Below are 57,671 nucleotides of genomic sequence, written 5' to 3' on the forward strand. Positions count from 1 at the left end.
GGTAAACACCACCGGTTGAGCGACACCCTTGACCACCAGGGTGGCTTCGATAGCGAACGCAAGCGCCAGTGGGTCATGACCCCGTGGCAACATCATCACTTTTACCTGCTTCAAGCGCGGCTCGTACGCTCGGATAAAGCGCTCGATCAACAGACGTGACTGACTCAGTGATTCATGCAGGCTCTGATTCATATCATTGAGGTCGGGCATACCGTAGTCCGGCAATGTCTGAACGCTGCCGGCACGGATACTGAGCATTTTCCCCAGGTGGTTCGCGACAGATGTCACGCTACTGGCGGAGGTTGCCGCCGGACGCTCGAGGCGCTCGAACAGGCTTCGATAACCGCGCACTTCTTGGTCCCTGCTCATTCTTTGTCGAGCTTGCCGACGAGGGATAGCGTGAAATCAGCGCCCATGTACTTGAAATGCGGTCGCACACTCAGGTTGACGCGGTACCAGCCGGGCTCACCCTCGACATCACTGACGACGATGCGTGCCGCCCGCAAGGGACGTCGCCCACGGACTTCAGCGCTGGGGTTTTCCTGGTCGGCGACGTACTGGCGAATCCATTTATTGAGTTCCAGCTCCAGGTCGGTGCGCTCCTTCCATGAACCCAATTGCTCACGCTGAAGGACCTTGAGGTAATGGGCCAGGCGATTGACCACCATCATGTATGGCAACTGGGTGCCCAGGCGGTAATTCAGCTCGGCTTCCTTGCCCTCGGGGCTGAGCCCGAAGTGTTTCGGCTTTTGCACCGAGCTGGCGGAAAAAAACGCCGCGTTGTCACTGCCCTTGCGCATCGTCAAGGCGATGAAGCCTTCTTGCGCCAGTTCGTATTCACGACGGTCGGACACCAGTACTTCGGTGGGGATCTTGGTTTCGATTTCCCCCATGCTCTGGAAGTGATGCAACGGCAAGTCTTCCACCGCTCCACCGCTTTGCGGGCCAATGATGTTCGGGCACCAGCGGAACCGCGCGAAACTGTCAGTCAGGCGCGTGGCGAAGGCGTAGGACGTGTTGCCCCACAGGTAGTGCTCGTGGCTGTTGACCACGTTTTCCTGGTAGGCAAAGGTCTTGACTGGACACTCAAGCGGATCATAGGGCGTGCGCAGCAGGAATCGCGGCACGGTCAAGCCGATGTAGCGCGCATCTTCGCTTTGGCGAAAGCTTTGCCACTTGGCAAATTGCGGGCCTTCGAAGTGATCCTTCAGGTCCTTGAGGTCGGGTAAACCGGTGAAACTTTCCAAGCCGAAGAACGCCGGCCCGGCGGCTGCGATAAATGGCGCATGGCCCATGCAGGCTACACTGGCGGCGTACTGCATCAGTTTTACATCAGGGGCGCTGGGGGATAGGAAGTAGTTGGCGATAATCGCGCCCACCGGCTGACCACCAAACTGCCCGTATTCCGCACTGTAGATGTGCTTGTACAAACCGGACTGGGTCACTTCCGGCGAGTCTTCAAAATCTTCCAGCAGGTCTTGCCGGGAGACGTTCAGCAGTTCGATCTTGATGTTCTCGCGAAAGTTGGTGCGATCGACCAGCAGTTGCAACCCCTTCCAGGACGCTTCCAGCGCCTGGAAGTCGGGATGGTGCAGTATCTCGTCCATCTGCAGGCTGAGCTTGGTGTCGATCTCGGCGATCATCCGGTCGACGAGGCGTTTCTTGACGGGCTCGCCACGGTTCTGGGGCTTGATCAACTCTTCGATGAACGCCGATACACCGCGCTTGGCAATGTCATAGGCGTCGTCGTCGGCGCTCAACAATGTCTGGGCAACGATGTTATCGAGGATGCTGTACTGATCAGCAAGTTGTGCCGGCAGCGAATGCGGTTGTGTCGTCATGGGGTCAGTGTCCTTTTACTGGAAAATGTCAGGCGTCGGGGCTGTCCAGCCCTAGTTCCGCCAGTACCCGTGCGCGGGACTCGTCATCGGCCAGGGCTTGCTCGATAGCCTTGCGAAAGCTCGGGGTGTTGCCCAATGGCCCCTTCAACGCCACAAGTGCCTCACGTAGGGCCATCAGCTTGTGCAACTCGGGTACCTGCTCCACCAGGTTCGCAGGGTTGAAATCCTTCATGCCGTTGATGCGTACCTGAATGGCCAACTCGTCGACGCCCGCCTCCTCCTGCAAACGGTTGGGCACGCTCAACGTCAAGCTCAATGCCTGCTTGGCCAACACGTCATCCAGGGTGTTCTTGTCGATTGCGATGGGCTTGCGATCTTCAAGCTTGCGCACATCCTCACGCTGGGTGAAATCGCCCAGTACCAACAGTTTCAATGGCAGCTCGACTTCTTCCTGCGCCCCGCCGATGGCGGGTTTGAACGTGATGTTGATACGTTCCTTGGGGGCTACCGAACCTTCTTTGGCCATGGTGTCTCTCCTTTTTCAAGTGGCTCGAAAGCCTATTCAAGTACCGCTTCCAGATCGAAGAGGCACAGCCTGCGATGGGTGTCTTCCTTGCGTTCGCGCACGGCATGGTTTTGTGGCAGCAGGTCGCAACAGCGGTGCAGGAGCTGCGTCACTTCCAGGGCCAGCTCCGGCTCCCAGCGCTCCAGGCCCATGCGTTGCAGTTCATGGTCAAGCTGTTCGAGCTGGATCTTCGCCAGCTCATGCTTGCCCGCCTGTATGCACAGACGCGCTTGGGCGAGCCGCCAATGAAAACGTGCGCGATCACTGCGCGCGGCCTGCATGCCTTGCTTGAGTTCTCGAATGGCAGACTTGAGTCCGTCCTGACGCAACCGCGGTGTCAACGCCTGCAACGCGGTCGCCCAGGGCTCGGCGTTCGTATCGATCACTGCTGCGGGTAATTCGGACCGGTGCAGGTGACGGACAACCTGCTGGGAGATCCAGTCGCGAGTGGCTGCGTCGGCAAAGGGTGCGCCGTCGTGAAAGCGAAACTCCGGCAGGTCCGGCAAGCGTTGCAGCAACAGCGCGAAGGTCACTTCCAGTTCGGTCATGGCCAGGTCGGCCTGCAGGACCTCCAGGCATTCCCAGAGCATGCGCAGACCATCGAACCAGAACATCGCCCCGGCAAGACTGGCCTCAAGCTCAAGCACCAGGTCTGCGTGATGGCCTTGTGCAAAGCGCTCCTGATAACGTTTGAGCTTGTCGGGAGCGGGCCCGCGCAACGCGGTCACCTGCTCGTTATCGGCATTCGGGTAGCTGGCAAGTGCCAGCCATGCCAGTGTCCGACTCAAACGCAACGCGCGCAGGTCGGTGGCGTTCTGGCGCAGCCACCAGGCACAGAGCGGGCGGGCCTGCTCCTGCAAGGTACGGAGCACCTTGTGGGCGTCCTTTTCGCTCTCCACCACCGCTTCGGACTTGCGCAATTGGCTGGCGGCCTGCTTGACTTGCTCGATAACTCCGCTCAATCCCGCCACCGGGGTATCGTCCTGCACTGCCCGCTCCAATCGCTGCGCCAATTGCCTGCGAACCGGCAACAGCAGCGGCGCATCATCCCCGAGGTGCTCGGCCCAAAGCTCATCCAGATGCACCAGGTGCTCCAGCAAGGCGCGGAACAAAGGCTGCTGGTTCTGGAGCGCCAGGCCCTGCGTGAACAGCGGCTCGAGGCGCAACACCAGCCATCCGAATGCGGCACCGCGGGTGCGCGGTTTTTCCGGGTAGAGCACCGACCACTGATGCTCACAGAGGTAGCGCAACAACCCGAGCCCCGCCAGCAGCCCCGGGTAGGATTCACGCTGGTGCAATGCCCAGGTCAACCACACAGCCACCCGCAGATCCTTGGACTGATGGCGCAGCAGGTTCTCGCTGGTTTCCAGCACCTTGTGCCAGTCGGGCTGGCTGCCGGCATGAATCGATTGTGCCTTGGCCAGCTCGGACTCCAGCACTTCATACTCACTCGAAAAGCGCATATCGCTGCCCGCAAAACTTGTTTGCGTACAGGGTGCTCGCGCAAGTTCAAGGTAATAATCATACCGACCATCCGAATAAGGCATTTGCCACCACAACCAACTAAACATTCAAACAACAACTAGCTACACAAGTATCGCGTGTCTACCAGCCATCTTGATTTCGCAAAAAACTTGCGACGTCTTCGAACCTTAGTCATGCCCAAAACATTCAGCAAGCGATGGAACTGCACTTAGTCCTTTTCCTACAAAGCCAGTTACCACAGGGTGCGCGCAGGATTTTGCGCACCTAACACTGCATAGCCACTCAGCTAATCGTCAAACTTCAGCATTTATCAACAGTTCAATATGAGCAACTAAATGCGCACCCATGCGCAATCGAATACGCGCAATTAAGCCCAGTAGCAGCCTATCGCGCTGGATATTCGACCTTATACAACAGCATCACCCTGATTTCATTGGCGCCTGCACTTTCAGGCACGCTTCTTGTTATAGGTATTTGCCCAGCCGAAAAAACTTATCGGCTGGAACTACCTCATCAATCAGACAAGGAACCCCGTCATGCCAACACCCGCGTATCTCTCCATTACCGGTGTAAAACAAGGTTTGATCACGGCAGGCACGTTTACCCAGGACTCGGTAGGTAACATTTACCAGGAAGGCCATGAAGACTAGATCCTGGTCCAGGCTTTTTCTCATCAGGTGATCATTCCCCGCGACCCACAGTCAGGCCAGCCAACAGGTCAGCGCGTCCATAAACCCCTGATGATCAGCAAAGTGTTCGATAAGTCCTCGCCCTTGCTCTTCAGTGCATTGACCAGCGGCGAAGAGGTCAAGTGCCGGCTGGAGTGGCTGCGCACTTCGTCGGCCGGCACCCAGGAGCATTACTTCACCATCGAACTGGAGGGGGCGACCATCGTGGATATCCAGTCACGCATGCCCAACTGCCAGGACCCCGACAACGCCCACTTCACTCACCTGGAAGATGTGTATTTCACCTATCGCAAGATCGTGTGGACCCACGAAGTGTCCGGTACTTCGGGGTCGGATGACTGGCGCAGCCCGGTTGCAGGTTAAACCGGCTTGACACAGGCACGGCGCCAGGGAAGGCGCCATGCCTGTACGGCAACTACACCATCGCCAAAGGATGCTTGCGTTTCGGCGCGCCGAATACCCGATCGATCGCGTCCAGGTCGTGCTCATCCAACACCAGCTTGGCTGCAGCTGCGTTGAGTCGCACGTGCTCGGGTGTAACGGCCTTGGGGATGGCGATCACACCGTCCTGGCGCAACACCCAGGCCAGGGAAACCTGGGCGGGTGTGACCTCGTGGCGGCGGGCGATCTGCTTGAGGGTGGGGCTGGATAACAGTTCGCCGCCCTGGGCGATCGGGCAGTACGCCATCAAGGGCAAGTGGTGCTGTTGCCACCAGGGCAGCAGGTCGAATTCGATGCCGCGTTCTTCAATGTTGTACAACACTTGATTGGTGGCGCAGGCCGGGGAGGCAAGTTCCTGCAGGTCGGCCACGTCGAAGTTGGAAACACCCCAGCGTCCGATCTTGCCCGCTTCGCGCAGGCGTTCGAAGGCTTCGACCGTTTCTTGCAGCGGGTACTGGCCGCGCCAGTGCAGCAGATACAGATCAATGTAGTCGGTGCCCAGGCGCTGGAGGCTGGCCTCACAGGCACGGGGCACGCCCTTGTGGCTGGCGTTGTGCGGGTAGACTTTGCTCACCAGGAACACCTGGTCGCGGCGGCCACGAATGGCCTCGCCGACGACCGTTTCAGCACCGCCCTCCCCGTACATTTCGGCGGTATCGATGAGGGTCATGCCCTCGTCGATGCCCAGTTGCAACGCCGCCACTTCGGCGCGGTGCTGGTCGGGATTTTCGCCCATGCGCCAGGTGCCCTGGCCGATGACAGGGACGGGAACGCCCGCCAGATCAATGGTACGCATGACAACCTCCTGATGAGTTCGCGGATCAACAGTGTGGCATTGGTCGGACAAAAGGGTTCAATCGAAGTATGGTTAGCCTCTGCCAAGTCGCCAGGAAGTCTCTGCAATGCTGTTTGTCGTCATGCTCGGGGGTAAGCACCCGCGGGCGAAAATTGAAGTTCACGATGTGGTGTTCGCCGTGGCGGACACGCTGGAAGCAGCCTACCCGCAACTGCGTGCCGACTGGTTCGGTAGCCCCAAGGGCATGCATATCGACTCGTGGATGGCGGTGGATGGCGTCGACGGCTGGAAAGTCGAACTCAGCCCCCTGGCCCCTGCCGCCGGCGCACATCACCTGTACTTCATCAACCTGGGCGGTTACGAAGCCAACAGCTTTGGCGAGGCCCACCACTACCTCCTGGTGGCCGCCCGCAATAAGCAGGAGGCCACGAACAAGGGCAAGCAACAGATGCTGCGTCACTGGTCCCAGGCCCACACCGATGGGGTACTGGACATCGACGACTGCCTGCCCATCGACCTGGTGGACGGTCGTTATATCCACCTGGTGCAGGGACCGCACCGACCGGTCATCCAGCAGAACGACTACATCGTCCTGACCTGAACCCTACCTGACAGTGCATGCGCAACTCATCGAATGGCTCCCCGTAGCGGCGCCATGGCCTGTACCTGAGCCACTCGGTTAATCGAGTGGAACTTTGCCAGGAAATAACCGCCTGAATCCGGTAGGCTCACCTTTTTTATTCAAGGAGTTACTTCCCATGGCCAAAGCCACCGCCCGTCACATCCTCGTTTCCACTGAAGACAAGTGCAACGAACTCAAGGCCCAAATCGAAGGCGGCGCCGATTTCGCAGAAGTCGCCAAAGCCAACTCCAGCTGCCCATCCAGCCGCCAAGGTGGTGACCTGGGTTCGTTCGGTCCAGGCCAGATGGTCAAGGAATTCGACACCGTCGTGTTCAGCGCCCCGGTCAACACCGTGCAAGGTCCGGTGAAGACCCAGTTCGGCTATCACCTGCTCGAAGTCACCAGCCGCCAGGACTGATCCCGTCTGTGCTGATGCAATAAACAACGGCCCGCCTTTTGGTGGGCCGTTGTGCATGTGATGACTGGCGACGCTCATGCCGTTAGCGTACAAATCCCTTTCCTTCTTCATACGGCGTTCAAGGCTGACAATGCGATTGGCTTTTTCTTACTTCTTGAGCTCGTCCCTGGCACTGCTGCTGACCAGCACTGCCGTGATCGCGGCACCTCAACCGTACCTGACGGTGTATGGCGAACCGGCCAAGTACCCCGCCGGCTTTACCCATTTCGACTACGCCAACCCTGACGCCCCCAAGGGTGGCAGCCTGCGCCGCTCGGCCATCGAGATCGGACGCTTCGACCATGTATTGCCATATATCGACAAAGGCATCGGCGTGTCCCAGGTTGACGGCTGGCTCTACGCGCCCCTGGCCCAGCGCTCCCTGGACGAGCCCTACACGGTCTACGGCCTGGTCGCCGAAAAAATGGAGCGCGCCGACGACGGCCTGTCGCTACGCTTTTTCCTCAACCCCAAGGCGCGCTTTGCCGATGGCAAGCCGATCACCGCCGAAGACGTGCGCTACAGCTTCGACCTGCTGATGACCCAGGGCAGCCTGCGCTTTCGCACCCTGTTCGCCGACGTCAAGCACGTCGAAGTCGAAGGCGAGCGCCAGGTGCGTTTCGACTTCTCCAGCAATGAAAACCGTACCCTGCCCCTGGACATCGCTACCCTGCCCGTCTTCCCCGAGCACTGGTGGAAGACCCGCGACTTTGCCAACGGCGGTGGCTATGAAGCCCCACTGGGCAGCGGTCCGTACAAAATCAGCAAGATCGATTCCGGCAGTACCATCACCTTCACCCGTGATCCGAACTGGTGGGGCAAGGACTTGCCTGTCAGCCGTGGCCTGTACAACTTCGATCACCTGAGCCTGGAGTATTTCGGCGACACCGAAGTGGCCCGCCAGGTATTGCGCGGCGGTGCCTACGATTTCAACCGTGAGTTTTCCGCCACCGGGTATTCCATCGGCTACAACGGCCCGGCCCTGGATGACGGGCGCCTGCAACGTGCGCACCTGGCCAAGGAAATGCCGCAACCGGCCCAGGGTTATGTGTTCAACGTGCAAAAACCGATATTCAAGGACCGCCGCGTGCGCCAGGCCCTGGCGATGCTGTGGGATTTTGAATGGGCCAACCGGCAGATGATGCGCAATATGTACATCCGCCAGCAGAGTTACTTCTCCAACAGCCCGCTGGCCGCCAGCCAGCCGCCAACAAAAGAAGAGCTGGCGATTCTTGAACCCTTGCGTGGCCAGGTCCCCGACGAGGTGTTCAGCCAGGTGTTCAAGGCACCGGTCACCGATGGTAGCGGCATGATCCGCGACAAACAGTTGCAAGCCCTGGGCCTGTTGGAAGCAGCAGGCTGGAAGCCAGAGGGTGACAAATTGGTAAACGCCGAAGGCGAGCCGCTGGAATTCACGTTCCTTAACACTCAGAACGGCCTCGAACGTCTGTTGTTACCGTACAAACGTAACCTCGCGCAGATCGGTATTACCCTCAATATCCGCCGTATCGACTCCTCGCAATATGTGAATCGGATCATGGCCAGGGATTACGACATGATCGTCATTGGTTTCCCCGTCACCACGTCACCGGGCATGGAGCTGTACAACTATTTCGGCTCGGCCGCCGCCTACGATCCAGGCGCCAACAACTACGCCGTACTCAAGGACCCCGCCGTCGACAGCCTGATCAAGGGCCTGGTCAAGGCCGACACCCAGGCGCAGATGCTCACCTACGCCCACGCGCTGGACCGGGTGCTGCAATGGAATTACCTGTGGATCCCCAATTACTACCCGCCCGGCACGTCCGCTGCATGGTGGAACCGTTTCGGCCGCCCGGCCATCGAGGCAAAGAACGACGAAGCCCTGGAAACCTGGTGGGAAATCAGCCCCACGCCGCTGACGAATGAGCAAATGAACGCTGAGCTGAAAAAACGCGGAGGTGCGCACTGATGTTTGCCTATATCGTGCGGCGCCTGCTGCTGATCATCCCGACGCTGGTGATCATCCTGCTGGTGAATTTCGTGATCGTGCAGGCCGCTCCCGGCGGCCCGGTGGAACAAGCCATCGCCCATCTGCAAGGGATCGGCGGCGGCGGCGTCGGCGGTTCCTCCGGTGAAGGCATCAGCAGCGGCTCCCGCGCCAGCCGTGGCCTGGACCCGAAGCTGATCGCTGACATCGAGAAACAGTATGGCTTCGACAAACCCGCGCCGGAACGCCTGTGGCTGATGCTCAAGAGCTATGCCCAGTTGGACTTCGGCAACAGTTTCTTTCGCGGCAAGACGGTGATCGAGCTGATCCTGGAAAAAATGCCCGTGACCATCTCCCTCGGCCTGTGGGCCACGTTGATCACCTACCTGGTGTCGATTCCCCTGGGGATTCGCAAGGCGGTGCGCCACGGCAGTAGCTTCGACGTGTGGAGCAGCACCGCGATTGTCGTCGGCTATGCGATGCCGGCATTCCTGTTCGCGATGTTCCTGATCGTAGTGTTTGCCGGTGGCACATCGTTGAACTGGTTCCCGGTGCGCGGTCTGGTGTCGGAAAACTTCGAAGAGCTGAGCACCGTGGGCAAGGTCGCCGATTACTTCTGGCATCTGGTATTGCCGGTCACCTCGCTGGTGATCGGCGGGTTTGCCACGCTGACCATCCTCACCAAGAACTCGTTCCTCAATGAAATCACGCGCCAGTACGTGGTGACCGCCCGCGCCAAGGGTTTGAGCGAACGACGCGTGCTCTACGGGCATGTGTTCCGCAATGCGATGTTGCTGGTGATCTCCGGAATTCCCCAGGCCTTTATTGCCGTGTTCTTTGCCGGTTCGCTGCTGATCGAGGTGATCTTCTCCCTCGACGGCCTGGGCCGCATGAGCTACGAGGCGGCTGTGTCCCGGGACTACCCTGTGGTATTCGGTTCGCTGTTCATCTTCACCTTGTTCGGCCTCTTGATAAAACTCATCGGTGACCTCTGCTACACCCTGGTGGACCCGCGTATCGACTTCGCCGCGAGGAACGCTTGATGCTTAACCTGTCTCCCGTGGCCCGTCGGCGTTTCGAGCGTTTCAAGAAAAACCGCCGCGGCTGGTGGTCGCTGTGGCTGTTTATCGGCCTGTTTATCCTGACCCTGGGCGGCGAGTTGATCGCCAATGACAAACCCTTGGTGCTGAGTTTCAAGAACGAGCTGTATTTTCCGGTGTTCAAGCGCTACACCGAGCAACAGTTCGGCGGCCAGTTGCCGTTCCAGGCTGACTATCGCAGTGACTACGTGCAAAAGCTGATCGAGCAGGACGGCGGCTGGATGCTGTTCCCGCCGATTCCGTTCAGCGACGACACGCCCAACTACGAGCTGACCCGCCCTGCCCCCAGCCCGCCTTCGACGGTGAACTGGCTGGGCACCGATGACCAGTCGCGGGATGTGCTGGCGCGGGTGATCTTTGGCGCCCGGGTCTCGATCCTGTTTGCGCTGGCGCTCACCGCGATCAGCGCAGCCATCGGCATTGCCGCCGGCGCATTGCAGGGCTATTACGGCGGTTGGGTGGACCTGATCGGCCAGCGCGTGCTGGAGGTGTGGTCCGGATTGCCGGTGCTGTACCTGCTGATCATCCTGTCGGGCTTTGTGGAGCCGAACTTCTGGTGGCTGCTGGGGATCATGGCGCTGTTTTCCTGGCTGGCCCTGGTGGATGTCGTGCGCGCCGAGTTCCTGCGCGGGCGCAACCTGGAATACGTCAAGGCCGCACGGGCGCTGGGCCTGGGCGATGGCAAAATCATCCGTCGGCATATCCTGCCCAACGCCATGACGGCGACCTTGAGTTACCTGCCGTTTATCCTGACCGGTGCGATTTCGACGCTGAGCGCGCTGGACTTCCTCGGTTTCGGCATGCCGGCAGGCAGCGCGTCCCTGGGTGAGCTGATCGCCCAGGGCAAGCAGAACCTGCAAGCGCCGTGGCTGGGCCTGACAGCGTTTTTCACTCTGGCGCTGATCCTGTCGCTGCTGGTCTTTATCGGCGAGGCATTGCGTGATGCCTTCGACCCACGCTCATGAGTGACTGCCTATGAACCTGATCGAAATCCGCGACCTCAGCGTCGCGTTCAGTGGCCAGACCGTGGTGCGCAACCTGTGCCTGGACGTACGCCCCGGCGAGTGTTTGGCACTGGTGGGCGAGTCGGGCTCGGGCAAGTCGGTGACGGCCCACTCGATCCTGCAACTGCTGCCCGAGGCCGGTACTCAAACCACCGGTTCCATCAAGTACCGTGGCCAGGAACTGGTCGGCGCTTCAGCCGCCACCTTGCAGAAGCTACGTGGCAACCGCATTGCCATGATCTTCCAGGAGCCGATGACCTCGCTCAACCCCTTGCACAGCATCGAAAAGCAGATCGGCGAAACCCTGCTGCTGCACAAGGGCCTGGGCGGCAAGGCGGCGCAGGCGCGCATCCTGGAACTGCTCGAACTGGTGGGCATCCAGAAGCCCCAGGAACGCCTCAAGGCTTATCCGCACCAGCTCTCCGGTGGTCAGCGCCAACGGGTGATGATCGCCATGGCCCTGGCCTGCGAACCGGAACTGCTGATCGCCGACGAACCCACCACGGCGCTGGACGTGACCGTGCAGCGCAAGATCCTGCTGCTGCTCAAGTCCCTGCAACAACGCTTGGGCATGTCCCTGCTGCTGATCAGCCACGACCTCAACCTGGTGCGCAGCATTGCCCAGCGCGTGTGCGTGATGCGTGCCGGCGAGATCGTCGAGCAGGCCGACTGCCAGACACTGTTCAGCGCGCCGCAGCACCCCTACAGCCGCCTGCTGCTGGATGCTGAACCGGCCGGTAATGCCCTGTGCAGTGACGAACGCGAGACGGTATTGCAGGTGGATGACCTGACCGTGCAATTCCCCCTCGGCGGTGGTTTGTTCCGGCGCAAGACTTACTTGCGGGCGGTGGATGGCATCAGCCTGAGCGTGCAGCGCGGCAAGACCCTGGGGATTGTCGGCGAGTCCGGCTCGGGCAAGTCCACCCTGGGCCAGGCGATTTTGCGGCTTCTTGATTCCACGGGCAGTATCCGCTTCCAGGGTGAAGCCCTCGACCCGCTGAACCATAAGCAGATGCGCCCATGGCGCAAGCAGATGCAGGTGGTGTTCCAGGACCCCTACGGCAGCCTCAGCCCGCGCATGACCGTGGAGCAGATCATCAGCGAAGGCCTGGAGGTTCACGCACCGTGCAGCCTGGCCGACCGCGATGCACAGGTGGTGCAGGTGCTCAAGGACGTGGGCCTCGATCCCGCCAGCCGCCATCGCTACCCCCATGAGTTCTCCGGTGGTCAGCGCCAACGCATCGCCATCGCCCGCGCCCTGGTGCTCAAGCCGGCGCTGATGTTGCTCGACGAACCGACCTCGGCCCTCGACCGCACCGTGCAGAAACAAGTGGTGGCGCTACTGCGTGAGTTGCAGGAGAAATACGGCCTGACCTACCTGTTTATCAGCCACGACCTGGCCGTGGTGCGTGCCATGGCCCATGACATGATCGTGATCAAGGATGGCAAGGTGGTGGAAGCCGGCGCGAGCCACCAGGTGTTTGATGCACCGCAGCATCCTTACACCCAAGAGCTGCTGGCGGCGGCGTGCGGGCTGTCGTCATGAGTACCAGCCTCACGGATTACCAACAGGTTCGCGGCCTGGCTATCCAGTCGCTGTTCGAGATCATCGAGCAGTCCAGCGAAGGCACGGTGATTGTCGACCGCGACGCCAATATCGTGTGGATGAACGAGCGCTACGCCAAGCGCTTTGGCCTCAAGAGCGCCGACGAGGCCATCGGCCAGCCGTGCGAGCAGGTGATCTCCAATAGCCTGCTGCGCCAGGTGGTACGCAATGACCAGCCCATATTGCTGGACATCCAGGACACGCCCAAGGGCCCGTTGGTGGTGATGCGCTTGCCGATCCACAACGACGCCGGTGCGGTGATCGGTGCGATCGGCTTTGCCTTGTTTGATGAACTGCGCAACCTGTCGCCACTGATTGAGCGCTACCTGAGCATGCAGCAAGAACTGGCGTCGACGCGCTCCTTGCTGCGCTCGCGGCAGAGCAAATACAACTTCGCGCATTTTATCGGCACCAGCGCCGCCAGCCTCGAAGTGAAACGCCGGGCGCGGCGCAGTGCCAGCGCCGAATCGCCCGTGCTGCTTCTGGGTGAAACCGGTACCGGCAAGGAGCTGCTGGCCCAGGCGATTCATGGCGCGTCCAGCCGTGCGCACAAGGCCTTTGTCAGCATCAACAGCGCGGCGATTCCCGCTGACCTGCTGGAAGCCGAGTTCTTCGGCACCGCACCGGGAGCGTTTACCGGCGCTGACCGCAAGGGCCGCCCCGGCAAGTTCCAGATCGCCCAGGGCGGCACGCTGTTCCTCGACGAAATCGGTGACATGCCCCTGCCCTTGCAAAGCAAACTGCTGCGCGTGTTGCAGGAAAAGGAATTCGAGCCGGTGGGTTCCAACGAGATGCTGCACAGCGATGTGCGGGTGATCGCCGCCACCTCCATGGACCTGGAGGCGGCGATCAAGCGCGGCGAGTTCCGCGCGGATTTGTATTACCGGCTGAATGTGCTGCCGATCCAGGTGCCGCCGTTGCGTGAGCGGCTGGAGGATATTCCGGCGTTGAGCGAGGCGATTCTGGAGGAACTGCGCAGCCAGCATGAACTGGACCGCGAGGCCCTGGCACTGCTGGCGCAGCATGCGTGGCCGGGGAACATCCGTGAGCTGCGCAACGTGCTGGAGCGGGCGGCATTGCTCAGTGATGACCTGGTGTTGAATGCCGGGGAGATTCGGGCGGCGATTGGCACCTTTACCCCCGTGGAGCGTGGCAGTGCCGTCGCTACGGTCGAGGGCGAAAGCTTCAGTGCGGCGCGGGAGCGGTTTGATCGGCAGATCATCGCGGCGGCATTGAGCGCGTGCGAGGGAAATGTGGTGGAAGCGGCCAAGCGGTTGGGGCTTGGGCGGTCGACGCTGTACAAGAAGATGGTGGCGTTGGGTATCAACTGATCTCCAAAAAGAGACACAAATTTCAATACAGAGACTAGCTAATGTGGGAGGGGGCTTGCCCCCGATTGCGGTGCTTCAGTTGCCTATCAGGCGGCTGACACACTGCCATCGGGGGCAAGCCCCCTCCCACATTTGTTTGTCACTTGTCTCAAGTTAGAGACAATATTCAGAGAAGCACACCAAATACAGAAAATTACTGTTTAATTTCAACAAGTTAAGAACATGGCACACATCTCGCTATAGCCCTTTCCTAAAGCAACACCCCACAACAATAACAATCCGATGGAGACACACCATGAGTGTGATCATTGCCCTGGCAGCCCTGGCGCTGCTGATGCTGGCGGCCTACCGTGGCTATAGCGTTATCCTGTTTGCCCCCATCGCCGCCCTCGGCGCTGTCCTGCTCACCGACCCGTCCGCCGTCGCCCCTGCCTTTACCGGCGTGTTCATGGAGAAGATGGTCGGCTTTATCAAGCTGTATTTCCCGGTGTTCCTGCTCGGTGCAGTGTTCGGCAAGCTGATCGAGCTGTCGGGCTTCTCGCGCTCGATTGTGGCGGCAGCCATTCGTTTGCTCGGCACGCGCCAGGCGATGCTGGTGATCGTGCTGGTCTGCGCCCTGCTCACCTACGGCGGCGTATCGCTGTTCGTGGTGGTGTTTGCGGTGTATCCGTTTGCAGCGGAGATGTTCCGCCAAAGCAATATTCCCAAGCGCCTGATCCCGGCCACCATCGCCCTCGGTGCGTTTTCGTTCACCATGGACGCTCTGCCCGGCACCCCGCAGATCCAGAACATCATCCCCAGCACCTTCTTCAACACCACCGCCTGGGCCGCGCCGTGGCTGGGTTTGATCGGTACGATCTTCGTGTTCTGCGCCGGCATGCTCTACCTGGCACGCCAGCGCAACAAGGCGCAGCGTGCCGGTGAAGGCTATGGCACGGAGCTGCGCAACGAGCCGGAAACCGCCGAGAACCTGACCCTGCCCAATCCCTGGATCGCGCTGTCGCCACTGATCCTGGTCGGCGTGATGAACCTGTTGTTCACCCACTGGATCCCGCAGTGGTACGGCAAGACCCACAGCCTCAGCCTGCCCGGCATGAGTGCGCCGGTGACCACCGAAATCGCCAAGCTCACCGCGATCTGGGCGGTACAGGCGGCGTTGCTGGTGGGGATCATCGTGGTGCTGGCGTTCGGCTTCTCGGCGATCAAGAGCAAGCTGGCCGAAGGCAGCAAAAGCGCGGTCAGCGGTGCGCTGCTGGCGGCGATGAACACCGCCTCTGAATATGGCTTTGGCGCGGTGATCGCGTCGCTGCCGGGCTTCCTGGTGCTGGCGGACTGGCTCAAGGGCATTCCCAACCCGCTGGTCAATGAAGCGATCACCGTGACCCTGCTGGCCGGTATCACCGGTTCCGCGTCGGGCGGCATGAGCATCGCCCTGGCGGCGATGTCCGAGAGCTTTATTTCGGCGGCCCATGCGGCCAATATTCCCCTTGAAGTGCTGCACCGCGTCGCGGCCATGGCCAGCGGCGGCATGGACACCCTGCCCCACAACGGCGCGGTGATCACGCTGCTGGCGGTCACCGGCCTGACCCACCGCGAAGCCTACAAGGACATTTTCGGCATCACGCTCATCAAGACCCTCGCGGTGTTCGTGGTGATCGGTACTTTCTACGCCACCGGCATTGTGTGAGGTTTCCATGACGACATTGAACGGCAAGACCGCCCTGGTCACCGGCTCCACCAGCGGTATCGGCCTGGGCATCGCCTTGAGCCTGGCCAAGGCCGGCGCCAACCTGATCCTCAATGGCTTCGGTGACGCCAGCGCGGTGATCGCCCAGGTGCGGGTGTTCGGCGGCAAGGTCGGCCATCATCCGGCCGACGTCAGCGACCCGGCGCAGATCGCCGACATGATCGCCTACGCCGAGCGTGAATTCGGCGGCGTCGACATCCTGATCAACAACGCCGGCATCCAGCATGTGGCGGCGGTGGAAGACTTCCCGGCCGAACGCTGGGACTCGATCATCGCGATCAACCTGTCCTCGGTGTTCCACAGCACACGTTTGAGCCTGCCGGGGATGAAGGCCAAGGGCTGGGGGCGTATTGTCAATATTGCCTCGGTGCATGGCCTGGTCGGGTCGGTGGGCAAGGCCGCGTATGTGGCGGCCAAGCATGGCGTGATCGGGTTGACCAAGGTGGTCGGCCTGGAGACCGCCACCAGCAATGTCACCTGCAACGCCATCTGCCCCGGCTGGGTGCTGACGCCGCTGGTGCAGAAGCAGATCGATGATCGCGCCGCCAGTGGTATCGACCCGCAGCAGGCGCAGCACGACCTGTTGGCGGAGAAGCAACCGTCGCTGGAGTTTGTGACACCGCCGCAACTGGGTGAACTGGTGCTGTTTTTGTGCAGCGAAGCCGGTGCCCAGGTGCGCGGTGCGGCGTGGAATATCGACGGCGGCTGGCTGGCCCAGTAACAGCGGACACTGGCGTTCAAATGTGGGAGGGGGCTTGCCCCCGATAGCGGAGGGTCAGTCACCCCATGTATCAACTGGCACTCCCTCATCGGGGGCAAGCCCCCTCCCACATTTGAACTGTATTGTGTGGAAGACCTAGATAAGAACAAGAGACCTGCTGATGCCCGACATCCTCTGGCAACCCTCCCCGGAACGCATCGCCAACACGCGCATGGACCAGTTCCGGCGCTACATCAACCAGCGCTACAGCCTGCAGCTTGGCGACTACCCGGCGCTGCACCAGTGGAGCATCGACCAGCGCGCGGATTTCTGGCGGGCGATCGTGGACTATTTCGACGTGCAATTTCGCAGCCCGCCCACCGCAGTGCTGATCGAAGACGCCGAGATGCCCAGCGCCCGTTGGTTTCCCGGTGCGACGCTGAATTTTGCCGAACACCTGCTGCGCCGACGTGACGCTCACACCGCCGTCGTGGCTGTCGCAGAAGACGGCCAACGCGAACAACTGACCTACGCCGAACTGGCCGCCCACGTCGCCGGCCTGCAACGCAGCCTGCGCGCTGCCGGCGTGACCCAGGGTGACCGCGTCGCGGCGTGTATGCCCAACACCTGGCAAACCCTGGTGGGCATGCTCGCCACCACCAGCCTGGGGGCGATCTGGTCCTGCTCGTCGCCGGACTTCGGCACCCAGGGCGTGATCGACCGTTTTGGCCAGATCGAGCCCAAGGTACTGATCACCTGCGCCGGCTACCGCTATGCCGGCAAGGATATCGACCAGACCGCCAAGCTCAATGAAATCCTCGCGCGCCTGCCGTCCCTGGAGCAGTTGATCATCGTGCCGTATGCGCGCCCCCAGGCCAGGATCGAGGACTATCAGACCCACGCCAGCGTCTGGCTGTGGCCGGACTTCTACCAACCCGGCGGCGAGCCTGACTTCGTCGCGGTGCCGTTCGACCATCCGCTGTACATCCTCTACTCCAGCGGCACCACCGGCGTGCCCAAGTGCATCATCCATGGCACCGGCGGCGTATTGCTCACCCACCTCAAGGAACACGGCCTGCATGCCGACCTGTCCCGCGAGGACTGCCTGTTCTACTACACCACCTGCGGCTGGATGATGTGGAACTGGCTGGTGTCGGTGCTGGCCATCGGCGCCACGGCGGTGCTGTATGACGGCTCACCATTTCACCCCGGCCCCGAGCGTTTGATCGACCTGATCGATGCGGAACACATCAGCGTGTTCGGCACCAGCCCCAAGTTTCTCGCCACCCTGGAAAAAGCCGGCCTGCAACCGCGCCTCAGCCATGACCTGGGCAGCCTCAAAGCGCTGATCTCGACCGGCTCGCCGCTGTCGCCGCAGAGCTATGACTACGTGTACCGCGAAATCAAGGCCGAGCTGTGCCTGTCGTCCATGTCCGGCGGCACCGATATCGTCTCCTGCTTTGTGATCGGCAACCCGGTGCTGCCGGTGCGGCGCGGTGAAATGCAGTGCAAGAGCCTGGCGATGGACATCGAAGTGTGGGACGACCAGGGCCGGCCGCTGGTCGGTGAAAAAGGCGAGCTGGTGTGCACCCGGCATTTCCCGGCCATGCCCATCGGGCTATGGAAGGATCCGGAGCGCAAGAAACTGCTCGCTTCGTATTTCAGCCAGTTTCCCGGCGTCTGGGCCCAAGGGGACTACGCCGAACAGCGCCCCAACGGCAGCCTGCTGATCCACGGGCGTTCCGACGCGGTACTTAACCCGGGCGGCGTGCGGATCGGTACCGCAGAGATCTATCGCCAGGTGGAAAAAATCCCCCAGGTGCTGGAAAGCCTGGCCATCGGCCAACGCTGGCAGGACGACGTGCGCGTGGTGCTGTTCGTGCGCCTCAATGACGGTATCGAACTGGACGAGGCCCTGGAACAGCAGATCCGCCAGGTGATCCGCACCAACACCACACCGCGCCATGTGCCGGCCAAGATCCTCGCTGTCACCGATATCCCCCGCACCATCAGCGGCAAGATCGTCGAATTGGCAGTGCGTAATGTGGTGCACGGCGAGCCGGTGAAGAACACCGACGCCCTGGCCAACCCGCAGGCGCTTGATCAGTTCCGCGATCGCCCGGAACTGGCGCAAGGATGAAAGGTTTCAGCGCTGACGCACTCATTTGAAGACAAACCCCCAATGCATGCTATTTTTCGGGGGTAGTCACTCATTGCCGTCTGACGGGATAATGGGTGTTGTCATTTTTCAAAGCGTTACGCTCAGGGCTTTTTCATGATTGGAACATCCACCGGCAGCGAAGCCGCCGCATTGATTGCGCGGCTGGACTGGGCGCAAAGCCCTCTCGGTGAGGCCGGTGATTGGCCGCAAAGCCTGCGCACGGCGGTCGATATCGTGGTGCACTCGCCGATGCCGATGCTCCTGCTGTGGGGCAACCAGCTCACGCAGCTCTACAACGACGGGTTCGCCCAACTCGCGGGCAATAAACACCCTGGGGCCATGGGCCAGCCGGCGCACCAGACCTGGCCGGAGCTGGAAGGCTTTACCGGGCCGATCTACGACGCCGTGCTCAGCGGCCAGGTGCGCACCTTCAGCGAGCAGCGCTTCGTACTGCAACGCCACAATCGCGATACTGAAATCTGGCTGGACCTCACCTACAGCCCGGTCCGCGATGAAAGCGGCAGCGTTGCCGGCATCCTGGTCACCGCCATCGAAACCAATGAACGGCGCAAGGCCCAGCACAACACCGAACAGCGCCTGCAACTGGCATTGGCGGCCACCGACGCGGTCGGCACCTGGGACTGGGATATCGGCGAAGACCGTTTTATCGCTGACACGCACTTCGCCTACCTGCATGGTGTCGATCCCGACGATGCAAGCCGTTTGCCGATCAGCGACTACCTGCAAGGCGTGCACCCGGAAGACCGTGGCATGGTGGCGCGCAGCATCAAGCACTGCATCACCTTCGGCACCGAGTACGCCGAGGAATACCGCCTGCTGCAAGCCGATGGCCAAGTGCGCTGGGTATTCGCCCGCGGGCGCTGCTACAAGGATCATCAAGGCCGCCCCGCGCGTTTCCTGGGTGCTGCGCTGGACCTGACCGAGCGCAAACACACCGAGCAGGCCTTGCGCCAAAGCCAGAGCGAGCTGCAGTTGATCATCAACGCCATGCCGGTGTTGATCGGTTATGTCGACCACGAGCAGCGGTTCCGCCTGAACAACAGCGCTTACCTGGAATGGTACGGCATGACGCCCCAGGAGCTGTACGGCAAGACCATCCGCGAAGTGCTCGGCGACGAGGTGTATGCCGGGCGTGTAGACAAGATCGAGGCCGCACTCAAGGGCAAGGCCTGCAGCTTCATGACCATCACACCACACCAGGACGGTCGACCGCGCCACGCCCTGATGAAGTACCTGCCACGCTTCAGCAATGACGGTTCGGTGAAGGGTTTCTACATCTTTGTGATCGATGAAACCGAACGCAAGCTCACCGAAGAAGCCCTGCGCCACCTCAATGAAAACCTCGAGGAACGCGTGGCCCAGCGCACCCAGGCGCTGGCCGAGGCCAACCAGCGCCTGCAAAACGAAATGTTCGAACGCGAACGCGCCGAAGATGCGCTGCGCCACGCCCAGAAGATGGAAGCGGTGGGCCAGCTCACCGGCGGTATCGCCCACGACTTCAACAATATGCTCACCGGCATCATCGGCAGCCTGGACCTGATGCAGCGCTACATCGCTGCCGGGCGCAGTGACGAGATCGGCCGTTTTACCGATGCCGCCGTATCCTCCGCCCACCGTGCGGCCGCCCTCACCCACCGCTTGCTGGCGTTCTCGCGGCGCCAGTCCCTGGACCGTCGCCCGCTGGACCCGAACCAGTTGGTGGCGTCCCTTGAAGAGTTGTTCCGCCGCACCAAGGGCGCGCACATCAGCCTCAAGGTGCAGCTCGGCCATGACATCTGGCCGGTGAACACCGACGCCAGCCAACTGGAAAACGCCCTGCTCAACCTGGTGATCAACGCCCGCGACGCGATGCCCGACGGCGGTGAACTGCTGATCGAAACCGCCAACAGTTACCTGGACGGCACCGACATCACTACCCTGGAACCGGTCAAGGCCGGCGACTACGTGATGCTTGGCGTGTGCGATAACGGCACCGGCATGGCGCCGAAGATTCTGGCCAAGGCGTTCGACCCGTTCTTCACCACCAAACCCATCGGCCAGGGCACAGGCCTGGGGCTGTCGATGATCTACGGCTTTGCCCAGCAGTCCGGCGGGCATGTGACGATCCAGAGCGCGCCGGGCCAGGGCACCTGCGTGCGCCTGTATCTGCCGCGCCTGCATGGCACCTCCCTGGAAAGCGACCTGCCTGCCAGCCTCGGTGAAGCCCCGGTAGCCCTGGCCGGTGAAGCCGTGGTCGTGGTCGAAGATGACCCGGCAGTGCGCATGCTGGTGGTCAATGTGCTCGACGAACTGGGCTATACGGCGCACCAGGCGGGCGACGCCCGGGCTGCACTGCCGCTGCTGGAGTCGGATCTGCGTGTGGATCTGCTGGTGACTGACGTCGGCCTGCCGGGCATGAATGGCCGGCAGCTTGCGGAAATCGCCCGCCAGCACCGGCCGGGGCTGAAGGTACTGTTCATGACCGGTTACGCGGAAAAAGCCGCCGAGCGCCAGGGCTTCCTCGAAGACGGCATGGACATGGTGGCCAAGCCGTTTTCCATCGACCTGCTGGCGACAAAAATCCGCAGCATGATCAACGCCGACGAATGAGTTCAGGCATAATCGCGCGCCGTCGCACACCTGGTAGAGATCAATGAAAGCCCAAGCCCGTCATATCCTGGTGAAAACCAGCGAAGAAGCCGAACAGCTCAAACAGCGCATCGCCAAGGGCGAGGCGTTTGATGTGCTGGCCAAGAAGTACTCTACTTGCCCCTCGGGCAAGCGTGGCGGCGACCTGGGCGAAGTGCGGCCCGGGCAAATGGTGGGGGCGATTGATGCGGTGATCTTCAAGAAACCGGTGAAGGTGGTTCACGGGCCGATCAAGAGCAAGTTCGGGTATCACCTGGTGCAGGTGTTTTACCGGGATTAACCGGCTCTATTTGTATCGCTCGTCGTCGACCTGGACGAGATATAAATACTGCCGGGTGACTTTCCACACAGCCTACCTTGATCGCTATACCAGGACCAGGGAGGCCGGATGTGGACACCGCCAAAATACAACAACTCAGCATTCCAAGTTTGCTCTACGCGTTACATATTCCAAATGTGGCGGACCTGCCCAGCGATCAGGCACGCCAGTTTTTTCAGCGCCTGCTCACACGTTCCCATGTTATCGCCCTGCGTGCCCACGTCTTCTTCAAAACCCTTGATTTCGGCGACGAACACGCGCTGCCTGGCCTGTGCAGATTTCCGCCTTTTCAAACCCTGATTTCCACCGCAGTGACAATTCCCATCGAGAAGTTAACGTTTTCGCTGACCCTGGAATGTCTCTACAAACTCTCAGAAGCCCTCTGGCGCGGAGAGCTTCCAGCGCTGCTCTATCCCACCGCGATTCTTGACCGCACAGCACGGCAGTGTTTCAAGGATGAATTCATCAGCGCATTAACTAACAGCGAGACTTCAAGGAATTCAGCTTACCCTCTGGACCAGGATTCCCTTGCGTTGATCGCGAATATTATCGATATCTATCAACTGCGCGCCTTTCAGAAACTGGAGCTCAATGCGCTCACACTCCATCGTCACGATCCGCTCGACATTCTGAAACGCCAACCGCGCTTATCGCACAACTTGCAGCGGGAAATCACCACGTTCATCAGCAAATCCTTCAGTGCCACGACACACTCGACTTTTTACGCTGCGATCGTCCATGGCTATGTCGATGTCCCATCCAAAGACCGTAAGCCACCTGCCACCGATCGACTGATCATCTATACAAAACCCATCGCGTCGTTGGTAGCAGACTACCTTCGCACAGGTGTCAGGCCTCATCAGCAAACGGACACCCGGTGGACCTCATTGCAGATATCGGTTTATGAGGACACGAGCATCACCAGAGAAGATCATCCCGCCCTGGTAACTGCCCAAGATTTATTGAAGCACTCGCCGATCAACCACAGTCAATTCAATCTACATCCTTTCATCTCCGTTGATATCGGCACATTGGATGACTTTCTGGATCGCCTCGACAGGCTCCCCAAGTTGTACCAGCAGGATGTCATAAACTATTGGGCGCCCGTGACCTCTGAAAAGGGGGCCAAGACGATCTGGCGCAACCATCTCAAGCACGCTATCGAAACCACAGCCCGTATCGGGCTGGCGGACAGTACCCTGACGCACGACAGCCATACGCAGATCAATCAGATACTCAGCCAATCTTCCGCTCAAGCACTGCCCCCTGCAATCAGCACCTACACCTGTGCGTTCGTAGATCTTTTCAGCGGTAAGGCATTTCCCATCAGCGGCACATTCCTGATCGAACAGCAGGCATCAGCCTCAAAGCAAAACCGCCTTGTGGCGTTCGCCCTGAACACAGGCGCGGTGGAGTACGAAAGCTGGGAAGCATTCGAGAAGCGCCTGCTTTCCCAGATGGCTGATAGCAACAGTCGACCGCTATTACTGGACCATTTGAGCAAAAAAAGCGCTCTGAACATCGTTGATTTTTGCTCAACACAACCCGCTCGACTGGGTTTGAAAAAAATGCTCACAGCAGCTTACGTCGTTGACGAACTTGTGGAGGGTTTACTCGTCCAGCAGGCGGAAAATTTCCTGCACGACTTCACCGCGATAAAAAATGATACGTTGCCTGCCGGGCTCGAAGCATTTTGCAACGCACTAAATCCATCACTGGCCCAACACTTGACCAAACAGCACGCGCGCTGGATAAACCACCGCCAGACAAGCATGCTTGAACAGTTGCCCGGCAAAACGCTTTCTGATGCGTTAGTACTGACTTCCACTGCGCGCGCGCAGGATATCTACAGCAAAGATCTGGACTCACCCATACTGGACCTCTCGGCACTCAATAAGCTTGCGTTCAATGACACTAAATGCAGAGCGCTGATGATAGGCACCTTGAACACCGACAAAGTGGGTAACACTCTCAAAGGTGTCATGAGCCATGTCGTCAGTTATTTCTCTGCCGAGACACCTGTTCCCCTCTCTCTTCGCTTTCTTGCCCTGCAACGCATCTGCGCCTACCGCGATGAACGCCAGATTTTCAGTTGGCAGCACCCCGGCAGTCTTCGGCACAACTTCTATTACTTCATGCAGCTCTATGCGAGCAACGCCCCCAGCGATCGCCTAGGCTTACGACTCGAAAGCGTGGGCCTCAGGTTACTGGGCATGAAGCAATTACCCAGCGAGGGCGTTCACCCCTACTACTCCGCACGAGAGCTGACCCTCGCACAGGACCAATCTCCCGCGCTCGTTTCCATTTTGTGCAGTGAAATCAAAGCAACACCTGACCAGATTGATCTAACGGCATTAGCGTCTTACCTCAATCTGTCGTTATTGGCGGACTACGACCCTGAGCACATGATCTCACCAGCACAGCCACGTAACTATTCGCTATATCATGAGTTGCTGCTGGATCTTCCAGGCTTGCACAGACTGGGCAAAGCCCTTGGAAAAATCATTGCACCAGGCCGCAATGACGCGCAGACATCATTTAGGGCGCTCGCCATCTCGGTTATAACCGATTATCTCTACCCACCCACCGAACAAAAGCCCGGCTACATTTGTGGTTTGAACTTGCACAGCGTCGAGCTAGGGGAGTCTCCGGTAAGCCAGGTTCGCGAGACGCTTCGAGCGCATCTCAAACAACGCCTCCCGAAAAACGTAGACCGCCAAACCCAGCGGTTCGTCTTCACAGTGCTCTGCGCTCGTTATGCACCGGAATTATTAGTGACCCAAGTGCCAGCCACCCTGCTGTACGGGCAAACCCTGGACAGTCTTCACTGGCGTCATGCGGTTGCATGCCTGGAAGCTGAACAGCCATGCTCTAGCCAAGGCCTGAGCTACGTGGAAATAGTCACCGCCTACTCGAATGCTCATTACGCGGGGTTGAGCGATGATAAGAAAACCGCTGTTGCTCTTTTAAAGCAGCTGCCCAGTCTGCACTTTGCCATGTGCCAGGGAGTCATTCCCGAAACCGAAATTGCCTGGGTCACCCATGCCGATAGCCTCAAGGCTGTCGCCTATGTCAGCGAACAAGAGGCCCTCGAGGCACAAACCTTTACTCATCTGGCGCAAGTACCACCTCAACGTAAAAGCATGGCAAGCAGCGCATTCAAAAAAGCCAATCCTGGTGTGGATACGGAACAGATCATCGCGTTCACAGAAGCCGAGCTCAAGAAGTACTTCCATGTTCACCCCTCCGTCGCGGCAGACCGGCATATTGGACGCCGAATGCGTATGACCCTTCTGGAAAAGTACATGTCCTGTGTGTCCGGTGTGGGGTTTACAGAACAAGAGATTGGGGTAAAACCCTACCCACACGGCGCTTGCGAGTTACAAGCGCGGTTTGACCAACAATTTTCCATCTACAAGGACAACTTTCTAAGCGCCATGGTTGACCGCCTGGCACTCGCGCTGCACGGCACACCGCAATTGGACCGGGAGCGGATACTTAACGCTTACAAATACATAAAGGTATCGTTTGAAAACAGTCAGGGTAACTGGGAGGAAAGCCGCTTTGGGCTCATCGCCCTTTATAAAGAGAACGAGGACATCCAGTACGCCTATGAAATATTTTGCCCTTCAGGAACTGTCCGAGCGCTACCTCTCTCTGCTAAACGCGCTACCCGCATCCACGTGACGTCTTCTCCCCCCACACAGGATGCTCTGTGGCATGAGTTGCCGTATCTGTATATCTCTCCCTTGAATGAAGGGGCTTACCTCAGAGGTGCCCCAGATCAGAAAGAAAGTACGCCGTACTTAATGGTCAGCTTCTACACCGTCCGACGGCAGACACAGGGAATGTCCAGAGCACAAAAGATCCAATACTTGTGCAAAAAAATGGTGAACGCTGTATTCGGCAACATCATGGACCTTGCCTACCCCTATTTGAAGAGTCCTACGCCGTACGAGACCCATAAAGAGCGACTGTTTGCACGCGCGCAACTCATGGCGCGCTTTGTACTGCCTGGATATGCGCTTTATCAGGACATCAAGGCCGGAAAAGTAACACTGGGTACTATCATTACCACGGCCCTTGAAATGTTCAGCCTGTTACTGCCGTTTGTCGGACTTGGCATCAAGGCCCTTAGTATTTCCACGCGCCTTGGTCGGGTCATCATTCTTTCTAAGTCAACGAATTTTTCAAAGGTAGCCTTAACAGCAGCCAAGGCGATCCAACCGTTACAAAGTTCTTTACCCAATGTACTCCTGCGGTCTCTAGGTGCGGCTAATCCCTTCGGCGCCATTGCACTGTTATTTCAATACAGTCACAAAGGCATGCTGGCCATCAAGTTTTTACTTAGATTTACACGCGCCGAAATGTCGCAGGGGCCAACACTGTTCAAAACGCTTGCACACAGGCATCTTCCAGCACTTGAGTACCGCCCCCTCTCCGCTGTACCCACTGCGCAAGGCCGCGCGCAGTTCTTCAAACCTGACACCCGCACCGGCGACAACAAACTCAATATCCAACAACAATTCAAATTACACGCTCGTGCTGTCGACGTATCAGAGATAACAGCCGTCAACTCAATGTACGTAAAAGAAGGGAAAACCTATATTTATCTTCAGGGTAACATCTTCGCTGTGAGAAAACCGCACGGCACTGACGACTATCAACTTTACAACGACACTCACATCGGCCCTCGCGTCAAGTTCGATCACACTCGAAACAGGTGGGAGATACAATGTTGAACCCTGAACATCACTGCACCCCTCCTGTCAGCGCCCTACAACCCTTGGCGCCCCTTCATACCTCAAGAGTTCCGGTGGTTAAGTTTGAGCATCATCTATCTGTTCTTGATGCGGAGGGCGCGCCGATGAGTATCTGGTACGACGTGCAGCATGGCGTCTGGATGACACACCCTGATACCATTGACGGCGAACTCCTCACCCAAGCTGTATGGCTCACCCATGAGGGTTACTGGGACCGCGGAACGTTGGAAGACTGGCAAGCCATCAGGCACAAGTTGCCCCAGCCCACTGAATTCAGAAACGTGGAGCTTCCTGGCTATCCCGTGTTGCCCACGGATACACAACCGATTCCGCGAGAAATTCATAAAATATGGATAGGTACTTTACTTCCCAGTCAGAACCTCATTGACGCGCTTACCCGTAACGCCGCGCACACAGCGGGTTATAAGGTCATCGTCCATACCGATGTGAGTGATGACTTATTGATTCCCCTTACACAGATACTGAAAAACGCCGTACCCACGTTGACGATTGCTCCGTTGAACGGCACCGTGTTTTTTGAAGATTTCAAAAAACACGCCATCTATAAGCACTACCTGAATATCTCCACAGGCACCACAACCAACTACTCGGCAGCGTCTGACATATTACGCTACCCGCTCGCCAATCATTACGGAGGCATCTACATGGACATGGATGACTGCTTCACAACGAAGATAAGCGAGCAAGTGTTCATGGCGGCGAGCAATGATGTATTACTAGGCACTTTCATCAATGCGCCCCATGCAGACTTTTATGGTTACAACTCCAGTATTTTCGCCACTCACGCCAATAACCCGGTATTGGTCAAGGTAACGGAAGAGATTCTCAGCCGGTGCGACAAGCATAAGGATTTCTTTATCAAACCCAGACCGCACTTTACTGGCAAATACGATTCAACCTACGAAGCCTTAAAAACCTACTCAGCCGAGCTTTTTCAATTGACCGGTCCGCAAGTATTCAACGATGTACTAGCACGTGAACGACCGGATTATTACGGCGTACTGGTCCAGCGCTCCCGCAGCCATGGCACCAAGATTAACCCTGGTGTAGTTGACACCGCTTACTTTCATAAATTATCCAAGGTGACGGACCATTACTTCCCCTTTTTCGAAAGAGCCCGTGTGGTAATAGGCGCAGAGCACTCCTGGATCACAACGTGAAACGAGTTCACGGGCCGATCAAGAGCAAGTTCGGGTAGCACCTGGTGCAGGTGTTTTACCGGGATTGATGGGTTGGCTGCAGACCGCTATTGGGGGCAAGCCCCCTCCCACATTTGAATAGGTTCACAAATCAAACTGTGGGAGGGGCTTGCCCCCGATCCGCCGCAGGCGGCCATTCACCCCCGGGGAATCAGCGCCCCCGGCACCTGGATAACCCGACTGGCCAACCGATGCCCAGCCAATGCAGCCTGCTCCGGCGAGCTTCCCTTGAGCCGCCCGGCCAGGTACGCCGCACTGAACGAATCCCCCGCCGCTGTCGTGTCCACCACCTTTTCCACCTTGATCGCCGGCACGCAAAAGCGCTCGCCGTTGCAGCGTATCAGGCACGCATCCGCGCCACGCTTGAGCACCACCTCTTTAATATCCGGATACGCCGTCAACACCTGCTCGCTGTCGGGATAGCCAAACAGGGCACGCTCGTCATCCTCGGTGAGCAAGGCAATATCCACTTCGGCCAGGACACGCCCATACGCAGCACGCGCCGCCTCGACACTCGTCCACAGTCGCGGCCGGTAGTTGTTGTCGAACACCACCTTGCCCCCGCGCCGACGGGTTTCGATCAGGGTTTGCAGCAAGCGTTCGCGGCCGATTTCACCCAGCACGGCCAGGGTGATACCGCTGAAATACACCACGTCATAGCCCGGCAGCGCGGCCAGGATCGGCTCGGCTGCCGGCGTGGTGAAGCAGTCGCGCACGGCGGCTTCGTTGCGCCAATACAAGAATTTGCGCTCGCCGTTGGCATCGGTCTGGATGCAGTACAAACCCGGCAGACGTCCGGGCAGGCGCTGGACCATGCCCACCCCCAACCCTTCGTCAGTCCATTGCCGGCACATGGCATCGCTGAAGCTGTCATCGCCCAGGGCAGTGACGTAGTCGACACCGCCGGTATCGCCCAACTCGCGGCGCAGGTACACCGCCGCGTTCAGGGTGTCGCCGCCGAAGCTCTGGTGCAGGCTACCGTCGGCACGGTGTTGCAGTTCGATCATGCATTCGCCGATCAGGGCGATGCGGGGTTGGGTGCTCATAGCGATTGTCTCGGGAGTGACTGATGGCCTCATCGGGGGCAAGCCCCCTCCCACATTGGAATGGGTTCACACATCAAACTGTGGGAGGGGGCTTGCCCCCGATGGGATCGACGCGGTCTAGAAGCAGGTAGGCAGAGACTCAATCACCTGCAACTGCTCATCCACCAGGCAACCGACCTGCCACTTGTCAAAGGTCAGGCACGGGTGCGAAGTGCCAAAGGAAATGATGTCACCAATACGCAGTTCAACCCCCGGCGCCACCGTCATGAACGCATGCTGGTCCATCACCGCCGTCACCTTGCACGCGCTCACATCATCGCCTTCCGCTGGCAGGATACCGGCCTTGTAACGCTTGAGCGGCACCGGCAGGCCGGCATCATAGGCCACGTCGCGCTTGCCCAGGGCGATCACCGCAAAGCCCGGCTCGGGCAACGACTGCACATGCGCCCAGACTTCCAGGGCCGGGTGCAGGCCTTCATCGAGGTCGCTGCGGCGGTCGAGCACGCAGCATTGCGCTTCTTTGTAGATGCCATGGTCATGGGCCACGTAGCTGCCGGGGCGCAGCACACTGAGGAAGCGGCCGGCGGCGTTCTGTTCTTCGAACGACTCGGCGATCAGGTCGTACCAGGCCGAGCCCGACGCGGTGATGATGGGCTTGGGCAGGTCGAAAGAGCCGTTGTTCTGCAAATCCACCGCCAGGCGCACCAGGCTCGCGGCGAAATCGCGGATACCACTGATGGCGTGCTCGCCGTGGATCACGCCCTCATAGCCTTCGATACCGGTAAGGGCCAGGGCCGGCTGGGCCTTGATCGCCTTGGCCAGTTCGCGCACTTCCTGCTCGCTGCGGCAACCGCAACGGCCGCCGACCACGCCGTACTCGATCATCACGTTCAGGCGCAGGCCACGGGCGGCGAAGAACAGCCCCAGGTCGGCGACGTTGTCCGGGTGATCGACCATGCAGTGGAAGTCGAAGTCCTTGTCGGCCAGCAGGTCAGCGATCAATGCCATGTTCGGCGCGCCCACCAGTTGGTTGGCCATCAGCACGCGGCGCACGCCACCGGCATACGCGGCGCGGGTCTGCACGGCGTTGGCCAGGGTAATGCCCCAGGCGCCTGCCTCGATCTGACGCTGGAACAGCGCCGGCATCATGCTGGTCTTGCCGTGGGGCGCGAGCTGCGCGCCGCTCTTGCTGACAAAGTCCTGCATCCAGCGGATGTTGTGTTCCAGCGCCTCGCGGTGCAGCACCAGGGCCGGCAGGCTGACGTCGCGGACCAGATGGGCACCGACGGCGGCGGCGCCTTTTTCAACGGCATTGATGGCAGACATGAAATGCTCCTATTCGTTGATGCGACGGGCCAGGTTGTTGGCACTTTCGATCAACACCCGGCGATAGTCGTTGTAATTTTTGATCGCATCGGCGCGCGGGGCGACGATGCAGAGGGTCGCAATGCTGATGCCTTGCGCGTCCCGCACCGGGGCGGCAAAGCAATGGGTAAAGGTGTCGGCCACACTGTCGAAGGAAAAGAAACCATCGAGGGTGGCCTGACGGATTTGTGCCAGGAAGGTATCCAGCGGCAAGCGCTGGCCATCCGGCAGGATAAAGTCATCGTGATCGATCAGGTCGACGATCTGCTGGTCGCTCAAGTGCCCCAGCAACAGGCGCCCGGAAGCGGTCCAGGGGATCGGCGCGTTTTCGCCGATGTCCGAAGAAATACGAAAATGCCGCTCGCCCTCGCGCATCAGCGCCACCGTGTACTTGCGCCCGTTCAGCAGGCACATCTGCGCGGTTTCGTGGGTCTGGCTGACGATCTCCTGCAAGGCGTGGTCGGCCTCGCGGGTCAGGTCGAAATGCCGCAGGTGTGCCTGGCCCAGGAAATACAGCTGGCGGCCGAGGTAGACGTGACCGTCCTTGCCCACTGTTTCCAGGATGCGTCGCTCCAGCAGTGACGCGACCAATTCGTAGACGGTGGATTTGGGGCTGCCGATGCCGCTGGCAATATCATTCGGGCGCAGGGGCTGGCCGATTTCCTTGAGAAAATCGAGGATATCGAATGCCCGGTCCAGGCCTTTGGCGCGGCGTTTGATGGTGTCTTCGGTCATGGCAGCCTTCGATTCCTGTAAAAATGCTGTGATCTGCGCAGATCCTTGTGGGAGGGGGCTTGCCCCCTCCCACATTGGATTTTCCGTGGTTTCAAGAATGGGGCATTTAGCCCTTTTTCTTGTAGGCCACGCAATCGATCTCCACCTTGCAGTCGACCATCATGTTCGCCTGCACACAGGCCCGCGCCGGGGCGTGTTCCGGGGTGAAGTATTCGCCGAAGACTTTGTTGAAACTCCAGAAGTCCCGCGGGTCCTCCAGCCATACCCCCACGCGCACCACATCTTTCAATTCGTAGCCAGCCTCTTCGAGGATCGCCACCACGTTGCGCATGGTCTGCCGGGTTTGCTCAATGATGCCGCCAGTGATGATTTCGCCATCCACCGCAGGCACCTGGCCCGAGACGTACAACCAACCGTCCGCTTCCACGGCGCGGGCGAAAGGACGGGGTTGGCCACCGCCGGCAGTACTGCCGGCACCATAACGAGTAATGCTCATAACAACAGGCTCCTGATTAAAAACGAATGTTCTTGAGAAATTCCGCCAGGCGCGGCGATTGCGGGCGCTCGAAGATGTCCTTCGAGGTGCCCTGCTCTTCAATGCGGCCCTGGTTCATAAACACGATCTTGTCCGAGACTTCATAGGCAAAGCGCATTTCGTGGGTGACCAGCAACATGGTCATGCCCTCTTCCGCCAGGCCCTTGATCACGCTGAGGACTTCGCCCACCAGCTCCGGGTCGAGGGCCGAGGTGACTTCGTCGAACAGCATCAGGCTGGGGTTCATGGCAATCGCGCGGGCAATCGCCACACGTTGTTGCTGGCCGCCCGACAACTGGCCGGGAAAGTGGTTACGACGCTCCAGAAGTCCTACACGATCCAACCATTTTTCCGCGAGCGCCACCGCCTCGTCCTTAGGCATTTTCTTAACTTTCAATAAGCCCAGGGTGACGTTTTGCAACGCCGTCAAATGCGGGAACAGGTTGAACTGCTGGAATGCCATGCCGGTCATGGCACGATGCTGGGCAATCACGCGCTCGGGGTGACGCACCCGCTTGCCGGCAACTTCGCTGTAGCCGATGGACTCGCCATCCAGGGTGATCTGCCCGCCCTGGAACTCCTCCAGCAGGTTGACGCAGCGCAACAGAGTGGTCTTGCCCGAGCCGCTGGAGCCGATCAGGGTCACCACGTTACCGCGCTGCATCGACAGGTCGACGCCCTTGAGCACTTCCACCTGGCCGTACTGCTTGCGCAGGCCGCTAATGTTCAGCAGTGGTGGGTTGGTTTGAGGTTGGTTCATGGCAAGGCCACCCGCTTTTCAATGTAGCGCCCGAATAACTCGATGGCGTAGTTGATGACAAAGAACATAAAGCCTGCGAACAGGTAAAACTCCAGGGTCATGAAGGTGCGTGCGATCACTTGCTGAGTGCTCAACAGCAACTCGGCCACGCCGATCACCGAGAGCAGGGTCGAGGCCTTGACGATTTCCGTGGAGGAGTTGACCCAGGTCGGCAGGATCTGGCGCAGCGCCTGGGGCAGCAACACATAACCCAGGGACTGATAGAACGTCAGGCCAATCGCCTTGCCCGCTTCCAGTTGCCCACGGGGAATGGCTTGCAGCGCACCGCGCACGATTTCCGAGACGTGGGAACCGCAGAACAGCGTCAACCCGACCGCACCGGCCTGGAACGCGGTGATCTGCCAACCGAGCGCCGGCAGCATGTAGAAGCACGCCAATACCAGCACAAACACCGGCGTGCCCCGGATCAGGTCGACGTACAGCCGGAACGGCGCACGCATCCAGAATTTGCCGTAGGTCAGGATCAACCCGGCGACTATGCCGATCAGGGTGCCAAAGATAATCGCCAATGCGGACACATAAACACTGGCCTGAAAACCCGCCCAGAGGGTATCCCGGGCGATCCACAACTCATGCAGCCAGCTGGGGGATTCGTACATGGAAACCTCTCTTAACGACGGATCGCCAGGCGCTGTTCCAGGTAACGGAGCAGCATGGCAATGAGGTAACAGGCGGCCACGTAGAGCGCGGTCGTGACCAGCCAGGTTTCAATAACCCGGTAGCTCTCGACGTTGATCTTGCGGGCGTAATAGGTCAGCTCCGGCACCGCGATGGCGGCGGCGAGCGAGGTGTCCTTGAACAGCGAAATGAAGTTGTTCGACAGCGCGGGCAACACATTGCGCAGCATCACCGGCACGGTGATGTAGGCACGGATACGCCACTCGCCCAGACCGATGGCCAGCCCGGCTTCACGCAAGCCCTTGGGAATATTCAGCAGCCCGGCGCGAAATACTTCGGTCAGATAAGCCCCGGCGTACAACGACAAGGTGATGATGAACGACGGGATCTTGTCCAGGCGGATGCCCAGGCTGGGCAAGGCGAAGTAGATCAGCAGGATCAGCACGAGGATCGGCGTATTGCGGATCACCGTCACATACACCGAGGCCAGCACGCGCAGTGCCTTGTGTTTCGACAGCATGGCAAATGCCATCATCAGGCCGATCACGCAGCCGATCGCGATCGACAGCAGCGCCAGCTCGAGGCCCAGGCCGAGCCCCGCCAGCAAGCTGGGGAAGTCGCGCCACACGGCGGCAAAGTTCAACTGATAGTTCATGGTCAGCAGTACCTGATTGGGGCGCCGTCAGCGACGCCCCAGGTTTTCGATTTACTTGAACTCAACCGGGAAGCCGATCGCAGGTTCCGGCAGATCCACGCCGAACCATTGCTTGAACGAGGCCTTGTAGGTGGGGAACTCCACGCCGGTCATGGCTTCATGCAGCGCGGTGTTGACGAAATTCAGCCAGTCCTGATCGCCACGCTTGACGGCGCACGCATAGGTTTGCGGGCTCCAGGCGTAGGCCGGGCTGCGGTAACGACCTGGGTTTTGCACCATCAGGTACTTGACCGAGGACTGGTCGGTGGCCGCGGCATCGGCGCGACCGGAGTTCACCGCCTGGTACATCAGGTCGACGCTGTCGTACTGGTCGACCTTGGCTTTGGGCAGGGCCTGGTGCACCAGCTCTTCGGCATACACGTTTTGCAGCACGGCCACGGTGACGCTGTCGCCGGCGGCCTGCAGGTCTTCGATCTCTTTGTACTTGCTGTTGTTGGGCAGCAGCAGGCCCACGCCTTCGCGGTAGTACGGCAGGGTGAAGGCCACCTGCTGGGCGCGGCTGGCGGTGACGGTGATGAACTGGCAACTCATGTCGACCTTGTCGGTCAGCAGGTTGGGAATCCGCGCATCAGAGGATTGCACCACGAACTCGACCTTGCTCGGGTCATTGAACAAGCCCTTGGCCACGATGCGGCCGATGTCGATATCAAAGCCCTGCAACTTGCCATCCGCTCCCTGGAAGTGCCACGGCGCATTGGTACTGCCTGTACCCACGATCAGATGCCCACGTTTGAGCACATCATCGAGCTTGCTGTCCGCCGCTTGCGCTTGGCTTGCGAGGGAGGCCGATGCGGCGAAGAGAAAAACACACGCTTTGAATACGGAAGGTCGGTGATGCATGACAAGCACTCCAGGAGTTGTGTATTCCGCTATACCGGAACTTAGTATGTAACAACGGAATAGACAGCAGAAAGTGTGCCACACGCGCTAACAGAAAAACACGGCATGAATAAATCTGTTTTAGATCAGATAGATAAATGAAGATCCGTAACCAGGCGTTAAGCCAGCACTTGAAATCTCTTTGCTACCCAAGGCCCCACACGGCGGTGACACGCCACACTTGCGTGCGCTACAGCAGTATTACCACGCACCGTTGCGGTGCGGCTGTCGCGTGGAAAAATCCCCGCGCTGGGCTAGCCTTGGCACATTCATTCCGACAAGGACTCCACCCCGATGACCTTCCGCCTCACCCTGGTTTTGCTGTCCTTTCTGGTGGCCGGCAGCGCTTCGGCCAGCAACGACCGACGCGAATGCAAGGCCGAACTGCGCAAGCTCAACGAAGCCCTGAGCACCAATTACACAAGCCAGAACCACCACGGCTACCGTCAGGCGAAGGCCTCAAGGGACAATCTGGAATACAAGAAATGCGCAAGCCAGGCGCGCAAAGCCCGCGAACGCTTGGAGCGTGACCGGGACCTGTGAAGGTTGACAGTAGACGACTGACGCCCCCCCGGCTTAGCGTGAGCCAGGCCTGGAGGGAAATATCGATGAGCTATGTGAATGCCGTGATTGCAGACAAAGCTGCGTTTGAGCGCGAACTGAACACCCCACAACCCGTATTTGTGGTTTTCATGTCACATGAATGCACGGCTTGCACTGATGCGATGCCGCGTTTCATGCGCATCAGCGAGCACTACAAGGAGCAGGTCAAAATCTTGATTCTTGATTGTATGGACACGCCTCCACACCCAAGGGTCGACCGTATCCCGATGCTGTTGATCTACCGCAATCAGGTACTGCTCGAAGCCCTTCCCGGCCTTGGCGAGCAAGCGCTGCGAAGCGCCTTCGAGCAATACAGCCAACTACCCGCCGTTACGCCTGGTGCATAGGCACCAGGCAAACCTGCGTCACCCGCCGCTCTTCCACCGCCGCCACCGTCATGCGCCAGCCCTCATGTTCCAGGCTATCGCCCACCACTGGCAGGCGGTCGAGCAGGCTCATGACCAGACCGGCCAGGGTCTGGTAGTCCTCGGTCGCCGTCGCCTTGAAACCGGTACGCTGGCGGACCAGGTTGAGGTTCAAGGCACCATTGGCGCGAAAGCCATCGCCTTCCTCGACGATATCCGGCCCCTCGATTTCACTGGCATCCGGCAACTCACCGGCAATGGACTCGAGAATGTCGGTCATGCTCAACACGCCCATAAAGTCACCGAATTCGTTGATGACGAACGCAATGTGCGTGGATTCCTGGCGCATCTGCTCCAGCGCATCGAGGACCGAAAAGCTGTCGAGCAAGTTGATCGCCCGACGCGCCAGGTGCTCCAGGTTCGGCTCGTTGCCGGCCAGGTACTCCTTGAGCAACTCCTTCTTGTGCACGAAGCCCAGCGGCTCATCGACGGCGCCATTGCGGATCAACGGCAGTCGCGAATAGGACGAGTGCATCAGTTTCAGGCGGATACTGTCGGGGTCGTCCGCCAGATCAATGCAGTCGACCTTGGCTCTCGGCGTCATCAGCGTGCGGATCGGTCGCTCGGCCAGTTGCAGCACGCCGCTGATCATCACGCGCTCACGTCGATCAAACAGCGGGCCCTGGGTGGCATCCGGCTCGCCGAGCAGGTCGGCCACCTCTTCACCCACCTCTTCCACCGCCAGGCTGCGACCGCCGAGCAGGCGCATCACCGCATGGGCGGTACGCTCGCGCACCGGCAACACGCCTTGCGCCGACTTCTTGCGGCGTGAACGGGCGATCTGGTTGAACACTTCGATCAGGATCGAGAAGCCGATGGCGGCGTACAGGTAACCCTTGGGAATATGGAACCCCAGGCCTTCGGCGGTCAGGGCGAAACCGATCATCATCAGGAAGCCCAGGCACAGCATGATCACCGTCGGGTGCGCGTTGACGAAGCGTGTCAGCGGCTTGCTCGCCACGATCATCAGGCCGATGGACACGATCACCGCGATCATCATCACCGCCAGTTCGTCCACCATGCCCACGGCGGTAATCACCGCATCCAGGGAGAACACCGCGTCGAGCACCACGATCTGTGCCACGATCGGCCAGAACATCGCGTAGGCCACATTGCCTGTGCGCTGGGCCACATGCCCCTCGAGGCGTTCATGCAATTCCATGGTGGCCTTGAACAGCAGGAACACACCACCAAACAGCATGATCAGGTCGCGGCCGGAGAAGCTCTTGTCGAACACCTCGAACAACGGCTGGGTGAGGGTTACCAACCAGGAAATACTCGCCAACAGGCCCAGGCGCATCAGCAACGCCAGGGACAGGCCGATCAAGCGCGCACGGTCACGCTGCTCCGGCGGCAGCTTGTCCGCCAGGATCGCGATAAACACCAGGTTGTCGATGCCCAGTACCAGTTCCAGCACAATCAAGGTCAACAGGCCGAGCCAGGCCGTTGGATCCGCTAACCATTCCATTTATTGAGTCTCTTCAGTCATCGATTTTCAGAATGCCGGGCACGGCAGAGTGCGGTCAGTGGACCGGTAAAAGGTTAGCAGTCGGAATACGGGGTGCTTCAGCGGGAACAACGACAGAGGATGTCTTGGGGAAAGACGACTGGGAGGCTCCGAGAGGGTGTTCATGCAAATCCTGCAATGACAAAAGGACTTGAATCGTACAGTCGAAAGGGAAAATCCCCACAACCCAAAACTATTACAAGATCTGTAAAACCTTCGAAACCAGCACGATCATTTGATCATTAAATGAAATTATTATCAGCATAAATACCTACTGATCGTTGGTACAAAGCCCTAAAAACCAATAAATCAGCCTATTTCTGCGTTTTATACGAAAGCATTTGACTGATCAGATTTTCATTTGATAAACATATGATCAGCACAAGGCAATGAATGAACGACTGACTACAACAATAAATGGGGTGCTCATCATGAAACTTGCTACGACCTTCGCCGCCGCTGCGGCCCTCTCCCTCCTCGCCAGCAGCATCGCCCTGGCCGCCGACGGCAAGACCTACAAGGTCGGCGCCGCGGTCTACGGCCTCAAGGGCCAATTCATGCAGAACTGGGTACGCGAACTCAAGGAGCACCCCGCCGTGAAAGACGGCACCGTGCAATTGACCGTATTCGACGGCAACTACGACGCGCTGACTCAGAACAACCAGATCGAAAACATGGTGACCCAGCACTACGACGCCATCCTCTTCGTGCCCATCGACACCAAGGCTGGCGTCGGCACCGTGAAGCAGGCCATGAGTAACGACGTGGTGGTCATCGCCTCCAATACGAAAGTTGCCGATGCCGCCGTCCCCTACGTGGGTAACGACGATGTAGAGGGCGGCCGCCTGCAGGCCCAGGCCATGGTCGACAAACTCAACGGCAAGGGCAATGTAGTGATCATCCAGGGCCCCATTGGCCAGTCGGCACAGATCGACCGGGAAAAAGGCGAGCTGGAAGTGCTGGGCAAGCACCCGGACATCAAGATCATCGAGAAAAAAACCGCCAACTGGGACCGCGCCCAGGCCATGGCGCTGACGGAGGACTGGCTGAACGCCCACCCCAAAGGCATCAACGGCGTCATCGCGCAGAACGACGACATGGCCCTCGGCGCGGTACAGGCCCTGAAATCCCACGGCCTGACGTCCAAAGATGTACCGGTTACCTCCATCGACGGCATGCCGGATGCCATCCAGGCCGCGAAAAAAGACGAAGTCACCACCTTCCTGCAGGATGCCCAGGCCCAGTCCCAGGGTGCGCTGGACGTGGCCCTGCGCGCCCTGGCCGGCAGCGACTACAAGCCCCGCTCGGTGATCTGGGAACGCTATGCCAAGGATGTGCAATGGGCTGACGGCACCGCGAAGAACTACATCCTGCCCTGGGTGCCAGTAACCAACGCCAACGCCGATGCGCTGTACAAGCAAGTCAGCGGCGCCAAGTAAGCCGTAGCCGGTTGATCGCTTCCCGCATGGGAGCGATCCGTTCATCTTTGTTGTGAGGCCTGCCATGTCCACCGCCACCGAACGCCCGCAAGAACACCTGCACCCCGTCATCCCGAAAACCATGCAGGCCGTGGTCTGCCATGGCCCGGAAGACTACCGGCTGGAAACCGTCGACGTGCCCACCCCCGGCCCCGAGGAAATCCTCACCAAGGTCGAGTTGTGCGGGATCTGCATGGGCGACATCAAGACCTATCGCGGCGCGCCGTCGTTCTGGGGCGACGCCGAGCAACCACGCTATGTGAAACCGCCGATGATCCCCGGCCATGAATTCGTGTGCCGCGTGGTCGCCCTGGGCCCCGGCGCGGACAAGCGCGGCGTGAAGATCGGCGACCGGGTCATTTCCGAGCAGATCGTGCCGTGCTGGGGCTGCCGCTTCTGCAACCACGGCCAGTACTGGATGTGCCAGAAACACGACCTGTATGGCTTCCAGAACAACGTGCAGGGCGCCATGGCCCAGTACATGATCTTCACCAAGGAAGGCATCATCCATAAGGTCCCGGACTCCATCGCCCCGGATGAAGCGATCCTGATCGAACCCCTGGCCTGCTCACTGCACGCTGCCGAGCGCGCCAATGTGGATTTCGACGATGTCGTGGTGGTCGCCGGCGCCGGCACCCTGGGCCTGGGCATCATTGGTGCGGTGCGCATGCGCAATCCGAAGAAACTCATCGTGCTGGACATGAAACCGGAACGCGCCGCCCTCGCCCTGCGCATGGGCGCCGACGAAGTGTGGAACCCGGCCGAAGTCGATGTACTGGCGAAGATCCGCGACATCACCGATGGCTACGGCTGCGACATCTACATCGAAGCCACCGGTCATCACAAGGCCGTGAACCAGGGCCTGGCGATGCTGCGCAAGCTGGGGCGGTTCGTCGAGTTCAGCGTGTTCAATGACGAGGCTACGGTGGATTGGTCGATCATCGGCGACCGCAAGGAACTGGATGTGCTCGGCTCGCACCTGGGGCCTTACATGTACCCGCGCGCCATCGACTTTATCGGCAACCGCAAGATCGACATGCGCGACGTGGTCACCCACAAGTTCGCCCTGGCGGACTTCAAGGAAGCGTTCGCAGTGATGGAGCGCGGCGACAAGTCCCTCAAGGTAGTGCTTGAGCCTTGACCAACTGTATGTACCGCACCACTGCCGGCGCTTTCTCGAAGCGCCGGTGGATCAACGACAACCAGGACGCCGCCTCGCTGCCCTGAATCGGGCGATACACCACTCCCGGCAAGCTCACATGCCCCACCACCGACGCCGGCACCACCGCCACGCCCTGCCCCAATGACACCAGCGCGACGACCGCCACCAACCCACCCGGCTGCGGCCCCAGGCGCGGCGCAAAACCACCTTGGGCCGCGACGTGCAGCGTGCCGCTGATCTGCTCCGGCAGGATGAAGGTCTCGTTTTGCAGATGCTCGCAGTAGATGACTTTCAAACCCAACAGCCATGAGTCCTGCGGCAACGCCAGCACAAAACCTTCACTGTCCAGGCGCACTGCTTCCACACCGTCCGGCAAGGTCATCGGCGAACGGACATAGCCGATATCGCAGCGCCCGTCCGCAACGGCACCCGGCAGTATGGCCATGGCACATTCACGCACGTTCACGCTGACATCGGGAAACGCCTGGCAGAACCCCTGCATCTGCCGCTGCAACACGCCGGAATACACGGCGGAAGCCACGTAGCCCAACTCCAGATGGCCGATCTCGCCACGCCCGGCACGCTGGGCATTGCGCTGGGCAAACTCGAACTGACGCACCGTCGCCTCCGCTTCGATCAGCAGCGCGGCACCGGCCTCGGTCAGGCTGACTTCCCGCTGCTGACGAACAAACAGACGTGTGCCCAGGCTGGTTTCCATGTCCTGGATCTGCCGACTCAAGGTCGGGGGTGCGATCCCCAGCTGCTCGGCGGCGCGGGTGAAATTGCGCTGACGGGCAACGGCCAGGAAATAGCGAAAATGACGGATGTCCATCTCTGGATTAGCTCAAAGGTAATGAAACGAGTCGGCCTGGCTAATAAAGCCACTGGGCAGCGCGGATATGCTGAGACAAACCACAACACTAGAGAGCCCTTGCGATGGTCGTCAACCGTACCCCCCCTCTTGCCTTTGAGGTAATTCAATCATGAGCCGGGTCAGCCCACGCCTGACCTTGCTGACTGCGTCCGGCGTCTGCTCGCTGATCGTGCTCGACACCAATATCGTCGCCGTGACCCTGCCGAGTATCGCCCGCGACCTGGGGCGAACTTCGCCGATATCGAATGGGTGGTCAGCGCCTACATGCTGGCGTTCGCCGCGCTATTGCTTCCGGCCGGGAGCATTGCCGACCGGTTCGGGCGCAAGAAAACCCTGGTCTGGGGCCTGAGTATTTTCATCCTGGCGTCATTGGGTTGCGGGGCAGCACCCACCGCGCTGCTCCTCGATAGCGCCCGCGCGGTCAAAGGCGTGGGCGCGGCGCTGTTGCTCACATCCGCCCTCGCCTCCATCGGCCATACCTTCCACGACGAGGTGCAGCGCGCCAAGGCCTGGGCCTTCTGGGGCGCGTGCATGGGCGTGGCGATGACTGCCGCACCGACCTTGGGCGGCCTGATCACCCAGTACCTGGGCTGGCGCTGGATCTTCTACCTCAACTTGCCGGTGGGGCTGATGCTGATGAGTCTGGTCCTGCGCGCCATCCCGGAATCCCGCGACACCCAATCCGCGCGGCTCGATCCGTGGGGCAGCCTGGCGTTCAGCGCCAGCCTGCTGTGCCTGATCTGGGGGCTGATCGAAGCCAACCGCATCGGTTGGGACAACCCGTTGACCTACACCCGCCTGATCGGTGGCGCAGTCTTGCTGGGCGTGTTTGTACTCGTCGAACGGGTGCAGCGGCGGCCCATGGTCGACCTGCAACTGTTCCGCCACCCACGCTTTATCGGTGCGCTGTTGGGGATGTTCGCCTATGCCGGTTGTGCCCAGGTGATGATGACGCTGCTACCGTTCTACCTGCAGAACGGCCTGGGATTTTCCGCGATCGCCTCGGGCCTGGGCATGCTGCCGTTTGCGCTGACCATGCTGATCTGTCCGCGCATCGGCGCACGCCTGGCCGCACGCTTTGCCCCGGCGACGATGATGGCCGCCGGGTTGACCCTGGTGGGCAGCGGCAACCTCTTGAGTGCCTGGGCAGTGAACATCGGCGGCTACCTGCCCTTCGCCCTGGCGATTGCCATTACGGGCGCCGGTGCCGGCTTGCTCAATGGCGATACGCAAAAAAACATCATGGCCTGCGTACCACGGGACCGCGCGGGAATGGCGTCGGGCATGAGCACGACCATGCGCTTCAGCGCGATCATGTTGGCGATTGGGGTGTATGGGGCGTTGTTGAGCGGTCATAGCGAACAGCTGTTGAGTGCAAGCATTGGCGCGCAATGGCAGGCACAGGTAAACGCGATTGCGTCACGCGTGGTGGCCGGGGATATGCCGGCGGCGATGGGCTTGTTGCCGGAATCGGCACGGGCGGTGGTACAGCCGCTGGCACGGCAGGCCTTTGTGGGTGGCTTCAGCGGGGTGTTGTGGGTGGCGGGGTTGTTGGGGTTGCTCGGAGCGTTGGTGGTGGGGATGTTGATGAGCAAACCAATCCCAGCGGTGCAACAGGCTTCAATAAAACCTGCGCACCGCTGATCAGCCTTACCAGAACCGCTGCTGGGTCAACCGGTTCCACCAGGTCAACAGGACCCGGTCCACCGAACCGCTGGCCGCCAGGCCCACACGCTCCTGCAGGCTCTTGCGCTCGGCATAGTGCAGGTGGAACACCTCGGCGCTCTTGGCCTTGGTGGCCAGGTATTCGTCACTGGTTTGCAGTTCATCGACCAGTTGCTTGTCGAGGGCTGCAACACCCAGCCACACTTCTCCGGTGGCGACTTCATCGATTGCCAACTGCGGGCGATAACGCGACACGAAGTTCTTGAACAACTGGTGAGTGATGTCCAGGTCTTCCTGGAACTTCTCGCGGCCCTTCTCGGTGTTTTCGCCAAACACGGTGAGCGTGCGCTTGTACTCGCCGGCGGTGAGTACTTCGAAGTCGATGTCGTGCTTCTTCAGCAGGCGGTTGACGTTCGGCAACTGCGCCACCACGCCAATGGAGCCGAGGATGGCGAACGGCGCGCTGATGATCTTCTCGCCGATGCACGCCATCATGTAGCCGCCGCTGGCCGCGACCTTGTCGATGCACACGGTCAACGGCACGCCCGCCTGGCGGATACGCGCCAGTTGCGACGAGGCCAGGCCGTAGCTGTGGACCATGCCGCCGCCGCTTTCCAGGCGCAGCACCACTTCGTCTTTCGGGGTGGCCAGGCTCAACAAGGCGGTGATTTCGTGGCGCAGGCTTTCGGTGGCCGAGGCCTTGATGTCACCGTCGAAGTCCAGCACGAACACCCGTGGCTTGGCCTCGGCCTTCTGCTTGCCCTTCTTCTTTTCGGCCTTGCCTTCGGACTTGCGCAAGGCCTTGAGCTGGTCCTTGTCGAGCAGGCTCGACTCCAGGCGCTCACGCAGGCCTTTATAGAAATCATTGAGCTTGCTGACCTGCAACTGGCCGGCGGATTTGCGGCGCCCTTTACTGCGCAGCGCCGCGAAGCTGATCAATACCACCAGAATAGCGACCACCAGGGTGACGGTCTTCGCCAGAAAGCTCGCATATTCGGCCAAAAAATCCATGTTGCTCCTTACAAGTGCAGTGCGCCGGGCGCGGATTGCCCCAGCATACCGGCGGCACCGCGTTCGGGCCAGTGATCAAACCGCCAGCAACTACAGGCTCCAACGAGCTTTTAAAACAAGCGTATGTTTTTTCATTGACAGCTCGCAGGCATCCTCATAACCTCGCCAGACTTTCAACGTACCGGGAAAACGGACGTGGGCAGCATCTATCTGATTCGACATGGCCAGGCCTCCTTCGGTGCAGACGACTATGACGTCCTGTCGCCCGTCGGCGTGGAGCAGGCGCAAGTGCTCGGTCGCCACCTGGCGGACATGGGCCTGGTGTTCGACCGCTGCGTGGCCGGCGACCTGCGCCGCCAGCAGCACACCGCCAGCGCCGCCTTCGATCAGTACCACGCCCTCGGTCTGCCGGTGCCGGCGCTGGAAGTCGACAGCGCGTTCAACGAATTCGATGCCGACGCAATCATCCGCGCCCTGCTTCCCGACCTGCTCACCACCGAACCCGAAGCCCTGGAGATCCTGCGCAATGCCGCGCAGAACCGCAGCGAATTCCAGCGCATCTTCGCGCTGATCATCGAGCGCTGGCTGGCCGGCACTTATGATCCACCGGGACTGGAAAGCTGGCTGGGCTTCGTGGAACGCGTGCAAGGTGGCCTGCAACGCATCCTTGAGGCGGCGGACAACACGCAGAAGATCGCGGTGTTCACCTCCGGCGGCACCATCACCGCCCTGCTCCACCTGATCACCCGAATGCCTGCCGCGCAAGCCTTCGAACTGAACTGGCAAATTGTTAACACCTCGCTCAACCAGCTGAAATTCCGCGGTCGCGAGGTGGCACTGGCTTCCTTCAACAGCCATACCCACTTGCAACTGTTGAAGGCGCCGCAGCTCATCACGTTCCGATGAACTGCGGCCAACCGTGACCCCAAGGTCACTGGACTCTACCCTAAAGGATCGAAACCATGACTGACGTAGCCAAAGCTGTAGAAGCAATGAAAGCCAAATTCAACCCAGCCGCCGCTGACGGCCTGGACCTGGTGTTCGGTTTCCGCATCGACGACACCCAGAACTTCTCGCTGGTCGTGAAAAACAACACCTGTGAATTGCTGGAAGGTGAAAACCCGGACGCCCAGGTCACCCTGGTGATGGACGCAGAAACCATGAAAGGCATCGTCAGCGGCGAGACCGACGGCATGCAGGCCTTCATGGGCGGCAAGCTGCGCACCGAAGGCGACATGATGCTGGCCATGAAGCTGAGCGAGCTGTTCCCTTCCTGATTCACGGGCAACCCTGAATCCCGATCCCGCCTTTACAGGCGGGATTTTTATTTGGGTTGCAGCAACAACGCCACCAACGCACTCCACCCGGTTTGATGCGAAGCCCCCAGCCCACGCCCGGTTTCGCCATGAAAGTACTCATGGAACAGCACCAGATCGCGACTTGCCGGATCCGCCTCCAACGGCGCATATCCCACCATCGACGGCCGGGAGCCGTTTTCATCCCTCAGGAACAACCGCGTCAGCCGCTGGCTCAGACTGTCGGCCACGTCCTCCAGGGACGCCAGATAACCGCTGCCCGCCGGGTACTCCACCGAGAAGTTGTCCGCGTAATAACGGTGAAATTCGCGCAGCGACTCAATCAGCATGTAGTTCACCGGCATCCATAACGGCCCGCGCCAGTTTGAATTGCCACCGTACAGCCGCGAGTCGGATTCACCCGGCTGGTAGCTCGCACTGAGGGTGTTGCCATTCATCTTCAACGCCAGCGGTTGCTCGGCGAACGCCTTGGACAAGGAGCGCACGCCGAACGTCGACAAGAACTCCTGTTCATCGAGCATGCGCCGCAGCAGGTCTTTGGTCCGCTCGCCGCGCAGCAGCGCCAGCAACAGGCGATTACCCTGCCCCGGTTCGTTCCAGCGTGAAACCAGCCTGGCCAGGTCCGGCCGATGTTTCATGAACCCCAGCAGCCGCTCGCGCAACCCCTCCAGGCCTTCATGTTCACGCTGCTCCAGCACCAGTACGGCAAACAGCGGCATCAGGCCAACCATCGAACGCAGGCGCACCGGTTCGTTCTGGCCATCGGGGCGGTGCAGCACGTCGTAGAAGAACAGGTCCTGCTCATCCCACAGGCCTTCGGCGCTGTCGTCGACACGGTTGATGGCGCCGGCGATATACAGGAAGTGCTCGAAAAATTTCACCGCGATGTCAACGTATACCGCATTGCGCTTGGCCAGCTCCAGGCCGATGCGCATCAGGTCCAGTGCATAGGCCGCGACCCACGCCGTACCGTCGGCCTGATCCAGTTGATACCCCGGCGGCAGTGCGGCGGAGCGGTCGAACAAGGCGATATTGTCCAGCCCCAGGAAACCGCCCTGGAACAGGTTGCGGCCTTCGGCGTCCTTGCGGTTGACCCACCAGGAAAAATTCAGCAGCAGCTTGTGGAAGATCCGCTCAAGGAAATCCATATCGCCTACGCCGTTGAGCGCCTTGTCCTGCTGGTACACCCGCCAGCTGGCCCAGGCATGCACCGGCGGGTTGGCGTCGTCGAACCGCCATTCGTAGGCCGGCAACTGGCCGTTGGGGTGCATGAAGCGGTCCTTCACCAGCAGCAACAACTGCTGCTTGGCGTACGCCGGATCGATCAGCGCCATGGCCACTGCCTGAAAGCCCTGGTCCCACGAGGCATACCACGGGTATTCCCAGGTGTCGGGCATGGAGAGGATGTCGAAGTTGGACAGGTGGCGCCAATGAGTATTGCGGATATGCAGGCGCTCGGGCGGCGGCGCGGGTTGTGCGGGGTCGCCGTCGAGCCATTGATTGACGTCGAAATAGTACAGCTGCTTGGACCACAGCAACCCGGCCAGTGCCTGACGCTGCACATTGCGCGCATCGTCGTCGGCCATGCCACGTTGCAGGGCGGCGTAGAAGTCATCCGCTTCCTGGCGGCGTTGTTCGAACAGCTTGCGCGCGTTGACCTGTGGCGCGTCGACAGGGGCAAAGCGCAGGTAGAGCGTTTTACTTTCCATCCCGGCAAGTTCGACGACGAAACGCGCCGCGACTTTGGTACCGCTGTCACGCCGAATTGCCGAGTGAACACCCTCGACCACGTAATCGTTGATCCCGTCCTTGAACGGCCCCGGCGCCGGCTGCCCATCCAGCCTGGGGTAGTTGGTTTCGTTCTCGCAGAACAGCCACTCCAGCCCGTCCTGGCCCCAGGCGCCGAGATGACGGTCCGGCAGTTCCGGATGGCGTGCCAGCACCTGCTCCCCGTCCAACATCAACTGCGGCTTGGGCGCGTCAAAGGTCCAGCTCCAGTCATTGCGCGCCCACAGTTGCGGCAGCACCTGCAGCCGCGTCGGCTGGTCCGAGCGATTGTGCACGGTGACGCGCATGAAGATATCGTCGGGCTGGTGCTTGGCGTACTCGACGCTGACATCGCAGTAGCAGTTGTCTTCGAACACGCCGGTGTCGAGGATCTCGTACTCGGCATCAGCCAGCCCACGGCGGGCGTTTTCGCTGATCAGGTCGGCGTAGGGAAAGGCGGCATGGGGGTATTTGTAGAGCATGCGCATGTAGGCATGGCTCGGTACGCCGTCGACGAAAAAGTACAGTTCCTTGACGTCTTCACCGTGGTTGCCCTCGGCGTTGTCGAGACCGAACAGGCGTTCCTTGAGGATCGCGTCGCGCTCGTTCCACAGGGCCAGGCCCAGGCACCAGCGTTGCGCCTTGTCACTGAAACCGGCCAGGCCATCCTCGCCCCAGCGGTAGGCGCGGCTGCGTGCATGTTCATGGGGGAAGTAGGCCCAGGCGTCGCCGTCGGCGCTGTAGTCTTCGCGCACCGTGCCCCATTGGCGTTCGCTCAGATAGGGACCCCACTCGCGCCAGCGCTCGGCATCCTGCTGCGCCAGGCGCTGACCTTCGGTTGTCTCAAGCATTCGAGTGTCGGGTGTGGCCGTCATCGGGTCCTCCAGCGCCTACCAGGTGAGAGGCAGTGTAGAGCCCAATGACGCCCGGGTGCACATGAAGACTTAGAAGATGGCGTAGGTGTAGTTGAAGATCAGGCGGGTCTGGTCCTGGTCGGCGGTGCCGGTGTTCTTGCCGTGGTAGGTACCGGTACGGAAGGTGGTACCGAAGCCTTTCAGGGGACCTGCCTGCACCACGTAGTCCAGGCGGAAGTCGGCTTCGTTTTCCTTCTGGTCAGGGCCGCCGGCGACCTTGGCCTTGATGTCCGAACCGTCCAGGTAGGCCACGGACACCTTCAGCCCAGGTACGTACGCCTTGAAGTCATAGGTGTATTGGCCAAAGTTGACCTGCTCGCCCGCGCGGGAGAACTGGCCGACCACGGCGTCGGTGAACAGGTAGAAGTCGCTGCCGCCGGCGCCTTGGGCATGCGGGTCGGCGAGGCTGCCCTGGTTGACCCAGACGAAACCGCCGTCGTCACCTACGCCAATGTGGCCGAGCATCAAGCTGCTGCCGCCCAGTTGGTAGGTGAAGGCCGCACTGTAGGTTTTGTTGTCGACTTCGCCGGCGTGTTTGGCGTAGCCACCGTTGTTGTTGAATTGGTAGCCGCTTTCGCCGTTCTTGCCGTCGCTGCGGCTGTCGAAGTAGCGCAGGTCGGTCTTGAACGACTGGTCATTGCCCAGCGGCAGGGTATGGACCAGGCCAACGTAGTTCTGTTTGTAGAAGTCTTGCAGTTGGGCGTAGTAGTACTGCAACGTCAGGTTTTTCGCGATCACGTTGTCGGAAGAACCAAACGGCTTGTAGTCCACCCCACCGAACTTGAAGCTGTCGCTGTCGCGAGTACCACCGGCCACGCTCAGGCCTGTGGAGTTGCTGGAAGCACGGCCTTCGGCGCGGTTCAGCTCACCACCGGTGAAGGTGACATTGGGAATGTCGTTGGAGGTCAGGATACCGCCATCAAAGGTCTGCGGTGCCACGCGACTGTCGTTGGACACCAGGATCGGCAGCACCGGCGCCAGGCCACCACCGACGTGCAACTCGGTCTGGGAAATACGGAACTTCACATTGCCGGCGGCACGCCCGAAGGAGTCGGCCGGTTCAGTGCCATTGTTCCTGGTCGGGAAGAAGCTGTTGCCGTTACCCGCCAGGCCCGGACCCGCCGTGTGGCCGTCGCCACCGTCCAGGCGCAGGGCGCCGAAGGCCATGACATCGAAACCCAGGCCAACGGTGCCTTGGGTGAAGCCGGACTTGTAGTCAAAACGCAGCGCTGTGGCGGCTTCGCGCAGATCGTTGTTGGTGCCCGAGCGGTTATCCGCGCTGTAGTACATGGTCCGTGAGCTGACAGACGCATGGCTGTCTTCAAGGAAGCCGCTGTGACCGTTGCCGGTGCCCAGCGAGCCGAGCCCGAAGTCATCGGCGTAAGCCTGTTGTGCAAGAACGGCGGCGGTGATCGACAACGCCAGTGTAGAAATTTTCATTAACGACAGCCCCTAAACATTTTTTTATGTGTCTGGTGTGCATAACGGCGTTTTCATCCTTGCAAACGTGACGATTCTTTCACGCCGGCCGGGGCGGACTTCGTGAAGAATTAGTTAGGAAAAACGCCCGAAAATGAAATTTCACACGGGCCGTTTTTTGTCATCTTCACGTCATCTCATTCATTTGCAGAATGAAGTCCTGAAGAATCTTCGTTTGCAAGGCGGCGTTGCGCTCAACAAAATCCAGCAAAAGGCCACTATCCTCGCCCCCGCCATCAGGAATTTTTCTATGCCCAGCACCGCACAGGTCAGCCCCGACGAGATCCGCAAGGGCTTTTCCAAGGCCATGTCCGACATGTACCGAGATGAAGTTCCGTTGTATGGCGCGCTGATGGAGCTGGTGGCCGAGACCAATGCGCACGTGCTCGACACCCAACCGCTGCTGGCGCAACAGCTGCAACGCACCGGCGAAATCCAGCGCCTGGACATGGAACGCCACGGCGCGATCCGCCTGGGCACCGCCACCGAGCTGGCCACCATCCGCCGCCTGTTCGCGGTGATGGGCATGCAGCCGGTGGGCTACTACGACCTGACCCCGGCTGGCGTGCCCGTACACTCCACCGCGTTTCGCGCCGTGCATGAACAGGCGTTGCAGACCAGCCCGTTTCGCGTGTTCACCTCATTGCTGCGCCTGGAACTGATCGAAAACCCCGACCTGCGCGCCTTCGCCGAAACCGCCCTGGCCAAGCGTTCGATCTTCACCTCCGGCGCCCTGGCGCTGATTGAAAAAGCCGAAAACCAGGGCGGACTCAACGCCCAGGATGCCGACGAATTCATCCGCCAGGCCCTGGAAACCTTCCGCTGGCATCACACCGCCACCGTCACCGGCGCGCAGTACCAGCAACTGAGCGACCAGCACCGCCTGATCGCCGACGTGGTCGCCTTCAAGGGCCCGCACATCAACCACCTGACCCCACGCACCCTGGACATCGACCAGGTCCAGGCCGCCATGCCCGGCAAAGGCATCACGCCCAAGGCCGTGATCGAAGGCCCGCCACGCCGCCACTGCCCGATCCTGCTGCGCCAGACCAGCTTCAAGGCCCTGGACGAACCCATCGCCTTCACCGACGCCCAAGGCAGCCACAGCGCACGCTTCGGCGAAATCGAACAACGCGGCGTGGCGTTGACGCCCAAAGGCCGCGCGCTCTACGACCAACTGCTGAACGCCGCCCGCGACGCACTGGGCGCCTTCCCCAACGAGGGCAACGCTGCACGCTATGTCGAATTGATGGAACAACACTTCCAGGCCTTCCCGGACAACCATGCCCAGATGCGCGAGCAGGGCCTGGCCTACTACCGCTACCTCCCCACCGAGCAAGGCCTGGCGGCACGCGGCAGCGCCGATCAACCACGCACCCTGGAGGCACTGATCGCCGCCGGCCACATCGACGTGGAACCGTTGGTGTATGAAGATTTTCTGCCGGTGAGCGCGGCGGGGATTTTCCAGTCGAACCTGGGGGATGCGGCGCAGAGTCACTACGCAGCCAACTCGAACCAGGCCGAGTTCGAACAGGCACTGGGCCGGCGGACGATTGATGAATTGAAACTGTATGGCGAGACGCAGCAGCGCTCCATCGATGAATGCACCCAGGCGCTGCTGGCATGAACTGAAGTACCCACCCGGCTCACCAGCGCAATCCTTGCGCTGCAACAGTCCCCAGAGCCGGGTGGGCGATGGGCATGATAGGCAGTGAGTGGGATGATGTCTTTCAGTCAATTCTGAAAAAATGTGAACGGGGCGAACGTCCCTGTTCACTGCGCAATAAAACAACGATGCTGCAGCAGATTCCCCTGCGTGCGGCCGATATGACCAAGCCTTCATTTACCTATCTATTGGCGGCCTCCAGCGGCTTAGCTGCCAATATTCTCCTTGGGGTATCGTCGCTGTACTGGCGAGAGCTGAACGAACTCACGCCCCAGGTTCTGGTTGCCTACAGGGTCCTGCTATCCCTGCTCGCACTGGCTGTGATCATTGGGTTTGGCCAAGGCTTTCGTCACCTCGTAAAGCTCAATATCCGCACCTTAGGCCTGCACTGCACTGCTTCTTTTTTGGTAGCCGTTAACTGGGGATCCTTCATATGGGCATCCCTGCACGGCCATGTGCTTGAAAGTGGCTTCGGCTATTTGCTTGCCCCGTTTTTATCGATAACGATGGGCGTCTTTTTCTACCGCGAGAAGCTCAGGCCTGCACAGACTGTTTCAATGCTGACTATCATGGCCGCAGCCTTGCTGCTGGCGCTAACCAGCAGCGAGCTCAACCACTGGATTTACGTGCTGATCGCCGTCACTTGGGGGAGTTACACCTGCATCAAAAAAGCCACGCCGTTGAATGCGGTAGAGGGCTTGTTCGTCGAGACTCTGTTTTTAACACTCGCCATCGTGCTCGCTGTTGCGCTGCTTGGATGGAGCCTTGCCTGGCCAGATCCCATGTCAACTCAGGCTCAGTGGCTGATTCCCCTGGCAGGCGTAATATCGGTCGTGCCCTTGATAATGTTTGCCTACGCCATCGGCAGAATCCCACTTTCCCAGGCAGCCTTATTTCAATTCGTATTGCCCATCACGCAGCTTGTGATCGCTGTGTATGTGTACAAGCAACCGATCTCGATAAATGCGTTGCTGCTGTACTCATTCACGGTAGGCGTGCTGATAGTGCTCATAATCTATGAACTGGCGACTCAAAAAAAATAGTAATTGCAAGGTGACGCGTATGTGCTCCCAAACTCCAGACATAAGCCCCACTGCGCTTATCATGCGTGCAATTCAAAAATACACCACAAAGAACAACTCACATTAAACCCAACAGAAAAATACTACACGCATTTAGGAAGTCCTACATTTGCACAATGCTGGCAACATGGCTTCTACTGAGTGCCATTCAGGAATGATCAGCCTCCTTCCCGCCCCCAAAACAGACACTCAACAAGCATGCTTAAACCTATCAAAAACAAGAACGACAACTTATATTACGTTTTGTCTGTCTTCATGAACCTGGACGTCCAGAGAAGCTTATTTGTACTTTACCTACTGCAACTCGGTATCACCCAGGGAGAGATAGGTATCCTACAATCATTCTTGTTTTTTTCTTCAGTCGCGCTGGAAATCCCCTCTGGTTTACTCGCAGATCGATATGGTCGCAAGTTCACACTTATCATCAGCTTTTTAGGCTTGTGTATGAGTGGGATTGGTTTTTTGCTATTTTCGTCTTTTATTCCCTTCGCAATCATATTCTGCCTATTCGGTGCCAGCATTGCCATGGGGTCTGGTTCAGACAGAGCATTGCTGTATGACAACTTACTGGCAGAACATCGGGCTGATGAGTATCCTAAAATATTGTCACGCGCCCGTGCTATTGGTGCGATATCGCTGAGTTTGTCCATGCTTCTTGGCGGTGTCATACAAGACACCTTGTCTTGGAACGGAGTCTATATTTTTTTTGCAGCATCAAAACTCATCGGCGCCATCATTGTAGTATTCAACTCCGAAATCAAGCTTCCACCTATTTCACTAAACCCCAACAACGTAAATGAATTAAATACGACAACCGCAGAGGGTAGCTTTATTTCACTCATCAAATTTTTCAGTTCCAACAGAGGTGCTTTACTTATACCTCTCTTTGTTGGATATGCTCTATTTGAACTCTCAACCATTCCTCTTTTCATCTACGGCCAGCCATTCTTCTCCCAGCAGGGTCTAGAAATACCTGTTGTTGCCGGCATTTATGCCGCAGTTGAAATTATATCGGCTGCTATGTTTATGGTTGCAGGATATATTTGCTCCAGATTCACGCTTGGGGTGATAGCCGTCACCACCACCCTCATTGTCACAGCACTTCTCTTCACCCTATCTTTGAATACCGGAACACTCTCTTCAGTCGCAGTATTTATTTTAATCATGTCACTCCCCGCTATCTATGAAACTGCCTACGAGACCTACATCAATGACAACATAGAGTCACGTATTCGAGCCTCCTGCCTCTCCGTCGCCAATCTAGTCAATTCGATCATCATCGGTATCTCCTACACTGTCTTCGGCGGGCTGCTGGATAGATATGGTTTCTCGTCAACGTTGATTGTTGTTGCAGGCGTCTGTTTTATGGGGCTATTTTTTGCAAGTACTACCTTACTGCTAAGTGGGCAACAACGTTGTAAAAAGAGCAAAAAGCTTGAATCAACCCGGTTTACTGGAGATGCGCCGTGACAGGCCTAAAGCCGGGTAGATAAAATACGTCCATAACCTTGTAGGAGCACGCTTGCTCCTACAAGGAGGCTCGGTTGTGATCAGCCCAACTTCACCACAATCTCATCTTTGATCAACAAGCGTTTCTTCTTCAGCTTCTCCACATCCTCGTCGCTGGCACTTGCCGACTCCGCCTTCAGCACCTCTTTGTCAGCGTCGTCGTACTGCGTGAGCAGCGAGTCCAGGCGTTTGTCGCTCGCCCTGCGTTCGTGAACGACTTCCTTGCTCAACCCCAAGTCCTGATACAGGTCGTGTTTCACTGGCATGGCGTACCTCCGCATGTTGATCAATGGCTTACGCCCTAGAAGCTAGACCATTGCGAGGGGTCTTGTCATGTTCAGGGTCAATACAGCCCCGTTCGTCGCGGCGCGGGCGTTTGGATCAAACCTTTGCCGCGCCCTGCCCTCCACTCTAGATAGCCACCCGAGGGAGAACGGTTTCATGACGCACGCTGCCACCGCTGTCGACACCCAATGCATCAACACCCTCCGCACCCTGGCCATGGATGCCGTGCAAAAGGCCAATTCCGGCCATCCGGGCACGCCCATGGGCCTGGCGCCGGTGGGTTATACGCTGTGGAGTCGTTTCCTGCGTTATCACCCGCAACATCCCGACTGGCCCAGCCGTGATCGGTTTGTGCTGTCCGTCGGCCATGCCTCGATGTTGCTGTATTCGCTGCTGCACCTGGCCGGTGTGGTGGAACTGGATGCCGACGGCAAGCGCACCGGCCAGGCCGCTGTCAGCCTGGACGATATCAAGCAGTTTCGCCAAGCGGGCTCCAAAACCCCCGGCCACCCCGAATACCGTATGACCACTGGGGTGGAGACCACTACCGGCCCGCTCGGCCAGGGCTGTGCCAACAGCGTCGGCATGGCGATGGCCGAGCGTTGGCTGGCCAAGCGCTTCAACCGCGAAGAAAAAACCCTGTTCGACTACAACGTCTACACCCTGTGCGGCGACGGCGACATGATGGAGGGCATCAGCGGCGAAGCGGCGTCCATGGCCGGGCATTTGAAACTGGACAAGCTGTGCTGGATCTATGACAACAACACCATCAGCATCGAAGGCCACACTGAGCTGGCGTTCAGCGAAGATGTGATCAAGCGCTTCCAGGCGTATGGGTGGCACACCCTGCATGTGACCGATGCCAACGACTTGCAAGCCCTGAGCAATGCCTTGGAGGCGTTCCATTGCAACCGCGGCGCGCCCACCCTGATTGTGGTCGACAGCGTGATCGGCTACGGCTCCCCGCACAAACACAACACGGCCGCCGCCCATGGCGAGCCCCTGGGCGAAGAGGAAATTCGCCTGACCAAGGCAGCCTATGGCTGGCCCGAGGATTCCAGCTTCCTGGTTCCCGATGAGGTGCGCACGCAATTGCGTGATGTTTTGCTTGAGCGCAGCGAGCCGCTGTATGAAAAGTGGAGCGAACACCTGTCCCAGCTGGAACAGTACGAACCGGAATTGGCCGATGAATTGAGGCGCATGCGTGCCGGGGAAATGCCGGAGCACTGGCAGAAACACCTACCGGATTTCGATACCGACGCCAAGGGCATCGCCAGTCGTGCCGCCGGCGGCAAGGTGCTGAATGCGTTTGCCGAACAGATCCCCTGGCTGCTGGGCGGCTCGGCCGACCTGTCACCGTCGACCAAGACCAACCTCACCTTCGACGGCGCCGGGCGTTTCAGCGCCGAGGACTACAGCGGGCGCAACCTGCACTTCGGCATTCGTGAACATGCCATGGGCGCCATCGCCAATGGCATGGCATTGTCCTACCTGCGGCCGTACACCTCGACCTTTCTGGTGTTCAGCGACTACATGAAGCCACCGATCCGCCTGGCGGCAATCATGGAACTGCCGGTGGTGTTTGTGTTTACCCATGATTCGATTGGCGTGGGTGAAGATGGGCCAACGCACCAGCCGATCGAGCATCTGATCCAGTTGCGCGCAACGCCGGGGCTGCTGACCTTGCGCCCCGGTGACGCGAATGAAACCCGCGAGCTGTGGAAGGTGGCGCTGGCACAGACCCATCGGCCAAGTTGCGTGGTGCTGTCGCGTCAACCGCTGCCGACGCTGGATCGTACGCGGTACGCGCCGGCATCCGGGGCCGCCAGGGGCGCTTACGTGCTGGCGGGTGCAGATGCGCCCCAGGTGATTCTGCTGGCCACAGGCAGCGAAGTCAGCCTGGCGGTGGCGGCGTATGAGCAGTTGAAAGACGAAGGGATTGCCGCGCAGGTGGTGTCCATGCCCAGCTGGGAGTTGTTCGAGGACCAGGACCAGACGTACCGCGACAGCGTGTTGCCGCCGGCGGTGAAAGCGCGGGTCGTGGTGGAGCAGGCAGGCCCCCTCGGCTGGGACCGGTATGTGGGGCAGACCGGCGCCAAGGTGGTGATGAACAGCTTTGGTGCGTCGGCGCCGTTGGCACAGTTGCAGGAGAGGTTCGGGTTTACCGTGGAGAATGTGGTGAAGCAGGCGAAAGCGCAGATCCAACTGACTCAACAGTGATCGAAATGTGGGAGGGGCGGTGCGACGGTTCGGCTTGCCCCCGATGACAGTGTGTCAGTCGCATATCAGTTGACTGACACACTGTCATCGGGGGCAAGCCCCCTCCCACAAGTTCTCATCCGCTTTTAGTTCAGTTCTTTGGTCAGGAATGGCGCAGTCCGGCTGGCCTTGCTTTTGGCAACTTTCTGCGGCGTACCACTGGCCACCACCTTCCCGCCCATATCCCCCGCCCCCGGCCCGATATCGATCACCCAGTCACTCTGCGCCACCACGCGCATTTCATGCTCCACCACGACCACTGTATGCCCCGCGTCCACCAGCTGGTTCAACTGGTTGAGCAGGCGGTCCACATCCCGTGGATGCAACCCGGTGGTGGGTTCATCCAGCACATACAGGGTGGCGCCCCGCGCATTGCGTTGCAGCTCGGTCGCCAGTTTGATGCGTTGTGCTTCACCACCGGACAGCTCGGTCGCCGGTTGCCCCAGGCGCAGGTAACCCAGGCCGATATCCCGCAGCACCTGCAGCGAACGCAACACCCCAGGCTGCTCGGCAAATACCTCCACCGCCTGTTCCACTGTCAGCCCGAGCACGTCGGCGATGCTCAAGCCTTGCCATTTGATCGCCAGGGTCTCGGGGTTGTAGCGTGCGCCGTGGCAGGTCGGGCATGGCGCATACACGCTGGGCATGAACAGCAGTTCAACGCTGACAAAGCCCTCGCCTTCACAGTTCGGGCAACGGCCCTTGGCGACATTGAAGGAGAACTGCCCGGCATCGTAATGCCGCTTCTTCGCCGCCGGAGTGGCCGCGAACAGCTTGCGCACGTTGTCGAACAGCCCGGTGTAGGTCGCCAGGTTGGAGCGTGGCGTGCGGCCGATGGGTTTCTGGTCGACCTGCACCAGGCGGCGGATATGCTCCAGCCCGGCGCGGATGTGGCCCCCGCTGGTTTGCGGGGCGTCGTCTTCCAGGCTTGGTTCTTCGTCGTTTTCCATCACACGCCCAAGGCCGGCGCCCACCAGCTCCAGCAGTGCCTGGCTGACCAGGCTGGACTTGCCCGAGCCGGAAATCCCGGTGACCGCCGTGAAGCAGCCCAATGGGAAATCCACGTCCAGGCCCTTGAGATTATTGCGCGTCACACCTTCCAGTTGCAGCCAGCCGGTGGCTTCACGGCGCACCTGAGCCGACACGCGCTGTTCCGCGAATAGGTACGCACGGGTCTGCGACGCCTCCACCTGCGCCAGCCCCGCCGGCGGGCCGCTGTACAGCACCTGCCCGCCCTGTTCACCGGCCGCCGGGCCGACGTCGATCAGCCAATCGGCGCGGCGCATGGTTTCCAGGTCATGCTCCACCACAAACAATGAATTGCCGGCCGCCTTCAAGCGGTCAAGGGCGGTGAACAATGCCTCGCCGTCCGCCGGGTGCAGGCCTGCCGAAGGTTCGTCCAACACGTAGATCACGCCGAACAACTGCGAACCCAATTGCGTTGCCAGGCGCAGTCGCTGCAACTCGCCGGACGACAAGGTCGGTGTGCTGCGCTCCAGGGACAGGTAACCCAGGCCCAGTTCGGTCAAGGTACTGACCCGCTCCAGCAAGTCCTGGGCGATGCGCTGCGCGGCCAGGCGTTTCTCCACCGACAGCTTCATCTTGTCCTGCCCCGCCGCCACCGGTCGCAGCAACTCGGCCAACTGCGTCAACGACAGTTGCGATAACTCGCCGATGTCCACCCCGGCAAACTTCACCGACAGCGCCGCCTGGGTCAGCCGCTTGCCATCGCACAGCGGGCAGGCGCTGCCCTGCATGAACTGCGACACGCGCTTTTTCATCAGCGCACTCTGGGTATGGGTGAACGTGTGCAGGATGTAGCGCCGTGCGCCGATGAAGGTGCCCTGGTAGCTCGGCTCCAGTTTGCGCTTCAACGCATCGCGGGTCTGTTCCGGGGTGAAGCCGGCGTACACCGGGACGGTGGGGGTCTCTTCGGTAAACAGGATCCAGTCGCGCTGCTTTTTCGGCAGGTCGCGCCAGGGGATGTCCACGTCATAGCCCAGGGTCACCAGGATGTCCCGCTGGTTCTGCCCCTGCCACGCCAACGGCCAGGACGCCACCGCACGCTGGCGAATGGTCAGGGAAGGATCGGGCACCATCAGCGCCTCGGTCACTTCATACACACGCCCCAGGCCATGGCACTGCGGGCACGCGCCCTGGGGCAGGTTCGGCGAAAAGTCTTCGGCGTACAGCATCGCCTGCCCCTTCGGATAACTGCCGGCGCGGGAGTACAGCATGCGGATCAAACTCGACAACGTGGTCACGCTGCCCACCGACGAGCGCGCACTCGGCGTGCCGCGCTGCTGTTGCAGGGCCACGGCAGGCGGCAGGCCTTCGATGCTGTCCACGTCCGGCACGCCGACCTGGTCGATCAACCGCCGTGCATAGGGCGCCACCGACTCGAAATAGCGACGCTGGGCCTCGGCATACACCGTGGAAAACGCCAGGGACGATTTGCCGGAACCCGACACCCCGGTGAACACCACCAGGG

The 57,671-nt window shown here is 59.8% G+C and carries 44 protein-coding genes and 2 pseudogenes (2 of these 46 running past the window's edge); 26 read left to right on the forward strand and 20 right to left on the reverse strand.

Going from position 1 to position 57,671, the window contains the following annotated elements:
- The 4 genes in view from tssE to tssA are tightly spaced (at most 32 nt apart) and all read right to left on the reverse strand, a layout consistent with a single transcriptional unit that may run on beyond the window.
- Window positions 1–369, reverse strand: the 5' portion of a protein-coding gene (gene tssE / locus BM110_RS11255; RefSeq protein WP_371914787.1) for a type VI secretion system baseplate subunit TssE. 51 nt of this gene lie to the left of the window's left edge; 369 of the gene's 420 nt are visible here — the first part of the coding sequence; the start codon lies at window positions 367–369; its stop codon lies beyond the left edge, outside the window.
- The gene (tssC, locus tag BM110_RS11260; protein WP_093513399.1) at window positions 366–1,841 is read right to left on the reverse strand and encodes a type VI secretion system contractile sheath large subunit; all 1,476 of its coding nucleotides are present in this window, start codon (window positions 1,839–1,841) and stop codon (window positions 366–368) included. Before tssC ends, tssE begins: the two co-directional genes overlap by 4 nt.
- Before the next feature lie 28 nt (window positions 1,842–1,869).
- Complete coding sequence (gene tssB / locus BM110_RS11265) at window positions 1,870–2,367, reverse strand: type VI secretion system contractile sheath small subunit (protein WP_092244306.1); 498 nt, start codon at window positions 2,365–2,367, stop codon at window positions 1,870–1,872.
- A 32-nt stretch (window positions 2,368–2,399) separates the two neighbouring features.
- Window positions 2,400–3,953, reverse strand: a complete 1,554-nt coding sequence (tssA, locus tag BM110_RS11270) for a type VI secretion system protein TssA (protein WP_093513400.1) — start codon at window positions 3,951–3,953, stop codon at window positions 2,400–2,402.
- Between the two features lie 474 nt (window positions 3,954–4,427).
- Between tssA and BM110_RS11275 the strand changes: the two are divergent.
- A pseudogene (locus tag BM110_RS11275) lies at window positions 4,428–4,943 on the forward strand (Hcp family type VI secretion system effector).
- A 52-nt stretch (window positions 4,944–4,995) separates the two neighbouring features.
- Here the strand turns inward: BM110_RS11275 and BM110_RS11280 are convergent.
- Window positions 4,996–5,817, reverse strand: a complete 822-nt coding sequence (locus BM110_RS11280) for an aldo/keto reductase (RefSeq protein WP_092244313.1) — start codon at window positions 5,815–5,817, stop codon at window positions 4,996–4,998.
- Window positions 5,818–5,923: 106 nt separating this feature from the next.
- Here BM110_RS11280 and BM110_RS11285 point away from each other — a divergent pair, with 106 nt between their 5' ends.
- From BM110_RS11285 to BM110_RS11350, 14 genes are all read left to right on the forward strand, one after another.
- Window positions 5,924–6,418 carry a DUF1543 domain-containing protein gene (locus BM110_RS11285; RefSeq protein WP_071487993.1) on the forward strand — a complete coding sequence of 165 codons (495 nt, stop codon included), beginning with the start codon at window positions 5,924–5,926 and terminating at the stop codon, window positions 6,416–6,418.
- A 157-nt stretch (window positions 6,419–6,575) separates the two neighbouring features.
- Window positions 6,576–6,857, forward strand: a complete 282-nt coding sequence (locus BM110_RS11290; RefSeq protein ID WP_003174386.1) for a peptidylprolyl isomerase — start codon at window positions 6,576–6,578, stop codon at window positions 6,855–6,857.
- A gap of 130 nt (window positions 6,858–6,987) precedes the next feature.
- Entirely contained in the window at window positions 6,988–8,847 is a 1,860-nt protein-coding gene (locus BM110_RS11295) for an extracellular solute-binding protein (protein ID WP_093121236.1), read from the forward strand.
- Window positions 8,847–9,908: a microcin C ABC transporter permease YejB gene (locus tag BM110_RS11300; protein ID WP_093513401.1), complete on the forward strand. Its 1,062-nt coding sequence runs from the start codon at window positions 8,847–8,849 to the stop codon at window positions 9,906–9,908. The genes BM110_RS11295 and BM110_RS11300 overlap by 1 nt, the downstream gene beginning before the upstream one ends.
- Window positions 9,908–10,930: an ABC transporter permease gene (locus tag BM110_RS11305; protein ID WP_071487996.1), complete on the forward strand. Its 1,023-nt coding sequence runs from the start codon at window positions 9,908–9,910 to the stop codon at window positions 10,928–10,930. Before BM110_RS11300 ends, BM110_RS11305 begins: the two co-directional genes overlap by 1 nt.
- 10 nt (window positions 10,931–10,940) lie before the next feature.
- Window positions 10,941–12,515 (forward strand): ABC transporter ATP-binding protein, encoded by a 1,575-nt coding sequence (locus tag BM110_RS11310; RefSeq protein ID WP_092244322.1) that lies wholly within the window; start codon window positions 10,941–10,943, stop codon window positions 12,513–12,515.
- On the forward strand, window positions 12,512–13,906 hold the full coding sequence (locus tag BM110_RS11315) for a sigma-54 interaction domain-containing protein (RefSeq protein WP_071487998.1): 1,395 nt from the start codon (window positions 12,512–12,514) through the stop codon (window positions 13,904–13,906). The genes BM110_RS11310 and BM110_RS11315 overlap by 4 nt, the downstream gene beginning before the upstream one ends.
- Window positions 13,907–14,201: 295 nt before the next feature.
- Window positions 14,202–15,593 (forward strand): GntP family permease, encoded by a 1,392-nt coding sequence (locus BM110_RS11320; protein WP_093121238.1) that lies wholly within the window; start codon window positions 14,202–14,204, stop codon window positions 15,591–15,593.
- Window positions 15,594–15,600: 7 nt separating this feature from the next.
- Window positions 15,601–16,374, forward strand: coding sequence for a 3-hydroxybutyrate dehydrogenase (locus BM110_RS11325; RefSeq protein WP_093121239.1), 774 nt, complete (start codon window positions 15,601–15,603; stop codon window positions 16,372–16,374).
- A 160-nt stretch (window positions 16,375–16,534) separates the two neighbouring features.
- Complete coding sequence (locus tag BM110_RS11330) at window positions 16,535–18,493, forward strand: acetoacetate--CoA ligase (protein ID WP_093513402.1); 1,959 nt, start codon at window positions 16,535–16,537, stop codon at window positions 18,491–18,493.
- 135 nt (window positions 18,494–18,628) lie between these two features.
- On the forward strand, window positions 18,629–21,124 hold the full coding sequence (locus tag BM110_RS11335; protein WP_093513403.1) for a PAS domain-containing protein: 2,496 nt from the start codon (window positions 18,629–18,631) through the stop codon (window positions 21,122–21,124).
- A gap of 43 nt (window positions 21,125–21,167) precedes the next feature.
- The gene (locus BM110_RS11340; RefSeq protein ID WP_003174397.1) at window positions 21,168–21,443 is read left to right on the forward strand and encodes a peptidylprolyl isomerase; all 276 of its coding nucleotides are present in this window, start codon (window positions 21,168–21,170) and stop codon (window positions 21,441–21,443) included.
- A 110-nt stretch (window positions 21,444–21,553) separates the two neighbouring features.
- Window positions 21,554–26,224, forward strand: a complete 4,671-nt coding sequence (locus tag BM110_RS11345) for a dermonecrotic toxin domain-containing protein (RefSeq protein WP_093513404.1) — start codon at window positions 21,554–21,556, stop codon at window positions 26,222–26,224.
- Complete coding sequence (locus tag BM110_RS11350) at window positions 26,218–27,426, forward strand: glycosyltransferase (protein ID WP_093513405.1); 1,209 nt, start codon at window positions 26,218–26,220, stop codon at window positions 27,424–27,426. The genes BM110_RS11345 and BM110_RS11350 overlap by 7 nt, the downstream gene beginning before the upstream one ends.
- A gap of 176 nt (window positions 27,427–27,602) precedes the next feature.
- On the opposite strand, the gene BM110_RS11355 is transcribed toward BM110_RS11350, so the two are convergent.
- The 8 genes from BM110_RS11355 to BM110_RS11390 form a co-directional block, all read right to left on the reverse strand.
- Window positions 27,603–28,511 carry a sugar kinase gene (locus BM110_RS11355; protein ID WP_092244346.1) on the reverse strand — a complete coding sequence of 303 codons (909 nt, stop codon included), beginning with the start codon at window positions 28,509–28,511 and terminating at the stop codon, window positions 27,603–27,605.
- 117 nt (window positions 28,512–28,628) lie between these two features.
- Entirely contained in the window at window positions 28,629–29,837 is a 1,209-nt protein-coding gene (locus BM110_RS11360; RefSeq protein ID WP_092244349.1) for an amino acid deaminase, read from the reverse strand.
- 9 nt (window positions 29,838–29,846) lie between these two features.
- Entirely contained in the window at window positions 29,847–30,611 is a 765-nt protein-coding gene (locus BM110_RS11365) for an IclR family transcriptional regulator (protein ID WP_058424172.1), read from the reverse strand.
- A gap of 106 nt (window positions 30,612–30,717) precedes the next feature.
- Entirely contained in the window at window positions 30,718–31,107 is a 390-nt protein-coding gene (locus BM110_RS11370) for a RidA family protein (protein WP_010210958.1), read from the reverse strand.
- Window positions 31,108–31,123: 16 nt separating this feature from the next.
- A complete protein-coding gene (locus BM110_RS11375; protein WP_071488005.1) occupies window positions 31,124–31,906 on the reverse strand; it encodes an amino acid ABC transporter ATP-binding protein in 783 nt (260 codons plus the stop codon).
- The gene (locus tag BM110_RS11380; protein WP_016976586.1) at window positions 31,903–32,565 is read right to left on the reverse strand and encodes an amino acid ABC transporter permease; all 663 of its coding nucleotides are present in this window, start codon (window positions 32,563–32,565) and stop codon (window positions 31,903–31,905) included. The genes BM110_RS11375 and BM110_RS11380 overlap by 4 nt, the downstream gene beginning before the upstream one ends.
- A gap of 11 nt (window positions 32,566–32,576) precedes the next feature.
- Window positions 32,577–33,239 carry an amino acid ABC transporter permease gene (locus BM110_RS11385; protein ID WP_025857547.1) on the reverse strand — a complete coding sequence of 221 codons (663 nt, stop codon included), beginning with the start codon at window positions 33,237–33,239 and terminating at the stop codon, window positions 32,577–32,579.
- 51 nt (window positions 33,240–33,290) lie between these two features.
- A complete protein-coding gene (locus BM110_RS11390; RefSeq protein ID WP_092244352.1) occupies window positions 33,291–34,139 on the reverse strand; it encodes a transporter substrate-binding domain-containing protein in 849 nt (282 codons plus the stop codon).
- A gap of 333 nt (window positions 34,140–34,472) precedes the next feature.
- On the opposite strand from BM110_RS11390, the gene BM110_RS11395 reads away from it, so the two are divergent.
- Entirely contained in the window at window positions 34,473–34,721 is a 249-nt protein-coding gene (locus BM110_RS11395; RefSeq protein WP_093513406.1) for a hypothetical protein, read from the forward strand.
- 65 nt (window positions 34,722–34,786) lie between these two features.
- Window positions 34,787–35,128, forward strand: coding sequence for a thioredoxin domain-containing protein (locus BM110_RS11400; RefSeq protein WP_092244358.1), 342 nt, complete (start codon window positions 34,787–34,789; stop codon window positions 35,126–35,128).
- On the opposite strand, the gene BM110_RS11405 is transcribed toward BM110_RS11400, so the two are convergent.
- Entirely contained in the window at window positions 35,112–36,674 is a 1,563-nt protein-coding gene (locus tag BM110_RS11405; RefSeq protein WP_093513407.1) for a TerC family protein, read from the reverse strand. The two genes, BM110_RS11400 and BM110_RS11405, sit on opposite strands and share 17 nt — an antisense overlap.
- A gap of 470 nt (window positions 36,675–37,144) precedes the next feature.
- Between BM110_RS11405 and BM110_RS11410 the strand changes: the two genes are divergently transcribed.
- Both BM110_RS11410 and BM110_RS11415 read left to right on the forward strand, forming a co-directional pair.
- A complete protein-coding gene (locus tag BM110_RS11410) occupies window positions 37,145–38,152 on the forward strand; it encodes a substrate-binding domain-containing protein (RefSeq protein WP_092244364.1) in 1,008 nt (335 codons plus the stop codon).
- A 64-nt stretch (window positions 38,153–38,216) separates the two neighbouring features.
- Window positions 38,217–39,332 carry an MDR/zinc-dependent alcohol dehydrogenase-like family protein gene (locus BM110_RS11415; protein WP_093513408.1) on the forward strand — a complete coding sequence of 372 codons (1,116 nt, stop codon included), beginning with the start codon at window positions 38,217–38,219 and terminating at the stop codon, window positions 39,330–39,332.
- On the opposite strand, the gene BM110_RS11420 is transcribed toward BM110_RS11415, so the two are convergent.
- On the reverse strand, window positions 39,310–40,185 hold the full coding sequence (locus tag BM110_RS11420; RefSeq protein ID WP_092244370.1) for a LysR family transcriptional regulator: 876 nt from the start codon (window positions 40,183–40,185) through the stop codon (window positions 39,310–39,312). The genes BM110_RS11415 and BM110_RS11420 overlap by 23 nt on opposite strands.
- A 151-nt stretch (window positions 40,186–40,336) precedes the next feature.
- On the opposite strand from BM110_RS11420, the pseudogene BM110_RS11425 reads away from it, so the two are divergent.
- Window positions 40,337–41,871 (forward strand): annotated as a pseudogene (locus BM110_RS11425) (MFS transporter).
- Window positions 41,872–41,877: 6 nt separating this feature from the next.
- Here BM110_RS11425 and sohB read toward each other — a convergent pair.
- The gene (gene sohB, locus BM110_RS11430) at window positions 41,878–42,903 is read right to left on the reverse strand and encodes a protease SohB (protein ID WP_071488016.1); all 1,026 of its coding nucleotides are present in this window, start codon (window positions 42,901–42,903) and stop codon (window positions 41,878–41,880) included.
- A gap of 195 nt (window positions 42,904–43,098) precedes the next feature.
- Here sohB and BM110_RS11435 point away from each other — a divergent pair, with 195 nt between their 5' ends.
- Window positions 43,099–43,809: a histidine phosphatase family protein gene (locus BM110_RS11435; protein WP_092244376.1), complete on the forward strand. Its 711-nt coding sequence runs from the start codon at window positions 43,099–43,101 to the stop codon at window positions 43,807–43,809.
- Between the two features lie 56 nt (window positions 43,810–43,865).
- Window positions 43,866–44,180 (forward strand): SCP2 sterol-binding domain-containing protein, encoded by a 315-nt coding sequence (locus BM110_RS11440; protein ID WP_071493079.1) that lies wholly within the window; start codon window positions 43,866–43,868, stop codon window positions 44,178–44,180.
- A gap of 47 nt (window positions 44,181–44,227) precedes the next feature.
- On the opposite strand, the gene BM110_RS11445 is transcribed toward BM110_RS11440, so the two are convergent.
- Both BM110_RS11445 and BM110_RS11450 read right to left on the reverse strand, forming a co-directional pair.
- Window positions 44,228–46,861, reverse strand: a complete 2,634-nt coding sequence (locus BM110_RS11445; protein WP_092244379.1) for an MGH1-like glycoside hydrolase domain-containing protein — start codon at window positions 46,859–46,861, stop codon at window positions 44,228–44,230.
- Window positions 46,862–46,930: 69 nt separating this feature from the next.
- Window positions 46,931–48,340, reverse strand: coding sequence for an OprD family outer membrane porin (locus tag BM110_RS11450; RefSeq protein WP_093513409.1), 1,410 nt, complete (start codon window positions 48,338–48,340; stop codon window positions 46,931–46,933).
- Between the two features lie 289 nt (window positions 48,341–48,629).
- Here BM110_RS11450 and BM110_RS11455 point away from each other — a divergent pair, with 289 nt between their 5' ends.
- The 3 genes from BM110_RS11455 (at window position 48,630) to BM110_RS11465 (ending at window position 52,597) form a co-directional block, all read left to right on the forward strand.
- A complete protein-coding gene (locus tag BM110_RS11455) occupies window positions 48,630–50,006 on the forward strand; it encodes a 2-oxoadipate dioxygenase/decarboxylase HglS (RefSeq protein ID WP_093513410.1) in 1,377 nt (458 codons plus the stop codon).
- Window positions 50,007–50,074: 68 nt separating this feature from the next.
- Window positions 50,075–51,088 (forward strand): EamA family transporter, encoded by a 1,014-nt coding sequence (locus BM110_RS11460; RefSeq protein WP_139220327.1) that lies wholly within the window; start codon window positions 50,075–50,077, stop codon window positions 51,086–51,088.
- A gap of 294 nt (window positions 51,089–51,382) precedes the next feature.
- Window positions 51,383–52,597, forward strand: a complete 1,215-nt coding sequence (locus BM110_RS11465) for an MFS transporter (protein ID WP_093513424.1) — start codon at window positions 51,383–51,385, stop codon at window positions 52,595–52,597.
- Window positions 52,598–52,677: 80 nt separating this feature from the next.
- Here BM110_RS11465 and BM110_RS11470 read toward each other — a convergent pair whose 3' ends face one another.
- The gene (locus BM110_RS11470; protein WP_071488022.1) at window positions 52,678–52,902 is read right to left on the reverse strand and encodes a DUF465 domain-containing protein; all 225 of its coding nucleotides are present in this window, start codon (window positions 52,900–52,902) and stop codon (window positions 52,678–52,680) included.
- A gap of 175 nt (window positions 52,903–53,077) precedes the next feature.
- Here BM110_RS11470 and tkt point away from each other — a divergent pair, with 175 nt between their 5' ends.
- Entirely contained in the window at window positions 53,078–55,141 is a 2,064-nt protein-coding gene (gene tkt, locus BM110_RS11475) for a transketolase (protein WP_093513412.1), read from the forward strand.
- A 125-nt stretch (window positions 55,142–55,266) separates the two neighbouring features.
- Here the strand turns inward: tkt and uvrA are convergent, their stop codons facing one another.
- On the reverse strand, window positions 55,267–57,671 hold the 3' portion of the coding sequence (uvrA, locus tag BM110_RS11480; RefSeq protein WP_093513413.1) for an excinuclease ABC subunit UvrA. 115 nt of this gene lie beyond the right edge of the window; 2,405 of the gene's 2,520 nt are visible here — the last part of the coding sequence; its start codon lies off the right edge, out of view; its stop codon occupies window positions 55,267–55,269.

Source organism: Pseudomonas sp. NFPP28 (assembly GCF_900115535.1).
Lineage (GTDB): Bacteria > Pseudomonadota > Gammaproteobacteria > Pseudomonadales > Pseudomonadaceae > Aquipseudomonas > Aquipseudomonas extremorientalis.

Coding starts and splice junctions, on each gene's coding strand:
- BM110_RS11315 (WP_071487998.1), top strand. CDS start 12,512: ATGAGTACCAGCCTCACGGATTACCAACAGGTTCGCGGCCTGGCTATC.
- BM110_RS11290 (WP_003174386.1), top strand. CDS start 6,576: ATGGCCAAAGCCACCGCCCGTCACATCCTCGTTTCCACTGAAGACAAG.
- BM110_RS11410 (WP_092244364.1), top strand. CDS start 37,145: ATGAAACTTGCTACGACCTTCGCCGCCGCTGCGGCCCTCTCCCTCCTC.
- tkt (WP_093513412.1), top strand. CDS start 53,078: ATGACGCACGCTGCCACCGCTGTCGACACCCAATGCATCAACACCCTC.
- tssC (WP_093513399.1), bottom strand. CDS start 1,841: ATGACGACACAACCGCATTCGCTGCCGGCACAACTTGCTGATCAGTAC.
- BM110_RS11445 (WP_092244379.1), bottom strand. CDS start 46,861: ATGACGGCCACACCCGACACTCGAATGCTTGAGACAACCGAAGGTCAG.
- BM110_RS11340 (WP_003174397.1), top strand. CDS start 21,168: ATGAAAGCCCAAGCCCGTCATATCCTGGTGAAAACCAGCGAAGAAGCC.
- BM110_RS11300 (WP_093513401.1), top strand. CDS start 8,847: ATGTTTGCCTATATCGTGCGGCGCCTGCTGCTGATCATCCCGACGCTG.
- BM110_RS11285 (WP_071487993.1), top strand. CDS start 5,924: ATGCTGTTTGTCGTCATGCTCGGGGGTAAGCACCCGCGGGCGAAAATT.
- BM110_RS11455 (WP_093513410.1), top strand. CDS start 48,630: ATGCCCAGCACCGCACAGGTCAGCCCCGACGAGATCCGCAAGGGCTTT.
- BM110_RS11365 (WP_058424172.1), bottom strand. CDS start 30,611: ATGACCGAAGACACCATCAAACGCCGCGCCAAAGGCCTGGACCGGGCA.
- BM110_RS11295 (WP_093121236.1), top strand. CDS start 6,988: ATGCGATTGGCTTTTTCTTACTTCTTGAGCTCGTCCCTGGCACTGCTG.
- BM110_RS11465 (WP_093513424.1), top strand. CDS start 51,383: ATGAACCTGGACGTCCAGAGAAGCTTATTTGTACTTTACCTACTGCAA.
- BM110_RS11355 (WP_092244346.1), bottom strand. CDS start 28,511: ATGAGCACCCAACCCCGCATCGCCCTGATCGGCGAATGCATGATCGAA.
- BM110_RS11335 (WP_093513403.1), top strand. CDS start 18,629: ATGATTGGAACATCCACCGGCAGCGAAGCCGCCGCATTGATTGCGCGG.
- BM110_RS11380 (WP_016976586.1), bottom strand. CDS start 32,565: ATGTACGAATCCCCCAGCTGGCTGCATGAGTTGTGGATCGCCCGGGAT.
- BM110_RS11420 (WP_092244370.1), bottom strand. CDS start 40,185: ATGGACATCCGTCATTTTCGCTATTTCCTGGCCGTTGCCCGTCAGCGC.
- BM110_RS11375 (WP_071488005.1), bottom strand. CDS start 31,906: ATGAACCAACCTCAAACCAACCCACCACTGCTGAACATTAGCGGCCTG.
- BM110_RS11360 (WP_092244349.1), bottom strand. CDS start 29,837: ATGTCTGCCATCAATGCCGTTGAAAAAGGCGCCGCCGCCGTCGGTGCC.
- BM110_RS11460 (WP_139220327.1), top strand. CDS start 50,075: ATGGGCATGATAGGCAGTGAGTGGGATGATGTCTTTCAGTCAATTCTG.
- BM110_RS11350 (WP_093513405.1), top strand. CDS start 26,218: ATGTTGAACCCTGAACATCACTGCACCCCTCCTGTCAGCGCCCTACAA.
- BM110_RS11385 (WP_025857547.1), bottom strand. CDS start 33,239: ATGAACTATCAGTTGAACTTTGCCGCCGTGTGGCGCGACTTCCCCAGC.
- tssA (WP_093513400.1), bottom strand. CDS start 3,953: ATGCCTTATTCGGATGGTCGGTATGATTATTACCTTGAACTTGCGCGA.
- BM110_RS11440 (WP_071493079.1), top strand. CDS start 43,866: ATGACTGACGTAGCCAAAGCTGTAGAAGCAATGAAAGCCAAATTCAAC.
- BM110_RS11405 (WP_093513407.1), bottom strand. CDS start 36,674: ATGGAATGGTTAGCGGATCCAACGGCCTGGCTCGGCCTGTTGACCTTG.
- sohB (WP_071488016.1), bottom strand. CDS start 42,903: ATGGATTTTTTGGCCGAATATGCGAGCTTTCTGGCGAAGACCGTCACC.
- BM110_RS11325 (WP_093121239.1), top strand. CDS start 15,601: ATGACGACATTGAACGGCAAGACCGCCCTGGTCACCGGCTCCACCAGC.
- BM110_RS11400 (WP_092244358.1), top strand. CDS start 34,787: ATGAGCTATGTGAATGCCGTGATTGCAGACAAAGCTGCGTTTGAGCGC.
- tssB (WP_092244306.1), bottom strand. CDS start 2,367: ATGGCCAAAGAAGGTTCGGTAGCCCCCAAGGAACGTATCAACATCACG.
- BM110_RS11390 (WP_092244352.1), bottom strand. CDS start 34,139: ATGCATCACCGACCTTCCGTATTCAAAGCGTGTGTTTTTCTCTTCGCC.
- BM110_RS11280 (WP_092244313.1), bottom strand. CDS start 5,817: ATGCGTACCATTGATCTGGCGGGCGTTCCCGTCCCTGTCATCGGCCAG.
- BM110_RS11450 (WP_093513409.1), bottom strand. CDS start 48,340: ATGAAAATTTCTACACTGGCGTTGTCGATCACCGCCGCCGTTCTTGCA.
- BM110_RS11310 (WP_092244322.1), top strand. CDS start 10,941: ATGAACCTGATCGAAATCCGCGACCTCAGCGTCGCGTTCAGTGGCCAG.
- BM110_RS11415 (WP_093513408.1), top strand. CDS start 38,217: ATGTCCACCGCCACCGAACGCCCGCAAGAACACCTGCACCCCGTCATC.
- BM110_RS11470 (WP_071488022.1), bottom strand. CDS start 52,902: ATGCCAGTGAAACACGACCTGTATCAGGACTTGGGGTTGAGCAAGGAA.
- BM110_RS11330 (WP_093513402.1), top strand. CDS start 16,535: ATGCCCGACATCCTCTGGCAACCCTCCCCGGAACGCATCGCCAACACG.
- BM110_RS11305 (WP_071487996.1), top strand. CDS start 9,908: ATGCTTAACCTGTCTCCCGTGGCCCGTCGGCGTTTCGAGCGTTTCAAG.
- BM110_RS11370 (WP_010210958.1), bottom strand. CDS start 31,107: ATGAGCATTACTCGTTATGGTGCCGGCAGTACTGCCGGCGGTGGCCAA.
- BM110_RS11395 (WP_093513406.1), top strand. CDS start 34,473: ATGACCTTCCGCCTCACCCTGGTTTTGCTGTCCTTTCTGGTGGCCGGC.
- BM110_RS11320 (WP_093121238.1), top strand. CDS start 14,202: ATGAGTGTGATCATTGCCCTGGCAGCCCTGGCGCTGCTGATGCTGGCG.